The 57,671-nt window shown below is 51.7% G+C and carries 56 protein-coding genes (2 of these 56 only partly in view); 36 read left to right on the forward strand and 20 right to left on the reverse strand.

All coding sequences use genetic code 11. The features are described from left to right. The 6 genes from P0078_RS14560 to rpmE all read right to left on the reverse strand — a co-directional run. A protein-coding gene (locus P0078_RS14560) for a disulfide bond formation protein B (RefSeq protein ID WP_282930663.1) crosses the window boundary here: on the reverse strand, positions 1-101 show its beginning. It extends 391 nt beyond the left edge of the window; 101 of the gene's 492 nt are visible here — the first part of the coding sequence; it begins with the start codon at positions 99-101; its stop codon lies off the left edge, out of view. Further along, the gene (locus P0078_RS14565) at positions 98-700 is read right to left on the reverse strand and encodes an acyl carrier protein phosphodiesterase (protein ID WP_282930664.1); all 603 of its coding nucleotides are present in this window, start codon (positions 698-700) and stop codon (positions 98-100) included. Before P0078_RS14565 ends, P0078_RS14560 begins: the two co-directional genes overlap by 4 nt. Before the next feature lie 34 nt (positions 701-734). Then, positions 735-2,363, reverse strand: a complete 1,629-nt coding sequence (gene gshA, locus P0078_RS14570; protein WP_282930665.1) for a glutamate--cysteine ligase — start codon at positions 2,361-2,363, stop codon at positions 735-737. 40 nt (positions 2,364-2,403) lie between these two features. Then, positions 2,404-2,835, reverse strand: a complete 432-nt coding sequence (locus P0078_RS14575; protein WP_282930666.1) for a hypothetical protein — start codon at positions 2,833-2,835, stop codon at positions 2,404-2,406. Positions 2,836-2,965: 130 nt separating this feature from the next. After that, the gene (locus tag P0078_RS14580; protein WP_282930667.1) at positions 2,966-4,219 is read right to left on the reverse strand and encodes a malic enzyme-like NAD(P)-binding protein; all 1,254 of its coding nucleotides are present in this window, start codon (positions 4,217-4,219) and stop codon (positions 2,966-2,968) included. 382 nt (positions 4,220-4,601) lie between these two features. Continuing rightward, positions 4,602-4,814, reverse strand: coding sequence for a 50S ribosomal protein L31 (gene rpmE / locus P0078_RS14585; protein WP_108734996.1), 213 nt, complete (start codon positions 4,812-4,814; stop codon positions 4,602-4,604). A 330-nt stretch (positions 4,815-5,144) separates the two neighbouring features. On the opposite strand from rpmE, the gene P0078_RS14590 reads away from it, so the two are divergent. The 7 genes from P0078_RS14590 to P0078_RS14620 all read left to right on the forward strand — a co-directional run bounded on the left by P0078_RS14590 (position 5,145) and on the right by P0078_RS14620 (position 13,873). Then, positions 5,145-7,358, forward strand: coding sequence for a primosomal protein N' (locus P0078_RS14590; RefSeq protein WP_282930668.1), 2,214 nt, complete (start codon positions 5,145-5,147; stop codon positions 7,356-7,358). Between the two features lie 82 nt (positions 7,359-7,440). Then, positions 7,441-8,019 (forward strand): SPOR domain-containing protein, encoded by a 579-nt coding sequence (locus tag P0078_RS14595; protein ID WP_282930669.1) that lies wholly within the window; start codon positions 7,441-7,443, stop codon positions 8,017-8,019. A gap of 165 nt (positions 8,020-8,184) precedes the next feature. After that, positions 8,185-8,724: an ATP-dependent protease subunit HslV gene (gene hslV, locus P0078_RS14600; RefSeq protein WP_108734993.1), complete on the forward strand. Its 540-nt coding sequence runs from the start codon at positions 8,185-8,187 to the stop codon at positions 8,722-8,724. Between the two features lie 73 nt (positions 8,725-8,797). Continuing rightward, positions 8,798-10,114: an ATP-dependent protease ATPase subunit HslU gene (hslU, locus tag P0078_RS14605; RefSeq protein ID WP_282930670.1), complete on the forward strand. Its 1,317-nt coding sequence runs from the start codon at positions 8,798-8,800 to the stop codon at positions 10,112-10,114. 4 nt (positions 10,115-10,118) lie between these two features. Beyond that, positions 10,119-10,493, forward strand: a complete 375-nt coding sequence (locus P0078_RS14610) for a gamma-butyrobetaine hydroxylase family protein (RefSeq protein ID WP_282930671.1) — start codon at positions 10,119-10,121, stop codon at positions 10,491-10,493. A gap of 265 nt (positions 10,494-10,758) precedes the next feature. Further along, positions 10,759-12,294 carry an alkaline phosphatase gene (locus tag P0078_RS14615; RefSeq protein ID WP_282930672.1) on the forward strand — a complete coding sequence of 512 codons (1,536 nt, stop codon included), beginning with the start codon at positions 10,759-10,761 and terminating at the stop codon, positions 12,292-12,294. A 16-nt stretch (positions 12,295-12,310) separates the two neighbouring features. After that, positions 12,311-13,873, forward strand: a complete 1,563-nt coding sequence (locus tag P0078_RS14620; protein WP_282930673.1) for an alkaline phosphatase — start codon at positions 12,311-12,313, stop codon at positions 13,871-13,873. 55 nt (positions 13,874-13,928) lie between these two features. Here P0078_RS14620 and P0078_RS14625 read toward each other — a convergent pair whose 3' ends face one another. Continuing rightward, a complete protein-coding gene (locus P0078_RS14625; protein WP_282930674.1) occupies positions 13,929-14,741 on the reverse strand; it encodes a CHAD domain-containing protein in 813 nt (270 codons plus the stop codon). 123 nt (positions 14,742-14,864) lie between these two features. On the opposite strand from P0078_RS14625, the gene ubiE reads away from it, so the two are divergent. From ubiE to tatC, 8 genes are all read left to right on the forward strand, one after another. Then, a complete protein-coding gene (ubiE, locus tag P0078_RS14630; RefSeq protein WP_108734987.1) occupies positions 14,865-15,614 on the forward strand; it encodes a bifunctional demethylmenaquinone methyltransferase/2-methoxy-6-polyprenyl-1,4-benzoquinol methylase UbiE in 750 nt (249 codons plus the stop codon). A gap of 55 nt (positions 15,615-15,669) precedes the next feature. Then, positions 15,670-16,299, forward strand: a complete 630-nt coding sequence (locus P0078_RS14635; RefSeq protein WP_282930675.1) for a ubiquinone biosynthesis accessory factor UbiJ — start codon at positions 15,670-15,672, stop codon at positions 16,297-16,299. 2 nt (positions 16,300-16,301) lie between these two features. Continuing rightward, a complete protein-coding gene (gene ubiB, locus P0078_RS14640) occupies positions 16,302-17,912 on the forward strand; it encodes a ubiquinone biosynthesis regulatory protein kinase UbiB (protein ID WP_282930676.1) in 1,611 nt (536 codons plus the stop codon). Between the two features lie 51 nt (positions 17,913-17,963). Then, positions 17,964-18,356 (forward strand): phosphoribosyl-AMP cyclohydrolase, encoded by a 393-nt coding sequence (gene hisI / locus P0078_RS14645; RefSeq protein WP_282934621.1) that lies wholly within the window; start codon positions 17,964-17,966, stop codon positions 18,354-18,356. Positions 18,357-18,363: 7 nt separating this feature from the next. Then, positions 18,364-18,696: a phosphoribosyl-ATP diphosphatase gene (locus tag P0078_RS14650; protein ID WP_282930677.1), complete on the forward strand. Its 333-nt coding sequence runs from the start codon at positions 18,364-18,366 to the stop codon at positions 18,694-18,696. Positions 18,697-18,784: 88 nt separating this feature from the next. Beyond that, the gene (gene tatA, locus P0078_RS14655; protein ID WP_282930678.1) at positions 18,785-19,048 is read left to right on the forward strand and encodes a Sec-independent protein translocase subunit TatA; all 264 of its coding nucleotides are present in this window, start codon (positions 18,785-18,787) and stop codon (positions 19,046-19,048) included. Between the two features lie 29 nt (positions 19,049-19,077). Further along, the gene (tatB, locus tag P0078_RS14660) at positions 19,078-19,671 is read left to right on the forward strand and encodes a Sec-independent protein translocase protein TatB (protein ID WP_282930679.1); all 594 of its coding nucleotides are present in this window, start codon (positions 19,078-19,080) and stop codon (positions 19,669-19,671) included. Continuing rightward, positions 19,668-20,417 carry a twin-arginine translocase subunit TatC gene (gene tatC, locus P0078_RS14665; RefSeq protein ID WP_282930680.1) on the forward strand — a complete coding sequence of 250 codons (750 nt, stop codon included), beginning with the start codon at positions 19,668-19,670 and terminating at the stop codon, positions 20,415-20,417. The genes tatB and tatC overlap by 4 nt, the downstream gene beginning before the upstream one ends. 311 nt (positions 20,418-20,728) lie before the next feature. On the opposite strand, the gene P0078_RS14670 is transcribed toward tatC, so the two are convergent. Both P0078_RS14670 and P0078_RS14675 read right to left on the reverse strand, forming a co-directional pair. Continuing rightward, positions 20,729-20,902 (reverse strand): DUF3149 domain-containing protein, encoded by a 174-nt coding sequence (locus tag P0078_RS14670; RefSeq protein WP_282930681.1) that lies wholly within the window; start codon positions 20,900-20,902, stop codon positions 20,729-20,731. Positions 20,903-21,012: 110 nt separating this feature from the next. After that, complete coding sequence (locus P0078_RS14675) at positions 21,013-21,246, reverse strand: hypothetical protein (RefSeq protein ID WP_282930682.1); 234 nt, start codon at positions 21,244-21,246, stop codon at positions 21,013-21,015. Between the two features lie 71 nt (positions 21,247-21,317). Between P0078_RS14675 and P0078_RS14680 the strand changes: the two genes are divergently transcribed. Continuing rightward, positions 21,318-22,454, forward strand: a complete 1,137-nt coding sequence (locus P0078_RS14680; protein ID WP_282930683.1) for an aminopeptidase — start codon at positions 21,318-21,320, stop codon at positions 22,452-22,454. Positions 22,455-22,956: 502 nt separating this feature from the next. Then, positions 22,957-24,933, forward strand: coding sequence for a hypothetical protein (locus P0078_RS14685; protein WP_282930684.1), 1,977 nt, complete (start codon positions 22,957-22,959; stop codon positions 24,931-24,933). Positions 24,934-25,322: 389 nt separating this feature from the next. Here the strand turns inward: P0078_RS14685 and P0078_RS14690 are convergent, their stop codons facing one another. Both P0078_RS14690 and tkt read right to left on the reverse strand, forming a co-directional pair. Then, positions 25,323-26,327, reverse strand: a complete 1,005-nt coding sequence (locus tag P0078_RS14690; protein ID WP_282930685.1) for a type I glyceraldehyde-3-phosphate dehydrogenase — start codon at positions 26,325-26,327, stop codon at positions 25,323-25,325. A 109-nt stretch (positions 26,328-26,436) separates the two neighbouring features. Then, a complete protein-coding gene (gene tkt / locus P0078_RS14695) occupies positions 26,437-28,437 on the reverse strand; it encodes a transketolase (protein WP_282930686.1) in 2,001 nt (666 codons plus the stop codon). 258 nt (positions 28,438-28,695) lie between these two features. Here tkt and P0078_RS14700 point away from each other — a divergent pair, with 258 nt between their 5' ends. From P0078_RS14700 to P0078_RS14720, 5 genes are all read left to right on the forward strand, one after another. Then, complete coding sequence (locus P0078_RS14700; protein ID WP_108734975.1) at positions 28,696-29,652, forward strand: metalloregulator ArsR/SmtB family transcription factor; 957 nt, start codon at positions 28,696-28,698, stop codon at positions 29,650-29,652. A gap of 72 nt (positions 29,653-29,724) precedes the next feature. After that, positions 29,725-30,945, forward strand: a complete 1,221-nt coding sequence (gene metK, locus P0078_RS14705; RefSeq protein WP_282930687.1) for a methionine adenosyltransferase — start codon at positions 29,725-29,727, stop codon at positions 30,943-30,945. A 107-nt stretch (positions 30,946-31,052) separates the two neighbouring features. Then, positions 31,053-32,429: an adenosylhomocysteinase gene (gene ahcY, locus P0078_RS14710; RefSeq protein WP_369974263.1), complete on the forward strand. Its 1,377-nt coding sequence runs from the start codon at positions 31,053-31,055 to the stop codon at positions 32,427-32,429. A 64-nt stretch (positions 32,430-32,493) separates the two neighbouring features. Beyond that, positions 32,494-33,324, forward strand: coding sequence for a methylenetetrahydrofolate reductase [NAD(P)H] (metF, locus tag P0078_RS14715; protein ID WP_282930688.1), 831 nt, complete (start codon positions 32,494-32,496; stop codon positions 33,322-33,324). A 211-nt stretch (positions 33,325-33,535) separates the two neighbouring features. Then, the gene (locus P0078_RS14720) at positions 33,536-34,138 is read left to right on the forward strand and encodes a pseudouridine synthase (RefSeq protein WP_353057079.1); all 603 of its coding nucleotides are present in this window, start codon (positions 33,536-33,538) and stop codon (positions 34,136-34,138) included. A gap of 90 nt (positions 34,139-34,228) precedes the next feature. Here P0078_RS14720 and P0078_RS14725 read toward each other — a convergent pair whose 3' ends face one another. After that, positions 34,229-36,556 carry a Tex family protein gene (locus P0078_RS14725; protein WP_282934622.1) on the reverse strand — a complete coding sequence of 776 codons (2,328 nt, stop codon included), beginning with the start codon at positions 36,554-36,556 and terminating at the stop codon, positions 34,229-34,231. Between the two features lie 294 nt (positions 36,557-36,850). On the opposite strand from P0078_RS14725, the gene P0078_RS14730 reads away from it, so the two are divergent. The 6 genes from P0078_RS14730 (at position 36,851) to P0078_RS14755 (ending at position 43,844) form a co-directional block, all read left to right on the forward strand. Next, positions 36,851-38,101 carry an efflux RND transporter periplasmic adaptor subunit gene (locus P0078_RS14730; protein WP_282930689.1) on the forward strand — a complete coding sequence of 417 codons (1,251 nt, stop codon included), beginning with the start codon at positions 36,851-36,853 and terminating at the stop codon, positions 38,099-38,101. After that, positions 38,101-41,232: an efflux RND transporter permease subunit gene (locus P0078_RS14735; RefSeq protein ID WP_282930690.1), complete on the forward strand. Its 3,132-nt coding sequence runs from the start codon at positions 38,101-38,103 to the stop codon at positions 41,230-41,232. Before P0078_RS14730 ends, P0078_RS14735 begins: the two co-directional genes overlap by 1 nt. A 131-nt stretch (positions 41,233-41,363) precedes the next feature. Further along, complete coding sequence (locus P0078_RS14740; RefSeq protein ID WP_282930691.1) at positions 41,364-42,110, forward strand: 16S rRNA (uracil(1498)-N(3))-methyltransferase; 747 nt, start codon at positions 41,364-41,366, stop codon at positions 42,108-42,110. A gap of 44 nt (positions 42,111-42,154) precedes the next feature. Continuing rightward, on the forward strand, positions 42,155-42,520 hold the full coding sequence (locus tag P0078_RS14745) for a hypothetical protein (RefSeq protein WP_282930692.1): 366 nt from the start codon (positions 42,155-42,157) through the stop codon (positions 42,518-42,520). Positions 42,521-42,534: 14 nt separating this feature from the next. After that, a complete protein-coding gene (locus P0078_RS14750) occupies positions 42,535-43,182 on the forward strand; it encodes an HAD family hydrolase (RefSeq protein WP_282930693.1) in 648 nt (215 codons plus the stop codon). An 86-nt stretch (positions 43,183-43,268) separates the two neighbouring features. Further along, a complete protein-coding gene (locus P0078_RS14755) occupies positions 43,269-43,844 on the forward strand; it encodes an OmpA family protein (RefSeq protein ID WP_282930694.1) in 576 nt (191 codons plus the stop codon). 43 nt (positions 43,845-43,887) lie between these two features. Here P0078_RS14755 and P0078_RS14760 read toward each other — a convergent pair whose 3' ends face one another. Further along, positions 43,888-45,624 carry a phytoene desaturase family protein gene (locus P0078_RS14760; RefSeq protein WP_282930695.1) on the reverse strand — a complete coding sequence of 579 codons (1,737 nt, stop codon included), beginning with the start codon at positions 45,622-45,624 and terminating at the stop codon, positions 43,888-43,890. A gap of 118 nt (positions 45,625-45,742) precedes the next feature. Between P0078_RS14760 and P0078_RS14765 the strand changes: the two genes are divergently transcribed. Further along, positions 45,743-45,949, forward strand: coding sequence for a ParD-like family protein (locus tag P0078_RS14765; protein WP_282930696.1), 207 nt, complete (start codon positions 45,743-45,745; stop codon positions 45,947-45,949). Then, complete coding sequence (gene map, locus P0078_RS14770) at positions 45,942-46,727, forward strand: type I methionyl aminopeptidase (RefSeq protein WP_282930697.1); 786 nt, start codon at positions 45,942-45,944, stop codon at positions 46,725-46,727. Before P0078_RS14765 ends, map begins: the two co-directional genes overlap by 8 nt. Before the next feature lie 84 nt (positions 46,728-46,811). Here map and P0078_RS14775 read toward each other — a convergent pair whose 3' ends face one another. Next, entirely contained in the window at positions 46,812-47,774 is a 963-nt protein-coding gene (locus P0078_RS14775) for a right-handed parallel beta-helix repeat-containing protein (RefSeq protein WP_282930698.1), read from the reverse strand. Positions 47,775-48,077: 303 nt separating this feature from the next. Here P0078_RS14775 and P0078_RS14780 point away from each other — a divergent pair, with 303 nt between their 5' ends. Further along, positions 48,078-48,326 (forward strand): hypothetical protein, encoded by a 249-nt coding sequence (locus P0078_RS14780; protein WP_282930699.1) that lies wholly within the window; start codon positions 48,078-48,080, stop codon positions 48,324-48,326. A 14-nt stretch (positions 48,327-48,340) separates the two neighbouring features. After that, on the forward strand, positions 48,341-48,988 hold the full coding sequence (locus tag P0078_RS14785; RefSeq protein ID WP_282930700.1) for an SOS response-associated peptidase family protein: 648 nt from the start codon (positions 48,341-48,343) through the stop codon (positions 48,986-48,988). On the opposite strand, the gene P0078_RS14790 is transcribed toward P0078_RS14785, so the two are convergent. The 4 genes from P0078_RS14790 to P0078_RS14805 all read right to left on the reverse strand — a co-directional run bounded on the left by P0078_RS14790 (position 48,989) and on the right by P0078_RS14805 (position 52,893). Next, positions 48,989-49,642 carry a DUF6058 family natural product biosynthesis protein gene (locus tag P0078_RS14790; protein WP_282930701.1) on the reverse strand — a complete coding sequence of 218 codons (654 nt, stop codon included), beginning with the start codon at positions 49,640-49,642 and terminating at the stop codon, positions 48,989-48,991. It lies immediately after the preceding gene. Between the two features lie 107 nt (positions 49,643-49,749). Continuing rightward, positions 49,750-50,547 carry a prolyl hydroxylase family protein gene (locus P0078_RS14795; protein ID WP_282930702.1) on the reverse strand — a complete coding sequence of 266 codons (798 nt, stop codon included), beginning with the start codon at positions 50,545-50,547 and terminating at the stop codon, positions 49,750-49,752. A gap of 34 nt (positions 50,548-50,581) precedes the next feature. Further along, positions 50,582-51,913 (reverse strand): aldehyde dehydrogenase family protein, encoded by a 1,332-nt coding sequence (locus tag P0078_RS14800; protein WP_282930703.1) that lies wholly within the window; start codon positions 51,911-51,913, stop codon positions 50,582-50,584. 65 nt (positions 51,914-51,978) lie between these two features. Beyond that, positions 51,979-52,893, reverse strand: coding sequence for a CmcJ/NvfI family oxidoreductase (locus P0078_RS14805; RefSeq protein ID WP_282930704.1), 915 nt, complete (start codon positions 52,891-52,893; stop codon positions 51,979-51,981). Position 52,894: 1 nt separating this feature from the next. On the opposite strand from P0078_RS14805, the gene P0078_RS14810 reads away from it, so the two are divergent. The 4 genes from P0078_RS14810 (at position 52,895) to P0078_RS14825 (ending at position 56,756) form a co-directional block, all read left to right on the forward strand. Next, positions 52,895-53,926 (forward strand): LysR family transcriptional regulator, encoded by a 1,032-nt coding sequence (locus P0078_RS14810; protein ID WP_282930705.1) that lies wholly within the window; start codon positions 52,895-52,897, stop codon positions 53,924-53,926. A gap of 107 nt (positions 53,927-54,033) precedes the next feature. Further along, on the forward strand, positions 54,034-54,420 hold the full coding sequence (locus P0078_RS14815) for a hypothetical protein (protein WP_282930706.1): 387 nt from the start codon (positions 54,034-54,036) through the stop codon (positions 54,418-54,420). Continuing rightward, positions 54,375-55,229, forward strand: coding sequence for a YHYH protein (locus tag P0078_RS14820; RefSeq protein ID WP_282930707.1), 855 nt, complete (start codon positions 54,375-54,377; stop codon positions 55,227-55,229). Before P0078_RS14815 ends, P0078_RS14820 begins: the two co-directional genes overlap by 46 nt. 189 nt (positions 55,230-55,418) lie before the next feature. After that, entirely contained in the window at positions 55,419-56,756 is a 1,338-nt protein-coding gene (locus P0078_RS14825; protein ID WP_282930708.1) for a dicarboxylate/amino acid:cation symporter, read from the forward strand. Between the two features lie 51 nt (positions 56,757-56,807). Here the strand turns inward: P0078_RS14825 and P0078_RS24615 are convergent, their stop codons facing one another. Then, positions 56,808-56,921, reverse strand: coding sequence for a DUF1810 domain-containing protein (locus tag P0078_RS24615; protein ID WP_353057007.1), 114 nt, complete (start codon positions 56,919-56,921; stop codon positions 56,808-56,810). A gap of 173 nt (positions 56,922-57,094) precedes the next feature. Then, a protein-coding gene (locus P0078_RS14830) for a GDSL-type esterase/lipase family protein (RefSeq protein WP_282930709.1) crosses the window boundary here: on the reverse strand, positions 57,095-57,671 show its 3' portion. 47 nt of this gene lie beyond the right edge of the window; only the last 577 of its 624 coding nucleotides appear in the window; its start codon lies off the right edge, out of view; its stop codon occupies positions 57,095-57,097.

The raw sequence follows: 57,671 nt of genomic DNA on the forward strand, positions 1-57,671 counted from the left end.
TCCAGCCCCTGCACGTACTCGAGATAAAAGGCGGAGCCGAGTAAAAAGGCCACCATTAGGAAGACCAGAAGAAAAGTGATGCGCGGGTTGGGTAAGGTCATGGTAATTCGGGTCCTGAATAGTGCTGTCGAAAGCGGTTCGCTTCGAGATTCAAGTCGGTTAATAGTTTATTGAAATTGCTTTCCAGTTTGTTCCGCCCGGCGATAAGTTCAGGCAGTAGCTCCTGCAGTGCTACCGGGCGGCGCAACCGCTGCCCAACCCGCTCCAGGGTCAGCTCGATTACCCGCTCCTCGCGGTAACTTTGCAGCAGTTTAATTTGCTCGGCGCGCTCAATAAATGCCATTGCGCGTGGCGGAATATACCGGCTGTCGAAATGAAAGTCTCTCCAACAGCGCCGGCAAAACTCATCCAGCGCTTCAGGGTGCCACTGCTGCCAGTTTTCTGCCAACAGGTGATCAAACCATATATCCAGTGCGATACCGGCATAGCGACGCCAGCGCGGGTCCAGTTGTGCCAGGGCATCCCGGTAGGCAGGGTGAGCATCGGTGATGGCATCAATGCGACGGTGCAGGCGAATACCATGCTCAATATCCGTTGGCCAACTGTCATCCAGGGGACCTTTAACAAAGTCCCCCAGGAGCCCACCCAGTCGCCAGCGCGGTTTGGGCCCGGACAGTAACAGGTGTGCCAGATAGTTCATAGGCCTCGCTCAGGCTGCGGCACTGTATCAGCCGCTAGTCCTGGCAGCAGTTGTATTGGGCATAGTAACGGCTCAGGAATGTTTCAAAAGTACCGCTATCCTGCGCTTCAATTTCTTTTTGCTTGAGCAGTGAGGTTTCTGCCTGCTGTAAGAAGTCTTGCAGATAGTCGCTGTCCAGAGGGCGCTCCAGGAAGTAGCGGCGGTGCTGTTCGGCTTTATCCATAGCCCACTGGGAAAAGGTAATGTTTTGTTCGCGCATCTCTGCCAGTATCTGCTGTGCCGGTGTGAGGATATCCCCTTTCACCTTGGCCTTCTGCACGCCCACTGAGCCGCGGTATTGCGAGCCGCCCCAGGCGTTATCCAGCAGTTCTGCCACTGAATCGACCTCTTCCAATAGCTGGGTGGCCCAGTCGCTCAGTTTGCGCTCGCCACCGTTATCCAGCAGTGTTAGTTCCGGTTCGTGACCCCGGTAGACGATACGCTGTTGGTTCTCCTGGGTACTGCGGTAATCGGCATCACTGGTTTTGGGGCTGTCAGTGAGCAGGCAGTGCAGCAGGAAGCTATCGAGAAAGCGCATCTGCTGGGCGTCAATTCCCAGGGGGGCGAAGGGGTTCAGGTCGAGACAGCGCACTTCAACATATTCAACACCGCGATTATCCAGCGCAGACAGCGCTGTTTCGCCGCGTTTGGCGGGGTTCTTGGGACGGATCGGTGAGTAAAACTCATTCTCGATTTGCAGTATGCCTGTGGACAATTGCTGGTAGTCGCCGCCTTCATTTTTAACCCCCATTTCCTGGTAGGGGCCGTAGGAACTGCTGATCGCTGAACAGAGCGTGGATAAATAGCTGCGCAGGTCGTTGTAGCAAACCACTAGTGACTGCTGCACGTTGCTGTTGTAGCCCAGGTCGCCCATACGCAGGGACGTAGCGTGGGGCACGTGCAGAGTGTGGTCATCCCCATTGAAGGGCTCAAGACTGTGCTCGCGGCCATCGACAAAAGAAGCGCATACCGCAGGTGCGGCGCCAAACAGGTAAATCAGCAACCAGTAATTGCGGCGGAAATTACGAATTAGATCGAAGTAGCGACGGGTTTTAAAACTTTTTAAATCCTCACTGCTGCCTTCGATTTCATGCAGCCATAGCCAGAACTCTTCAGGAAGCGAAAAGTTGTAGTGGATACCGGCGATAGTCTGCATGGCGCGGCCGTAGCGCAACCCCAGGCCCAGCCGGTAAATAGTTTTCATTGTGCCGCTGTGAGAGCTGCCGTAGCGGGCAACGGGAATATCTTTATCTTCGCCAATCGCACAGGGCATGCTGTTAACCCACAGGCGCTCATCACCGATCTGGTTGTAGGTGTAGCGGTGGATACGGTCCAAGACCTGTAACGCTTCCTCTGGGGTCGCTACTGGCGGCGTAATAAATTCCAGTAGGGCCTCAGAGAAGTCGGTAGTAATACTTTCATGGGTAAGTGCGGAGCCCAGTGCTGTGGTATGCGGCGTTTGCGCAAGGGCGCCATCGGGAGCGACACGCAGGCTCTCTTTCTCGACACCGCGGAGGATGCCTTTGAGCAGTTGGGCTGGTTTGGCTTGCGATAGCGCGGCCAGGTGGGAAATGGGCACTCGAATCTCCTTGGTACTACCGGAACTCTTCTTTATCGCTGCCATCTCGGGCGACTCTCTGTGCCGGTGCTGAATGTTCTGGCGCTCAGGCGGCGGATTCAGATTTGTTTTCGTCAGGCTGTGCGGGCGTTTCAGCGGGCGCTGGTTCCGGGGCAACCTCAGGCGCTTCTTCCGGTGCGACTTCAGGCGCAGGCTGGGGTTCTATCTCCGGGTTGGCCTGCTCTGGCAGTTCCTCAGGTGTTGAGGGGGTGATTTCAGGGTCACCCTGACTCACATCGCTGGATACCGGTGCCAGAGCTTCCTCGGGGATCTGGGGGTGCCCCTTAATGCTGAGTTCGCACAGTAGCAATTCAATGCGTAGGCTCACATTGCGAGTATTGGCCTCGAACATCTGGTTGATAGCGACATCTTTATGCTCGCTGCGAAACAGTTTGTTCGGCTCGCGGCCATCGGTCCATTCGCCGCTTTTACTCAGGAACTGCTGGTGCTGATTGGTCAGCACGTACACATGACTCATTGTGTTGGGCAACTTTGATGCTGTGACAGAAAGGCAGTTTAGCGACGGGGGCTTTGTGGCTCAAGAACTCCGTTAGAGCGAAAGCGGTAAATGCCTGCTCTAACGGGTTAAGTGAGGAAATCTGTGATCTTTACAGGGTTTCCAGGGGATAGTTGTCCGGGTAGGGCAGGCGCGCACAGCCACTGTCTACGGCTGCTCGTGCTACGGCCGAAGCCACCTCAGGCAGTAAACGCGGGTCGGTTGGCTTGGGCAGGATATAGTTGGGCCCGAAGCTGAGTTCGATGCCGCCATAACCTTCGCGCACCGAATCCGGCACCGGCAGGTGGGCAATTTTGCGGATGGCCTCGATCGCTGCCAGTTTCATCTCTTCATTGATGCGCGCAGCGCGGACATCCAGGGCACCCCGGAAAATAAACGGGAAGCAGAGGACGTTGTTAACCTGGTTCGGGTAGTCGGAGCGGCCTGTGGCCATAATCAGGTCGTCGCGCACACTGTGAGCCAGCTCGGGTTTAATCTCCGGGTTGGGGTTAGAGCAGGCGAAGACCACCGGTTTTGGGGCCATGCGCTGTAGCTGCTCGGCGGAGAGCAGGTCCGGGCCGGATACCCCGAGGAATACATCCGCACCGACGATGGCATCGTCGAGGGTACGCATATCGGTATCCCGCGCCCACTCACCTTTGTAGGCGTTGATATCCGTTCGACCCGAGTGGATAACCCCGCGGCTGTCGAGCATGGTGATCTGCTCTTTGCGCGCTCCGGCAGCCAGCAGCAGTTTGCAGCAGGCGGTCGCAGCGGCACCTGCGCCCAGACATACCATATGCACTTCACTGATTTTCTTACCCTGAATCTCCAGAGCATTGAGCATACCGGCAACGGTCACAATGGCGGTGCCGTGCTGATCGTCGTGAAAAACCGGTACCGGGCAGCGTTCGATCAGGGTCTCTTCAATATGGAAGCACTCGGGCGCCTTAATATCTTCGAGGTTGATACCGCCGAAGGTGTTGGCGATTGAGGCCACGGTCTGAATAAACTGCTCCGGGCTGCTGGCATCAACTTCGATATCTACTGAGTTGATATCGGCAAAGCGTTTAAACAGCAGAGACTTGCCTTCCATCACGGGTTTTGAGGCCAGCGGGCCCAGATTGCCGAGACCGAGAATGGCACTGCCATTGGAAATGACTGCTACCAGATTACCTTTGCCGGTGTATCGATAGGCTGCTTCTGGGTCCTTGGCGATTTCTCGCACCGGTTCGGCGACGCCGGGACTGTAAGCCAGGGACAGGTCTTCCTGGGTTTCGGCAGGGGTCGTCAGTTCTACTGAAAGTTTGCCGGGACTGGGGAGCGCGTGGTAATCGAGCGCTGCCTGGCGCAATGAATCCGTCATTTGGGGGCTTTTCTCTCGAATACTGTGGGCAACACTTAAGTGTTATCCCGGTTACTGCGGGGGCCAGAGAATAACCGAGGGAAGCTTGGCGCTACAAGCGTGAAAATCTGCAATATGTGGTACGGACTTCTATTTTTATCGTGCCTATCGACAATTTTCGGGATAAATAGCCGCAATATTTTGATTTATAAGGATAAAATGGTCGCCGATAGCGGTAAGGTTAAGCGATTCAAGTCGATTTTGATTTTGTACACAGACGCTTACGGCTGCTGGATACGATGGGGAATGAATAGATACAAAAAAGGCACCATCGCAGTGCGAGGTGCCTTTTTGGAATGGATCCTGCCGCAAGTGGCGGGTCCATTCGAGCGAAGAGCCCGGATTATTTGCCGATACGGCTGCCGAAACGCTTCTTGAAACGGTCAACACGACCACCAGTGGTAGCCTGCTTCTGCTTGCCAGTGTAGAAAGGGTGGCACTGGGAGCAAACGTCGATTTGCAGGTCTTTGCCCAGAGTGGAGCGGGTTTTTACAACATTGCCGCAGGAACAGGTAGCGGAGATGTCGGTGTAGTTAGGATGGATATCTGCTTTCATGATTGCCTCTTTTCGAAACCGCCACTCGATCTTTTGCCGAGCACGGCATCGTCATTGGTGCAGGAACCAGTATGGTTCCAGGCTGTTTAAAAAGTCGGCGCATACTATCAGATTAATGTCGCGGTTCAAGCACAATTGGGTGGCGAAATAACTAAGGATGGCCACTTGTTAGCATTGCACAATAGCTTTGATAACAATTGACCTCACTAATTCCTCTGTGACGCCTAAGTCGCCAATTCGGCCTTAACAGTCATTATCCCCGACGAAGCCCTGCAACTTGCCACATCTGCCATTACACTAGCGCCTTTTGCTTGAGTGAGTGGGGGCCAGGTGCAGGAGTCAGTCCAACAGAGAGTCATTTTAAGGCTGGCAGTGCCCGTGCCCCTGAGGCGCTTGTTTGACTATTTGCCGCCGGAGGGACTTTCGCCGGAGTCATTGCGGCCCGGCCAGCGCCTCTGGGTGCCCTTTGCCGGGCGCAAGTTAGTGGCAGTACTGTTGGATATCGTGCAGGAGTCGCCGCACAGCAGTTTGAAGCCAGCGCTGGAACTGGTGGATTCGGAGGTTCTGTTTGGTGATGGCAGCCGCAAGCTGCTGTCCTGGATTGCCGACTATTACCAGGCGCCCCTCGGCGAGGTCTACGCCGCTGCCCTGCCCGTGGCGCTGCGCAAAGGTAAGCCGTCTGATCATTGGGCGGAGCAGTGGCTTCAGCTCACGACAGAGGGAAAGGGCTTACCGGAAACTGCACTGGCGCGCGCGCCCAAGCAGCAGGCTCTGTTCCAGTTGCTGTTGAGTGATGGCAAGCAGAGCCGAACCCACCTTAAGGCCCTCGGCCACAATACCCCCGTGATTCGCGCCCTGCAGGATCGCGGCCTGGTGGAGTGGATTCCAGGCCCTACCGTACCTGCGCCATTGCCCGCTGCAGAGAGCACAGCGGCCCCGGAGCTGAACAGCGAACAGCAACAGGTGCTCGACAGTATCGATTGCAGCAGCTTTTCTGCTTCATTACTGGAGGGCACCACCGGCAGTGGCAAGACCGAAGTTTATCTGCGCCTGATGCAGCGGGTTCTGGATAGCGGTCGCCAGGCATTGTTATTGGTGCCGGAGATTGGACTTACGCCGCAAACGCTGAGGCGTATTGCCGCTCGCTTCCCCAAGCACAGTATTGCGGCGTTGCACTCTGGCTTGGCCGATGGCGAGCGCGCTCAATCCTGGTTGGCGGCCGCAGGTGGGCAGGCAGATATTGTGATCGGCACCCGCTCAGCCATTATGACGCCCCTGCCCAGGCTCGGCGTTGTGATTGTCGATGAAGAGCACGATGCCTCTTTTAAACAGCAGGACGGTGTGCGCTATTCGGCCCGGGACTTGGCCGTGGTTTTGGGCCGCAACAATAATGTACCGGTGGTTTTGGGTTCGGCCACGCCCTCTCTGGAAACCTTGCACAACGCTTTGAATGGGCGCTATCAACACCTGCGTATGCGCTATCGCGCCGGTGATGCCAAGCCGCCGCAAATTCACGTAGTACCGACACTGCGGGAGCCTTTGGAAGAGGGGTTTTCTCCCCAGGTGTTGCGCCATATCGGCGATACCCTCGCTCGGGGTGAGCAGGCCCTGGTGTTTATCAATCGGCGCGGCTTTGCCCCCGCGCTGACTTGTGATGATTGCGGCTGGCTGGCGGACTGCCCGCACTGCTCGAGCAAGCTGACTATGCACCGGCGGCAACGCCAGTTGCGCTGCCACCACTGCGATTACCGCCGCCCGCTGGTTGATAGCTGCCCGCAATGTCACAGCCGTTCGATTTCGGCACTGGGTGCCGGCACGGAACGCAGCGAGGAACTGTTGGTCCGTCGCTTTGCCGACTACCCGGTGATACGTGTGGACCGGGATACCACGGCGAGCAAACAGGCGCTGGATAAATTGTTAGCACCGGCGCGAGAGGGCGAGCCCTGCCTGTTGCTGGGAACCCAGATGCTGGCCAAGGGGCACCATTTGCCCAAGGTCACTTTGGTAGTGATCCAGGATGCCGATGGCGGTTTGTTCAGCGCAGATTTCCGCGCGCCAGAGCGTACCGGCCAGTTACTGGAACAAGTGGCGGGCCGTGCGGGGCGCGGCAGTCTCAGTGGGCGGGTATTGGTTCAGAGCCGCTTTCCCGAGCACCCGCTTTTACAATTGCTGCTGGAAAAAGGCTATGGCGCTTTTGCGCGCCAGTTGCTGAGGGATCGCACGGTTGCACAGTTGCCTCCCGCGAGTGCTATGGCACTGGTGAGAGCGGAGTGTGAAGAGCCTGGTTGGGCTGAAGAGTTTCTACAAAATGCGCGACTCTTTATGCAGTCCCTGGCACCCCCATCGCCGCAGATCCAATATCTGGGGCCGGTGCCGGCACTACTGGAACGCAAATCCGGGCGCTTCCGATTTTATATTCAGGTCACTGCACAAAACCGAGCCCACTTACAGCCGCTGCTGGCGCGAGTGTGTGCTTGGGCGGAGGGCAATAAAAATCGCCGCCTGCGCTGGGCTGTGGATATGGATGCGCAGGAATTATCGTGAATATGCGCTGGGTTACGCGCCTGGCACTAAATTGGCGGTACAATTCACAAACCGCTAAAACCTTGCAGGGAAGAAATTTTCGATGAGCCGTCGTACCAGTAATCGCCGCAGTAAAAAAGCCGCAGGCAAACCCGCATGGGTTTGGTTTGTCCTGGGGAATTTTGTCGGTGGCTTTGCGGTGGCCGTACTGTTTCTCCTGGGCATGGACAAGGACAGCCGGGGAATAAGCAGCATTAAGCCAAAGGCGGTGCAGCAGCGAGAGGAAACATCGCCTCAACCGCGTTTTGATTTTTATACAAAATTAAAAGAAAACGAAGTCACGGTACCCCCGCCCAAAGTGGCACAACCGGCGCGCCGCAGTGACTCCACCAACAATTCCCAGAGCAGTAGCTCATCGGAACCCGATCGCAGCACCCCGGCACAGGTATATATCCTGCAGGCGGCGTCGTTTCGCGATGCTTCTGAAGCGGAGCGCCTGCGCGTTGAGCTGACCCTGGCCAACCTGGATGTTAAAGTGGAATCGGCCACCGATAACCGGGGTACCTGGCACCGGGTATTGGTGGGCCCTTACAGCAACCGCTCCCGGATGGCCAAAGCGCGCCAAACATTGGCTGAGCATCGCCTGATGCCGCTGGTGCTAAAACGCCCGGCGACCCAGTGACCATCAATTCCGTTTATTAAGGTGTGTTGCCCTACTCAGTAATTGTGACCTCTCTTATTGAAATCGGCGCGTACCGTCCTCACTTACCTAGTCTGAAGACAATTCCCCGGCGCGGGCACTTCGATGCCCGCTGCCAGAGTACACGCGCAATCCGAGAGGTCTCCATTGGAACAGTATCGCGGAACTACTATTTTATCCTGTCGCCGCAACGGCAAAGTTGTGATTGGCGGCGACGGCCAGGTGTCCATGGGCAACACCGTTATGAAAGGCAATGCGCGCAAGGTGCGTCGCCTGTACAAAGATAAGGTTATTGCCGGTTTTGCCGGTGGTACTGCAGACGCTTTCACTCTGTTCGAACGTTTTGAAGCCAAGCTTGAGGCCCACGGTGGCCAGCTGACCCGCGCCGCTGTGGAGTTGGCCAAAGATTGGCGTACCGACCGCGCCCTGCGCCGCTTGGAGGCCCTGCTGGCGGTTGCCGATTCCACTGCCAGTTTGATTGTGACCGGTAATGGCGACGTGATTCAGCCGGAAGACGACCTGATTGCTATCGGTTCCGGTGGCCCCTTCGCCCAGTCGGCAGCTCGCGCGCTGCTGGACAATACCGATATGGATGCCCGCTCTATTGTGGAGCAGGGGCTGAAGATCGCCGGCGATATCTGTGTTTACACCAACCAGAACCACACCATCGAAGAACTGGCTTATTGATTACCGGGTACACCCTAGAGTGACCGGCTGGCGGGCTGTTTAGGCCCCCGCAAGAATTTTTGCAGGAATTTGTATGTCCCAGATGACACCCAGAGAAATTGTCCACGAACTCGACCGCCATATTGTCGGCCAGCAGGAGGCCAAGCGTGCGGTAGCCATTGCGCTGCGAAACCGCTGGCGCCGTATGCAGGTTAGTGAAGACCTGCGCGCCGAGATCACGCCGAAAAATATTTTGATGATCGGCCCTACCGGCGTGGGTAAGACGGAAATTGCCCGCCGCCTGGCCAAATTGGCGAACGCGCCCTTTATCAAGGTAGAGGCGACTAAATTTACCGAAGTGGGCTATGTCGGTCGGGATGTAGAGTCGATTGTCCGCGATCTTGTCGAGATGGCAGTGAAGCAGGAACGCGAGCAGGCCATGGCTGGTGTTGAGCAGCGCGCTATGGATGCCGCAGAAGAGCGCATCCTCGATGCCCTGTTGCCGCCGGCGCGCTCCACCGAGCCCACCGATAAGGATTCCAGCACTCGCCAGCTGTTCCGCAAGAAGTTGCGCGAAGGTGATCTCGATGACAAAGAGGTTGAGGTGGATCTGGCCGCTGCGCCCATGGGCGTAGAAATTATGGCCCCTCCCGGTATGGAGGAGATGACCAACCAGCTCCAGGGCATGTTCTCCAATATGTCCCAGGGCAAGACTCGCAAGAGCAAGCTGCCGGTCAAGCAGGCCCTCAAGCAGCTCACCGACGAGGAAGCGGCCAAGCTGGTCAACGACGAAGATGTTAAGACCCGTGCGATCCGCGCTGCTGAGCAGAATGGCATCGTATTTATTGATGAAATCGATAAAGTCGCCAAGCGCCAGGAGAGCGGCGGTGCCGATGTTTCCCGCGAAGGGGTACAGCGCGACCTGCTGCCACTGATTGAAGGCAGCACGGTTAACACCAAGTACGGCATGATCAAAACCGATCACATCCTGTTTATTGCCTCCGGTGCCTTCCACCTGTCCAAGCCCTCGGACCTGATTCCCGAGTTGCAGGGTCGCCTGCCCATTCGTGTGGAATTGAATTCGCTGAGCTCCGCAGATTTCGAGCGTATCCTCACCGAGCCGTCCGCTTCCCTCACTGAGCAGCAAAAAGCATTGCTGGCCACTGAGGGGCTGGAACTGCAATTTAGTGAAGACGGTATTCGCCGCATCGCGGAAGTGGCTTTCGAGGTGAATGAGCGCACCGAGAATATCGGTGCACGCCGTCTGCACACGGTATTAGAGCGCTTGCTGGAGGAAATTTCCTTTGATGCGGGCGATGGCAATACTTCGCTGAACATTGATGCCGCCTATGTGGACAGCCATCTGGGCGAGCTGAGCCAGAACGAAGACCTGTCGCGTTTTATTTTGTAAACCAATGAAACCGCAAAAAATCCGATTAAATCGCGTAGAGAAAAGCCTGCACCTGGTATATGGCGATGCTGAATTTACCTTGCCGGCAGAGTACCTGCGCGTCTACTCCCCCAGCGCTGAGGTGCGTGGCCACGGTGCCAGCGAGCCGGTGTTGGTCAGTGGCAAAATACATGTGGGTATCGATACGGTGGAGGCGGCTGGCCGCTATGCGCTAAAAATCGATTTCGACGATGGCCACGACACCGGTATTTTTACCTGGGAGTATTTGCACGAACTAGCTGAAAACTATTCGTCCAACTGGGAGGCTTACCTTCAGCGCCTGCGTGATGCCGGCCAGGGCCGCGACCCGGATGAGAGTGTGGTGAAGTTTATCGGCTAGTGGCAAATTGATCGGTAATGACAACCGCTCCCCAGGGGGCGGTTCCACCCTTCTCTCTCTCAATATCTCCCCACTCTTCTCAATAATTTATTACCGAAATAATTAATTTTTGGTACGTCTTTGCCAAATATTGCCAAATTTACGTAATTCTTTGATATTCATTGATTTTCAGAGCAAAGATATTAACAACGTAACCGGCGCGTAATTCTTTTGTCACATTTTGGAACTCTAATGCTCGCCAAATTAACGAGTTTCGGAGGCCCCCATGGCAAAAACAATTGTCCGCGCACTGAGCGCCTTTTGTCTGATTCCTCTCGCTTCCGCTGTTTCAGCGGCAACCTTGCCCGACTACCAAATCAATAGTGCCTGGTACACGGAAAGTGCTGACCGATTGGAAGAGCGCGCTTCGCTTTCCCGCGAGGTAAAAACTGCGAAGAATGTAATTCTGTTCGTCGGCGATGGAATGGGCATTTCCACACTAACCGCCGCCCGTATCCTTGAAGGCCAGCTTGTCGGTGAGAGCGGCGAAGAAAATGCGCTCTCCTTCGAAGAGTTTCCGCATACCGCACTGATCAAAACCTATAACACCAATCAGCAGACCCCGGACTCTGCCGGTACCATGACCGCCATGATGACCGGAGTAAAAACCCGAGCCGGTGTAATTAATATCGACGGCGATGCACTGCGAGCTGATTGCGCCAGCACTGAGGGTAAGGAATTAAATACCTTCCTGGAGATGGTGGAGAGCCGTGGCAAGGCCACCGGAATTGTTTCCACCGCGCGTCTGACCCATGCCACGCCTGCAGCCACTTACTCGCGCAGCCCGGAGCGCAACTGGGAGTATTCCGCCGAGGGCGATTGTTCCGATATCGCCTCGCAGATGGTTGAGGTGTCTGCCGGCGACGGTATCGATGTCATGCTCGGCGGTGGCCGCCGCAACTTTGTTACCTCCGACAATGAAGGTAGACGTGAAGACGGCCGCGACCTGACTAGTGAATGGCTGGAGCGCTATGACGGCGAGCAGACTGCTGTGTACGTGGAGAGTGGCTCCGAGCTGGAAGGCGTCGATATTGCCTCCACCGATAAGTTATTGGGGCTCTTCACCAGCAGCCACATGAGTTACGATGCGGATCGCATCGCCAAGGACAGCGATGAGCCGAGCATTGCCGAGATGACTGATACCGCCATCGAGCTGTTGGAAAAAGACAGCGATGGCTACTTCCTGATGGTAGAGTCCGGGCGTATCGACCACGGCCACCATGCCGGTAATGCCTATAACGCCTTGCACGATGCCATCGCCTTTGCGGATGCGGTACAGGTTGCTTTGGATAAAGTGGATCTTGAGGACACCTTGATCCTGGTGACCGCCGATCACAGCCATGTGATGACTATCGCCGGCTATCCGACTCGCGGTAACCCGATACTCGGTAAAGTGGTTGAGAATGACAGCAGCGGTGCCGCAGAAGCGGAAGAAGGTCTCGCTGCGGACGGTAAACCTTACACCACCCTGAGCTATGCCAATGGCCTGGGTTATGCCGATTTAGGTGAAAATACCGACGCGGATGAGCGCTACGATATCGCCGCCGATACCGGACGCAAAGATCTCTCCGGCGTGGATACCGAGGCGCCGGGCTTCCACCAGGAAGCAATGGTGCACCTGGAGTCTGAGAGCCATGCGGGCGAGGATATCAGCTTGCACGCTATCGGCGCCGGCGCCGAGCGGGTACAAGGTAGCCTGGAGCAGAGTGCAGTCTTCCACGTGATGACTGCTGCGACCGACCTGTCGCTGACAGAAGAATAACTGGGGGTAATTCACCATGAGACATTTTAAGAAAACAGTACTGGCTTTCTCTGTCGCCCTACTGGCCACCGCCTGTAGCGACGACAATTCAAACTCTGACGACGTAGTGGAATTACCCGAAGAGGAGCATGTCGGTGTTTCCTCGGCTCAGAGCAACAGTAGCTGGTTCCAGGAAGCCCAGCAGGCGATCGAAGAAGCGAGCGCTGTAGAAATCAACAACACCCCCGGTGCCGCCAAGAACATTATCCTGTTCGTTGGCGATGGTATGGGCATCTCCACAGTGACCGCCGCCCGTATCCTGGCAGGTCAGCAGCAGGGCCTCGATGGTGAGGAACACCAGCTGAGCTTTGAGAAAATGCCGTTTGCCGGTCTGGTCAAAACCTACAACACCAACCAGCAAACCCCGGATTCTGCCGGCACTATGACCGCACTGGTAACCGGGGTTAAAACCAAGGCCGGTGTATTGAGCGTTGCCGAAAATGTTGCGCGTGGCGATTGTGCCGCCAGCCTCGAGTACCCGCTGACGACGGCAATTGAGCTGGCTGAAGACCTGGGCAAGAGCACCGGTATTATTAGCACCGCGCGTATCACCCACGCTACCCCGGGGGCTACTTATGCCAAGGTGCCTGAGCGCGGCTGGGAGGAAGCAGCCCCGGATGGCTGCACCGATATCGCCGCTCAACTGATAGAGTTTGAAGCTGGTGATGGTATCGATGTGGTGATGGGCGGTGGCCGTCGCAACTTCCTGCCCAGCGATATTACCGATATCGAAGGTGAAGCAGGGCGCCGTGAAGATGGGCGCAACCTGGTGGATGAGTGGAAGGCCCGTTACGACGACGGTGTAAATAATATTGCCTACGTTGAAGACACCACTGCTTTTGAAGCCGTAGACGCTTCTGCAACTGACAAGTTGTTCGGCCTGTTTAATTCCTCACATATGGAATTCGAGGCTGTTCGCGAGGACGACAAAGCCGGTGAGCCCTCCCTGTCAGAGATGACCGCTAAAGGTCTCGAGATGCTGCAGAAAAATGAGGACGGCTACTTCCTGATGGTGGAATCCGGTCGTATCGACCACGGTCACCACGCCGGCAACGCCTATCGTGCCCTGACCGATGCGGTGGAATTTGCAGAAGCGATTCAGTACGCCATGGATAATACCAGTGCAGAAGACACCCTGATTGTTGTTACTGCGGACCACAGCCACGTGATGACTATCGCCGGCTACCCCACTCGCGGTAACCCCATCCTCGGAAAAGTGATTGGCAATGACGGTCATGGCGAAGCGGAAACCTCCCATGCCCTGGCGGAAGATGGCCTGCCCTACACGACTCTGAGCTATGCCAATGGCCCGGGCTACAGTGCCGGTGATAGCGGAGCGCGTCCGAGCCTGGTGAGCACAGACACTGCCGCCCTGGATTACCAGCAGGATGCCTTGATTCCCATGAGCAGTGAATCCCACGCGGGTGAGGATGTGGGTGTTTGGGCGCGCGGACCGGGTGCGCACCTGGTGAGCGGCACCAACGAACAAAACTTCCTGTTTCACGTAATGGTGCGTGCTGGCGGATTATTGGAACAGTAATTCCATCAGCTGTCGGTGTGGATGGCATGTTCATCCACACCGACACTTTCCCCGGTTAGATCTTGAATTGAGGCTTGGAGAAAAGCACCTCACAGAGCGCTTCGGTCTTTTTCATTAGTAGGCTTTGTCGGTGCCGGATAATTTTTAGCACCGTGCCAAACTCACTTTGCAGCTTGTCTCCCTGAGTGATTACCAGCCGTGCCAGCAAATGGAGATCACGCCAGTCACCCAGAACTTCTCCCAACTCCTTTAGTGACTTACAGCGCTCGCCCACAGTGAGCGGATAACGCTTCCTCAATAAGCGGCTCTGGTACCAGTGATCCTTGGCTCTTTTACGCAATAGATGCAGGCGGTTTGCATTTTTGTGCCTGCGCACTTTACGCCATGCGCTTGCGGCTTTTCGGTAGCCGCGCAGGTAACCGGCTTCCGCATCATGCCAGCCGAGCTGTTCAAGCGGCCACGATGGAATTCTTATTTGACCTTTATCGAGGAGTTTCAATGCCGCTTGAACCGCTGAGTGGTTTTGCTCTGCCTGGATCAGTTCGTCGAGGAGATGGTGTAACCGGTGAAAGTGATGTGGCGGTGCCAATCCCAGTAAAGCGATGCGCAGTGCTGTGAGGTCGCGGGTGTGGGCGAGAGTGTTTGCCAATTTTCTGTAGTGGGTATTTTCGCGCTGAAAAGTGCTACCGATTTGTGGGCGGACCAGGCGCAGTAGCGCGCGAATTTTCTTGCAGCGTTTGCGCAGTTCGTGGACGGCAGTTTCCCCTCCGTTGCGGAGCAAGTATCCGTTTGCCGCCGTTACTTCTGCCTGGGCGATAGATTTGATTTGCTCGGGAAAAGGAGAGTCACATTGGAATTGGTAGCTCATAGAACAGTCCCGGGTGATCCCATTAAATTTTAGTGGTTTCCGCTCTGCTTGATTTCAAGCGGTGCCCCACTGGCTCCGGCAATGTACAATGGCCTTTTAAAGTTTTCGCTCAGCAGGCATAGCATGAAGGATCGCAAGACCACCCACTTCGGCTACCAGGAAGTGCCGGTGGAAGAAAAGGCCGGTCGTGTGGCAGAAGTGTTCCACTCTGTAGCAGCCCGTTACGATGTAATGAACGACTTGATGTCTGGAGGTGTTCACCGCCTCTGGAAGCGTTTCACCATCGAATTGTCCGGGGCCCGACGGGGCCAAAGTATTCTCGATATCGCCGGGGGTACCGGTGACCTCACCGCGCGCTTCTCCCGCATTGTGGGGGCCAGCGGCCAGGTAGTATTGGCGGACATCAACGAATCGATGTTGCGAGTGGGTCGCGATCGCCTGCTCGACCGGGGAATCGCCGGCAACGTGGTACCGGTGCAGGCAGATGCCCAGTACCTGCCCTTCCCGGACAATACCTTTGATTGCATCACGATCGCTTTCGGCCTGCGCAATGTCACCGATAAGGACCTGGCACTGCGCTCCATGTTGCGCGTGTTGAAACCCGGTGGCCGACTGTTAGTGCTGGAGTTTTCCAAGCCCCAGTCGAAGCTGTTGGAGAAAGTCTACGATCAGTACTCTTTCCGCCTGTTGCCATTTATGGGCAAACTGGTTGCCAATGATGCGGACAGCTATCGCTACCTGGCGGAGAGTATCCGCATGCATCCAGATCAGGAAACCCTCAAGGGGATGATGGCGGATGCCGGTTTTGTCGATTGTGAATTCCACAATATGACCGGCGGAATTGTCGCCTTGCACCGGGGCATCAAGCCCTGAAAAACTGCATAAGCCTATTTTTTCTCTGAGCGCAGGCACGAGGCCGTAAACCGCCATGAGCGACCCCACTTTTCGCGCGGGCTTTGATGCCGCGCTGGAAACCACAATTAATGCTGCCCTTCAGTATGACCCGGCGACACGCGAGCGCCTTTCCGCACTGGATGGAAAGACCATGGCGCTGGATTTAACCACCCCGCAACTACAGTTTTGCCTGTGTATCGAGGGTGACCAGGTGCGGGTGCGCCAGCACTGGGAGGGGGAAGTTACCACCCAATTGAGCGGCTCAGCGCTGTCTTTTGTACGCCTGATCAAAGACCCGGATGCAACTCCTGCCGGACTGGGGGTGTCAGTGAGCGGCTCAAGTGCCCTGCTGGCAGAACTGCAATGGATCTTGAGTGACCTGGATATCGATTGGGAAGCGCCGTTGGCGCAAGTGGTTGGCGATATTCCCGCCCACTCAATTGGCAATGTCCTGCGCGATGCTGCCCGCTGGTTGGGAGGCAACCTGAATCGAGCGCCTGAAGTGGCGGTGGAGGCTATCAGTGAGGAGTGGCAGCTGACTCCACCCCAGGCCCAGTTCGAAGCATTTGTCGAAGACCTGGCCGAGGCCTCTCTAGCTGCTGAACGGCTCGAGGCGCGCGTACGCTTGCTGGAAGAACAATTTTCCCGCAGGGAGGCCGAGTAGTTTTGCCAGTTCGTCGAAGTCTCACAATTGCGCGGGTTTTTCTGCGCTATCGTCTCGATCAATTATTGCCAGCCGAGGAGCGCCCACTGTGGTTGCGGGGGTTGCTACTTCCGGTGAAGTTGCTGCCGCAGTCCAAGATACCACGGGGCGAAAGGCTGCGCCGAGCCTTGGAAGAGCTGGGGCCCATTTTCGTTAAATTCGGCCAACTTCTCTCCACTCGTCCCGACCTGCTACCACCAGATATTGTCGAGCAATTAGATTATTTACAGGACAAGGTGCCGCCCTTCCCCAGTGACCAGTGCACGGCTCTGATCGAAGAAGCCCTTGGTGCCAAGGTGGGTGAGGTCTTCGCCAAATTTGATCAGCAGCCACTGGCAGCGGCTTCAGTTGCACAGGTGCATGCGGCTGAATTAAAGAGCGGCGAATCAGTGGTTGTCAAAGTACTGCGCCCGGGCATTGATGAGGTAATCCAGGAAGACTTGAAGCTCCTGGGGGTGATCGCCCGTGGAATTGAACGCTTTGTGCCCGAAGGGCGCCGCATGCGCCCGGTGGAGGTGGTTGAGGACTATCGGCACACGATTGAAGGTGAATTGGACCTAACTCGTGAAGCGGCCAACGGCACCCAGCTCCGCCGCAACTTTACCAACTCCCCGCTGTTGTATATCCCCGAAGTGCACTGGGATTACACCCGTGAAAATGTCCTGGTGTTGGAGCGTATCGACGGTATCCCCGTCACCGACCTGGCCCAGCTTCGCGCCCAGGACACCAATATGCAGCTGCTGGCTGAGCGCGGTGTTGAGATCTTCTTTAAGCAGGTCTTCGAGTACAACTTCTTCCATGCGGATATGCACCCGGGCAACATTTTCGTTTCCAGGGAGCACCCGCAACGCCCGCAATATATTGCGATTGATACCGCAATCGTCGGCAGCCTGACACGGGAAGACCAGTACTATTTGGCGCGCAATCTCCTGGCGATGTTCCGCCGCGATTACCGTATGGTGGCGGAGCTGCACGTGCAAAGTGGTTGGGTTCGCTCCGACACGCCGATCAATGCCTTTGAGTCCGCTATTCGCTCGGTCTGTGAGCCCATTTTTGAAAAACCCCTGGGAGAAATTTCCTTCGCTCGGGTGTTGATTAGTCTGTTCCAGACTGCGCGCCGATTCGATATGGCGGTGCAGCCACAGCTGGTACTGTTACAAAAGACCCTGTTGAATATCGAAGGTTTGGGTCGACAGCTTTATCCGCAGCTGGATCTGTGGAAGACTGCTCATCCATTTTTAGAGCGCTGGATGCGCGATCGAATCCACCCCAAAACAATTGTGGGTGAGATAAAGCGCTACGGTCCGGAGTGGCTTGAGAAATTCCCGCAGATGCCACAGCTGGTGTACTCAGCTCTGGAGCAGTCGCGGGAACTGGCGCCCCAGTTAGAGGTAATTGGCGAGCAGTTGGCGGGCTCGCAACGCCGAGGCTTGCGCCAATATATTCGGCGGGTCGCCGGAGTTGTGTTGGGCGTTGGCGCCATCGCTGTCAGTAAGCCGGAATGGCTGGCTCAGTTGCCGCCGACCGGTTGGGTACTGGGCGTTGCTGCACTAGTGCTACTGCTGTGGCCCTAGGGCGCTTCGGCCTACACTGGAACTTCTAAGGATTGTTAGACATTGACTCAAATTCAAGCAAAGGCCGGTTTTCTCGATAAAGTCAGCTGGAACAGTGATGGCCTGGTTCCTGCGATTGCCCAGGATTTCAAAACCGGGCGGGTGTTGATGATGGCCTGGATGAACCGGGAATCGCTGGCGCTCACTGCCAGTGAGGGTTACGCAGTCTACTGGTCTCGATCCCGCAAGGGCCTGTGGCGCAAGGGAGAAACCTCTGGTTTCCTGCAGAAGGTGCGTGAATTGCGTCTGGATTGTGACGGGGACACCGTATTAATGTTGGTCGAGCAAGAAGGTGGAATCGCCTGTCATACCGGACGCAGTAGTTGTTTCTATCACCTCCTTCAAGATGAAGAGTGGCAGGTGAATCAGCCGGTGATTCAGGACCCGAAGTCCATTTATAAGTGAAACAATTATGAAAGATGTGCTGCAACAGCTCGATGCGGTGTTGGAAAGTCGTAAAAATAGCAGTGATGCTTCTGAATCCTATGTGGCCAGTCTACATAGCAAAGGCCTGAACAAGATTTTGGAAAAAGTCGGTGAAGAAGCCACTGAAGCTATTCTTGCAGCAAAAGACGCACAGAGTAGTGGCGATAATCGGGACCTGGTTGCCGAGACAGCGGACCTGTGGTTTCACTCTCTGGTCATGCTATCTCACTTGGGCGCTGATTCTCAGGACGTGGTTCGAGAGCTTGGGCGCCGATTTGGTCTTTCTGGCCTGGAAGAGAAAGCTGCGCGAACTAAGTAAAATTTGAATCACTTGTGGCACCACCCCTGATGGCGGGAGTGCCCGGTAAGAAACTCAAGCCATCCTATTGAATGTAATGGAGACAATTATGGGATTCGGTGGAATTAGTATCTGGCAGTTGTTGATTGTCCTGGTCATAGTCTTGCTACTGTTCGGAACCAAGCGTTTGAAAAACCTCGGAGGCGATCTGGGTGGCGCAATTAAGGGTTTCCGCAAAGCGGTTAAGGATGAAGACAAATCCAAGGATGCTGATGAAGACAAAGATGTCGAGCGTCTCAAGCACGATGAGGAAGAGAAGCCAGGCCAAGACACTACTGTCAAAAATAAAGATAAACAGTCTCAGGACAAATAATCGGCAACGACTAAGGCGAGTGTCACTCTGTGTTTGATATCGGCTTTTTAGAACTATTGGTAGTTGCTGCCGTGGCCCTGTTGGTGGTTGGCCCTGAGCGACTGCCCGATGCGGTGCGTACCACTTCCCGCTGGTGGTCCGGTTTGAAGCGGACCTTACATAGTGCTCGCGAAGAATTGGAGCGAGAGGTTGGAGCCGATGATATACGGCGTGAACTTCACAACGAGCGCATTATGCGTGAGATTGAGGAGAGTCGTCGTGAGATGGAGCAAACCTTTAGCGAAGCCAATAAGGAAGTTCACGACGCGCTTAATCAGCCTGAAAAACCACAAGTTGCAGGGACACCAGTAGAAAAACAGGCAGCTGGAGTAAATCATCCTGAGGCACCAAAGCCTGAAAAGGCGATAGAAGAACCTGCTCATCCTCGTGCAGAGCAGGAGGATTATTTGCCAGAACAGGATGAAACTGCCGAGGAGTTACAGGACCCCGAATACCCGGAGCATTGGCATGATTTTGGGGACCCGGATTTAAACCCGGACCATCCTGAAAACATCGATGAAGATGAAGAAGAAAAACAAGGCGAGAAGAAAACATCGCAACAGGAAAAAGATAGCCAGTCATGAGCGATCAGCCCCAAGATAAACATCAGCCTTTTATCGACCACCTGATCGAACTGCGTGATCGCCTATTGCGAATCCTTTTGGTCGTATTGGTCTTATTTGTCTGCTTGATGCCGTTTGCGTCTGAAATTTATAATTTTATTGCCCACCCACTACAGGAGCGTTTGGCGGGTGATGTTGGAATGATCGCTACAGAGGTGACTTCCACGTTCCTTACTCCGTTCAAAACGACCTTTATAGTTTCTTTTTTTATCGCAATCCCTTTTGTGCTTTACCAAGTTTGGTCATTTATTGCCCCGGGGCTGTATAAAAATGAAAAACGTATTGCTATTCCATTATTAATTAGTAGCGTCGCACTTTTTTATATCGGCATTGCATTTGCGTATTTTGTGGTCTTTCCCCTTCTGTTTGATTTCTTTGTTGGAACTGCTCCAGAAGATATTAAGGTAATGCCAGATATGCGCAGTTATCTGGATCTGGTGCTGAAACTTTTCTTTGCTTTTGGTTTTGCTTTTGAAATCCCTATCGCGACAGTCCTACTGATCTGGAGTGGGGTAGTGGATGCCAAGACCCTGGCAAGTAAGCGCCCTTATGTGATTGTGGGATGCTTTTTAATTGGGATGCTACTGACACCGCCGGATATAATTTCCCAATCCTTATTGGCCTTCCCCATGTGGCTATTGTTTGAGATTGGCATTTTATTTGGGCGTTGGATGAAGTCTTCACCCAAAGATAAGCCTGCTACCTGAGATATAAAAAAGTCACCACTGGGCTTTCAGCGGTTAGCTTCACAAGCAGCGCTTGAGGTGTTGCAGTTGCGCTCTCGATAGGGTTACTCACCTGAGAGCGCTAGCTTTACGGGCACAACGCCGCACTCTCCTCTCAGTAGCATCAACTCCACCTCTTCCATGACAAGAAGCTTGATTACACGGTTATTTCCCAGCTGCAGGGAGGTTGACCACCCTACCGGCTGTAGAATGCCCGCTATTAGATACCAGACTGAGAGATAAACGCTAAACTACCTTGTGCTTGGTTGCTTACAACAACAATGGAAGCCTAGCTATTTATTGGAACCGGTTGCTTGTGCTGCGATGCGTTCCTGCTCGGCAACAGCTTTTTCAACATTGTTGCGAACCAAGCGAACGAAAAACGCTGCCATCAGGAATATAAAGGCAATAACGGCCAAGCTGAGAAGGCCAGAAAAGCTGGTAAACAGGTCAATTAAAGCATCCATTTTTCTCTCCAGATAGGCTAATGCTTCACCTATGCAGTCTAGGGAGCTGTAATGGAAATCTCTTGACCTAAATCAAGCTGGATCGACTTATTGTAAGAACGACGGGTTGGTCAACGCAGGGTTAGGGCTGCTAGCAGGCAGAGTAAGGACGCGCCACATAAAGAATAAAGATCACTATTTTCTCGCCTGTCAGGCAGAAGCAGCAAAAGCGCCAAAGGTGGCATAAATAGTGCTATCAGCCCCGACAAGGGGTCGCGACTAAAACCAATAAATAGCAGTCGGAACCAGGCAACAGCACCTAAAACCAGCGCAAATACTGTTAAGACGGCTGCCACTGGTGACATGGAATAACCTTTTGCACATGGAATCGTTTGACTGGTGGGTTTCTCTAAGAAAAATACTAATAGGAAAAAGAGTGTATATCAGTATTTCTGATCTTAGGTTTTTAGCGCGCCCCAGAGTTTGGCTGCTCGTATTAGTATTGTTAGGGCTCTACGGGTGCGAGACTGCGGGCTATTACTTCCAGGCTGCAAGCGGTCAATTGCGGATACTCTCTGCCCGGCAGCCGATTGAAGAGCTGGTTCAAGACGGCAATGCCAGTGATCAACTCCAGAAGCAACTACAGCTCGTTCAGGAAATCCGTGCCTATGCAGCACAGGAGTTAAAGTTACCAGTGGGGCAAGCCTATAGCTCCTATGTCCAGCTCGATGATGAGTACCCGATATGGAATGTCTTGGCCGCACCAGAGTTTTCCCTGAGCCCCAAACGATGGTGTTACCCCATAGCCGGTTGTGCTAGCTATAGGGGCTACTTCCGCAAATCAGCGGCTATGGCCAAAGCCAATAGCCTGCGCAACCAGGGTTACGATGTCTACCTGGGAGCCGTGCCGGCCTACAGCACCCTGGGTTGGTTTAATGACCCTGTGTTATCAAGCTTTGTGAATTGGACACCGGAGAGACTGGCCGGACTCTTATTTCATGAGTTGGCCCACAGAAGAGTTTATGTGCCGGGTGATACCCGCTTTAATGAGAGCTTTGCTACAGCAGTGTCCGAAATTGCCCTACCTGATTGGCTTCGTAGCCAAGGTCTCTCGAGTTCTGCTGAGGAGACTAAGGCTCAGGCACTGGCGGTACGACAGTTAATGACAGCGACGCGTAAAGAGCTTCAACCAGTTTACCAATCCAACTTGCCAGACGAGGAAAAGCGCCAAGAAAAGGAGGAAATTCTAAGTCGATTGAGGCGTTGCTATTGGCGTATGGCAGCAGAGTGGTCTTACCCAGCGCGCTACCAGGCCTATATAGAGAAAACCAATAATGCTACTTTGGCTTTGGCTGCAGAATATGAATCTTTAGTTCCAGCTTTTCGTCAGCTTTATATTGATAGTAATGGTTGGGAGGATTTTTATAATGCAGCTGAAAGATTGGGTGAGCTTGACAAGGAAGATAGAGAGCAGAGCCTGTTGCAGTTGGCTGTTGAGTATAAACGAGAAAATAAAATATCAACGCAGAGTATTGATAGTGATGTGATAGCCTGTATTCATAATGGGAATTAATTTCTTAAATGGGCTAAGTATTTCCATTATTTAACAATCGTATTTTTATCTTCATGTTGAATTTAGGTGTCGCGAAATAGTAAGTGTATGGTATCTCGATACGCTTTATTTAGTAAAGAAATAGCTATGTTTGATTTTTTTGGGGGGGATAACATTAGCTGCCCGGGCATCATTTTAATACGTCAGTCCATATTTTTAAATTATACACTTTTATATATTTGTAAACGTCATTGTTCAAGCTTTGGGTATATGTATCTGATTTTATATCTGAGGTTATTTGATGTGATAGGTTAATAGACGTTTATATGGTTGAGGTCTATCCCTTCTGTCCAATTAATTATCTACACTTATAGTAGTTATTTAAGAATCTCCCTTCCGATTTTACTGCACTTTCGTACAGATTGGGTTTTGTCAGGATTGACTTTTTGTTGATAGATTTTTCCCACTAGAAAATTTATAGTGCTGCCCTTTGTTAAGTTGTGTAAAGGAATAGTTTGGTAGAATGAACAGATACGGATTATCGAAGCTTTTAGGGGCTTGCGTTGTTAGCTTAATAGTAGGCTGCAGTGGTGGAAGTGGTGGAAGTGGTGGAAGTGGTGAGGAGGGAGTTTTGCTTTCTATTCATGGCACCTTGATAGATGGGCCAACTACAAGCGCTGATATTGAAATATTCATAGGTGACTCATTAGTTTCCTCATTTTCCAGTAGCGATGGTGGCTATACGGCTGATATCGAGTTGGATGAATCTGAGTCAGATGAAGTTGTTAAAATTGTTGCCACTTCTCAAGAAGATAGCAAGGTTAAATTTGCGAGCACCCTAGGGACTTTTAGTTATTTAGTCGAAATCGCTGGAGATGATGGTGTTCTTGAACAATCTGAAAGTCATGCTGTAAATATTAGCAGCGTATCTACCGCTATTTCAGCAATATTAGAATCGGAAAGTGACTCAGTTATTGAGTCTTCTGATGAGTGGGATGAGGTATTTAAAAAAGTTGATGCTGAAAGAGCCTTTTCTGTCGCTGCAGCAATAAAAATATTTATAGATTACTCAGAGAGAGGTATATCAATACCTGAAGAAGTAGAAGATACCTATCAGTTTGCTTCAGATTTTGATCTTTCATCTCAATATGTATCTATGTTTATGAATCAGATGGAGGGTTTATTTAAAGAAGTTAAGGTTGCTATGGCCCAAGAAGCTGGCTTTTTAGGCACTTCTAGCAATAATTTAAACCCTATTGAGGGAACATATTACCTTCCATCTGAAGGCGGAAGAATTACATTAAATACAAATGGAACAGGTGAGTATCTCAATGGCAGTGGGTTAGTTGAATTGACTTGGACTCAAGGGCCTGAGGGGATATCTTTGGAGTCTGTAGAGCCCCTTGTAGAGCGTATTCCTATGAAAGTTGGAGAGTATTATCTTTCCGCTGTGAGGGAAAGGCAGTTCGACCGATTGTTCTGGATGTTGGATTCTAAAAATCAAGGAATGGTAGTTTTAGAAACTTCCGATACTCTTAAATTCCCTGATTGGGCTGAGTCGGATGATATATTTGAGACAAATTATATTGCTGCAAACAGTGTTCGCCAATCTGATCTTTTGAGTCCGAAAGATATACTGGTTATTGGTAATTCATATAGTATGCCAACTCCTGATAGAGATGGGGAGGTAGTGAACTACACTGAAAACTTCCAGCCTATTTCTACACTTAAGTCATTAAAAATGAGTTTCGCAGGTGATTTTGAGAATGGCGGCAATGTAAATATTAAAATTCCCGTTGCTTCCGGTAATGGAGAAATAATTGAGAGTGATGTCTCTGCTGTATGGATTGTAGATGATTCTGATCGCCTCGTCGTTAACTTTTCTGATAATGAAAGGTTATATTTCTCTCTATTAAATTTTCAAAATGGGGAAATTCTTAATTCCTTTGTAGAAAGAGTGTCTCCAGATGGACTGCACTCCTCCACAATATCAACTATTTTTTCAAAGGATGTTGAAAACTGGGCTGATAGAGAAATTAAAGGTGTTTATCTATATCCGAAAAATTTCTTCAACCCTCTCAATAGGTTCTATTTCGATATTTCGGCAGATGGTAATATTTCAACGGTATCTATTAATGATTTAGATAATAACGGTGCTATTGAAGATAGTGAGCGTCAGGAGCTAGTTGGGCTCTGGAAATTAAAGGATAACGGTAATCTGTCTATCAGATTTTACAGGTCTGAGTCTGTGGCTGAGCCCTGTATATCAGACTCTTGGAATCCAGAGGTTGATGCAGAGTGTGCTCTTTTCCAAGAGCGTGAATGGGACATCCATCAAATAGATAGTGCTGATAAGTATTGGTTTCAATATAATGTAAAATATTTTGAAGATGCTTATCTTAGCCTTTATGACGAAGATATAGATGTGGATGAGCATGTTTTAAGTACTAATAGAGTTTACCATTCGGGCTTGATTAAGTTATCAGAAAGGCCATTTTAAATATCTAAAGATATGGTTTCCATAGCCAGCTGAATTATTATTTACTGGCGGCACCTTGTGTCGCCATTTTGTATTGATCCAAAAATTAGATAGGTGATTTGGTGTATCTCTAATTATCCCAGATCAGAATTAAATATAAGTTAATTCAGTATTTTATCCATTATTATTGTTTTTGATGCGGTGGTGTTTTTAGGTGCTGATATTTAAGTTCGCAGATTATAACTCGCCTAGAGGTGCAACCGGCACCTGATATCGAGCTCAACACTCATACTATTTATCATTATTTCTCTAGTTATTAAGTCTGTGCCATAAACATTACTCCCAGAGTATATTTTCTAGCTTAAAACGCTGTATCAGTAACTTGCCGAATAATGATGTATAGATGCTTTTTAGATCATTTTTACTAAATCTAACATCCGATTCGCAAATCCCCATTCATTATCAAACCAAATCAGAATCTTGGCTAATCGATTACCGGCTACACGAGTTTGGCTCGCATCGATGATACCGGATCGGGGATCGTGATTAAAATCACAGGATGCGAGAGGTTCTTGGGTAAAACCTAACACACCATTAAATTCAGATTTAGAAACTGATTTTAATAGGGCATTAATATCTTCCCGGCTGACTTCTCTTTGCAGTGAAACGGATAAATCAATCGCGGAAACGTTGACTGTGGGCACTCGCAGGGCTTGCGCCTCAAACTTGCCGACCAAGTTAGGTAATATTCTCTCAATACCCCGGGCCAAAGCCGTATCAACAGGAATAACCGAGCTTACTGCTGAGCGTGTCTTTCTCAGATCAGTATGGTGATAGGCATCACTTACTGGTTGATCATTCATTGCAGAATGGATGGTAGTAATGACTCCAGCTTCTATACCGAAGGCCTTATCCAGAGCAGCAATCACCGGCACGCTGCAATTAGTTGTGCAGGAGGCTGCCGAAATTATTTGCTCTTTGCCATTTAAAATATGGTCGTTTACCCCGTAAACAATCGTGGCATCGACATCGCGGCTGGCGGGTTGGGAAAATAGTACTTTCGTGGCTCCTGCGGCAAGGTGCAGCTCTGCGCTCCGTCGCTGCTTAAAGCTGCCAGTACATTCCAGTACGATATCTACCTGATCCCGCAACCAATCCAGATCTTCTAATCGCTCGCAATGAGTAACGGCAATAGAATCTCCATTAACCTCAAGGATATCTTTATGCACAGAAACTTCGCCTGAGAAGCGGCCGTGGACGGAGTCGTATTTTGTCAGGTGTGCAATGGTGTCGCAGTCAGCCAGTTCATTGATGGCGACTATTTGTAAGCTATCGCGGGCGCCAGACTCATAGAGTGCGCGCAAAACGGAGCGGCCGATACGGCCGTAGCCATTGATGGCAATTCTAGTGGTCATAGCACAACTTTAGGCAGGAGAAAAAATGTCAGCTAAGCGTCCCCGCGCGGCGTTGAGCCAGTGCCGCACGGGGTTGATACCTAAATGATATTCAGTGGAGAGAACAGTATTACTTCAGCAGTTTTTCTACCGCTTCAGCCACATTGTCCACAGTGAAACCAAAGTAGCGCATCAAGTCGCCGGCAGGGGCAGATTCGCCAAAGGTTTCCATACCGATAATAGCGCCATCGAAACCGACAAACTTATACCAGTAGTCTTTGTGGCTCGCTTCTACCGCTACTCGTGCACGTACAGAAGAAGGCAGTACGGACTCACGATAAGCCTCTTCCTGCTCCATAAACAACTCGGCACAGGGCATGGAAACAACGCGAATTTTCTTGCCAACCAGTTTCTCCTGGGCCGCCATCGCCAGCTCTACCTCGGAGCCAGTGGCAATAATAATGGCTTCAGGAGCACCTTCGCAGTCGGACAGTACGTATCCACCGCGCTCAATCTGAGCCAGCTGTGCGCTGTCGCGATCTTGAGGAGCCAGGCCCTGGCGGCTAAAGACCATGGTGCTGGGGCCCTCTTTGCGCGCGATAGCCATCTTCCAGCTCACTGCGGATTCAGTGGCGTCACAGGGGCGCCAAGTGTGCAGGTTCGGAGTGGCGCGCAAGGCGCTGAGCTGTTCTACCGGCTGGTGAGTCGGGCCATCTTCGCCCAGGCCAATAGAGTCGTGGGTGTAGACAAAGACCACACGCTGCTTCATCAGTGCGGCCATGCGCACAGCGTTGCGGGCGTATTCCATAAACATCAGGAAGGTAGCGCCGTAGGGCACGAAACCACCGTGCAGAGCGATACCATTCATAATGGCGCTCATACCGAATTCGCGCACACCGTAATAGATGTAGTTGCCGGAGGCATCCTCGGCGCTGATGCCTTTGGAGCCTGACCAGATAGTGAGGTTGGAGCCAGCCAGGTCGGCGGAGCCGCCGAGGAATTCGGGCAGCAGCGGGCCGTAGGCGTTGAGAGCGTTTTGGCTGGCTTTACGAGAGGCGATCTTCTCTGCACTTCCCTGGCAAGCTTTGATGTACTCATCTGCTTTGCTGAGGAAGTCCGCAGGCAGTTCACCGCTCATACGGCGCTCAAATTCGGTTGCCAGCTCCGGGAATTCTTCGCGGTAATCGGCGAGGATATCTTTCCACTCGTCTTCCTGGGCTTCACCTTTGGCTTTGGCATCCCAGCCAGCGTAGATATCTTCGGGGATTTCAAATGGGCCGTGGGCCCAACCGAGGGTTTCTCGAACCAGGGCGATCTCTTCGTCACCCAGCGGTGCACCGTGACACTCTTCGCGCCCCTGTTTGTTCGGGGAGCCGAAGCCGATCACGGTTTTGCAGCAAATAATGGTGGGCTTATCGGTAACAGAGCGAGCTTCTTCAATAGCGGCTTTGATAGCGGCGGAATCGTGGCCATCCACATTGGGGATTACGTGCCAGCCGTAGGATTCAAAGCGCTTGGGCGTGTCGTCGGTGAACCAGCCTTCCACTTCACCATCGATAGAGATGCCGTTGTCGTCATAGAAGGCGACCAGCTTGCCCAGGCCCAGAGTGCCGGCCAGGGAGCAGGCTTCGTGGGAGATACCTTCCATCAGGCAGCCATCGCCCAAGAATACATAGGTGTGATGGTCTACCAGCTCATAGCCGGGGCGATTGAACTGGGCACCCATTATCTTTTCCGCCATTGCCATACCAACAGCGTTGGTGATGCCCTGACCCAGTGGGCCGGTGGTGGTTTCTACACCAGGGGCATAACCGTATTCGGGATGGCCCGGAGTTTTGGAATGCAGTTGGCGGAAGTTCTGCAGCTCTTCTATCGGCAGGTCATAGCCGGACAGGTGCAGCAGGGAATAAAGCAGCATGGAGCCGTGACCGTTGGACAGTACAAAGCGGTCGCGATCGGCCCAGTTGGGGTTGGCCGGGTTGTGCTTTAAGTAGTCATTCCACAGCACCTCGGCGATATCCGCCATACCCATGGGCGCACCGGGGTGGCCACTTTTGGCTTTCTGGACCGCGTCCATGGACAGGGCGCGAATGGCGTTGGCCTTATCAGCGCGAGAGGGAGTAGAAGACATAAGAAGAGCTCTCTGGTTTCTTAGCTAGGGTGCGGCGCTGCTCTGCCGGCAGATTCCCGCAACAACAAAATGGTGGCGTATTTTCCCGTAAAGGGCGGCCCCGCGCAAAGCTTTGGTTGGGGATTTGTTGTTGAGTGCAGCAACAAACTTCCAATTCTATGCATTAGGCGGCGCCATTAACATCTATATCAAAAATATTTAATAAAGCTATATCAAAACATTTTGATATAGGTGTGCTCCCCTGCTAGACTTCGCCCCATGTCTGAAAATGAGCCAGCACCCGAACTGAGTCCAGCCGAGGCAATTCCTCAGCTGGCCTTGACCCTGAAAGCCGCCGGAGATCCCCTGCGGCTCGAAATATTGCGCCTGCTCAGCCAGGATTCTTACAGTGTTTTAGAGCTGTGCCGAATCTTCGATTTGCGCCAACCGGCCCTGAGTCATCACTTGAAAGTGCTCGCCCAGGCAGGTCTGGTAAACAAGCACCGCGAAGGTAATAACCTTTTCTACCGGCGCACTGCAGCTACTCCACTGCTGGCACAGCTTTTTACCAACCTGGATCATTTGCCTCTGGCCGATGTGCGGGTGCAGGCGGTATCCCGGATTTCTGAGGAGAGAGCGGAAGCATCGCGACGTTTCTTTGCCGATTACGGCAACCGCTTTCGCGAGCAGCAGGAATTGATTGCCAGCTATGACGTATACGGGCCACAGGTGGCTCAGCTGCTCAAACCTGGTCGTCATGCCTTGGAAGTTGGGCCTGGAGAAGGTGAATTTCTACAGGAGTTGGCTCAGCGTTTCGCGACAGTGACAGCACTGGATCTGTCTTCTGCAATGTTGGAGCGGGCCCAATCTTTTGCCGATGAACAGGGTATTAAAAATATCGAGTTTGTCTGTAGCGATACTCGCGCTGCTGCTGCACGGCCGGCCAGTGCCGACACCATCGTGGTGAACATGGTGCTGCACCACACTCCTGACCCGGCACAAATTTTTCACGATTTGCACGGCGCCCTAAAAAAGGGCGGGCAGCTTTTAATTGCAGAATTGCAAGAACACAGCCAGGACTGGGCCAGAGAGGCCTGCGGAGATTTATGGCTGGGTTTTGCTCCAGAGCAGTTGAGTGACTGGGCCGCGACTGCCGGCCTGCAAGATGGGCGCAGTATTTATAGTGCCCTGCGCAACGGCTTTCAGATCCAGATAAGAGAGTTTATTAAGCCCTGACGGGGGTTTGTCAGGCACAGCCTGAAGTTAAAAGATATTCAACCGCTGCGGCGGGACAATGGAGACCTCAAAATGAGTGAATACAGACTGTTTACCTCAGAATCCGTATCTGAGGGGCACCCGGATAAAATTGCCGACCAGATTTCCGATGCTGTATTGGATGCTCTACTGGCCCGTGACAAGCAGGCGCGGGTTGCCTGTGAAACCCTGGTGAAAACCGGTATTGCTGTTATTGCCGGTGAGATTTCCACCTCTGCCTGGGTAGACCTGGAAGAGCTGGTGCGTAAAGTTATCACCGATATCGGCTACACCTCTTCTGACGTGGGTTATGACGGTGAGACCTGTGGTGTTATCAATGTGATCGGTAAACAATCTGTGGATATCGCACAGGGTGTAGACCGCGCTAAGCCGGAAGACCAGGGTGCTGGGGACCAGGGGTTAATGTTTGGTTATGCGACCAACGAAACCCCCACCTTTATGCCTGCACCGATCTACTATTCCCACCGTCTGGTTGAGCGTCAGGCTGAAGTGCGTAAATCCGGTCTGCTTCCCTGGTTGCGTCCCGATGCAAAAAGCCAGCTGACCTTCCGTTACGACGAACAGGGTCGCCCCTGTGCGATCGATGCGGTTGTTCTTTCAACTCAGCACAACCCGGATGTCAGCCAAAAAGATCTGCGCGATGCAGTGATGGAGTTGATTGTTCACAACACCTTGCCGCTGGAATGGCTGCATAAAGACACCAAGTTCCATATTAATCCGACGGGCAACTTTGTTATTGGTGGGCCAGTTGGGGACTGCGGTCTTACCGGGCGCAAGATTATCGTTGACACTTACGGTGGCTCTGCTCGCCATGGCGGCGGTGCATTTTCCGGTAAGGATCCCTCCAAGGTTGATCGCTCTGCCGCTTACGCGGGTCGCTATGTAGCTAAGAACATTGTCGCAGCAGGCTTGGCCAAGCGCTGTGAGATTCAGGTTTCCTACGCCATCGGTGTCGCCGAGCCGACTTCCGTAGCAATTAATACTTTTGGAACCGGTTTGGTACCAGAGGATAAGCTGGTAGAGCTGGTGCGCGAAAACTTTGACCTGCGCCCTTACGCCATCTCCAAATCCCTCGATCTGCTGCACCCGATGTATCAGTTGACCGCAGCTTACGGTCACTTTGGTCGCGATCCGTTTACCCACACTTACAACTGGATCGACAGCAATGGCCAGGAACGCAGTGAGAGCTTTACTGCTTTCCCATGGGAAAAAACTGATAAAGCGGATGCGCTCCGCTCCCAAGCCGGCCTCTAAGTTTCAGAAATAAATATTCATGCCCGGGCCAAAAGCGCGGGCACACAAAATATGCTGGGTACCACTCGGCAAGCTGATAATTTTTGGACTCAAAAACGATGAATCAAATGAGCACTGAATTTAAAGATTACAAAATCGCGGACATTTCCCTGGCCGAGTGGGGGCGCCGTGAAATTGAAATTGCAGAAGGTGAAATGCCGGCACTGATGACTCTGCGTGAGAAATACCGCGCAGAGCAGCCGCTGGCGGGTGCCCGTATCATGGGCTGTATCCACATGACGATCCAGACTGCAGTGCTGATCGAAACCCTGGTCGCACTAGGTGCTGAAGTTCGCTGGTCCTCCTGTAATATTTTCTCCACCCAGGATCACGCCGCTGCCGCCATTGCTGCGCGCGGAATCCCCGTATTTGCCTGGAAAGGTGAAACTGAAGAAGAGTACGAGTGGTGCCTTGAGCGCACTATTGGTGCCGATGTTGCCGGCTGGCAACCCAATATTATTCTGGACGACGGTGGCGACCTCACCGAGCTGCTGCACCGCGAATACCCGCAACTTCTCGATGCTTGCCACGGTGTGAGTGAAGAGACCACCACCGGCGTACACCGTCTGCAGGATATGCTGCGCGAAGGCACCCTGAAGATTCCTGCGATCAACGTCAATGACGCTGTGACCAAGAGCAAGAACGACAACAAATACGGCTGTCGCCACAGCCTCAACGATGCCATCAAGCGCGCCACTGACCACTTGCTCTCTGGTAAGCGAGCGCTGGTTATTGGTTACGGCGACGTAGGTAAAGGTTCCGCAGCATCCCTGCGCCAGGAAGGCATGATCGTACGGGTTTCTGAAGTGGACCCGATCTGTGCGATGCAGGCTTGTATGGACGGCTTCGAGCTGGTTTCCCCCTACATCGACGGTGTTAATACCGGTACTGCTGAGGGTATTAACAAACAGCTGCTGGCCAATACAGACCTGATCGTTACTACAACCGGTAATGTGAATGTTTGCGATGCCCACATGCTTTCCGCCCTGAAGAGTGGTGCGGTGGTTTGTAATATTGGTCACTTCGATAATGAAATCGACACCGCCTTTATGCGTGAAAACTGGGAGTGGCAGGAAGTTAAGCCGCAGGTACATAAGGTGGTTCGCAATAGCGAAACCAACGATCACTTGTTGCTGCTCTCTGAAGGTCGTCTGGTAAACCTCGGCAATGCTACTGGCCATCCGAGCCGCATCATGGATGGCTCTTTTGCCAACCAGGTTCTCGCCCAGATCCATTTGTTCAAAGAAAAGTTTGCTGACTTACCGGCAGATCAAAAAACTTCAGCGCTGTATGTAAAAGTACTGCCCAAGCACCTGGATGAAGAAGTTGCACGCTATATGGTTGAGGGTTTTAGTGGTGTTATTACCCGTATGACCGAGCAACAAGCTAACTATATCGGTGTTTCAGTTGAAGGTCCGTTCAAACCTGAAAGTTATAAGTACTAATAGCCCCTAACTAAGAGGTGCCGGCATTGCCGGCGCCTGAATTGTGCGGGGTTGGAGAAATATAATGAAAGACTCCATTCGCATAAGTTTCGAATTTTTCCCTCCTAAAACGCCAGAGGGTCGCGAAAAGCTATACAAAACTCGCGAAGCGCTCCAGGCATTTAACCCTGAATTCTTTTCTGTTACCTATGGCGCCGGTGGTACCACGAGAGAGACAACGTCGAGTATTGTTACCAATATGCGGCGAGATGGTATTTCAATTGCCCCACATTTGTCGTTTGGTGGTGATAATGAAGAGGCAATACTGGGTTTGTTAAATGATTATAAAGAGGCGGGAATTAATCGAATAGTTGCACTGCGTGGTGATATGCCGTCGGGTATGGGTGCAGTGGCGCAACTGGTTTATGCGAATGAATTAGTCGCCTTTATTCGCCGACATACCGGTGATCAATTTCATCTTGAAGTAGCTGCTTATCCAGAGATCCACCCGGAGTCGAACAGCTATGATGATGATATTCGCTATTTAAAAGGTAAATTTGAGGCAGGTGCTAATAGCGCACTGACTCAATATTTCTATAACCCGGATTCCTATTTTTACTTTATTGATCAGTGTGAAAAAGCGGGTATCGATGCGCCCATTTATCCAGGTATTATGCCGATAGCTAATTTTGCCAACCTTGTGCGTTTCTCTCGCAATTGTGGTGCGGAAATTCCGAGGTGGTTGGTTAAACGCATGGAAAGCTTCCGTGATCCTGAAGACATTCGAAAGCTTGGATTAGAGGTTGTTACCGACCTCTGCGAGACCTTATTAGAGGGAGGTGCACCGGGTTTACATTTTTACACAATGAATCAGGATGCAATCGTTACTAAGATTTTAAAAAGCCTCAAGCTTTAATTGAAAACTCGAAAGCTATTGCTTTCGAGTTTCTGTTTATGAAACATTGATTGAAATTTGCATATCGTTTGTTCAGAGTTTACTGGCTGGAAATTTAGTATCTTTTCTGGGCCATCTGAAATATTTTTAAATTCCGGTAGGTTGGTATAAATGCGGAATTATAACCCCCCTGAAACCATTCCTCTCAATACTATATGAGGATGAAGCACTACTGGTTTTAGAAAAACCCAGCGGGCTTCTCAGTGTTCCGGGAAGAAGTGCTGATCATAAAGACAGCTTAGCTAGTCGAGCGCAATCACTATATCCAGATGCATTAACTGTCCATCGATTGGATATGGATACTTCAGGACTAATCGTAATGGCGCGCAGTGTTGAGGTACATAAGGCGCTGAGTGCTCTATTTCAAAATCGTGAAGTTAAGAAAACCTACTATGCGCGAGTATGGGGTGTGCCTGAAAATGTAAGTGGTGAAGTGAATTTACCCCTTATTTGTGACTGGCCAAATAGGCCGAGGCAAAAAGTAGATTTTGCCGAGGGCAAGCCATCTCTAACCCGCTGGGAGAAAGTCTCCAGCTCTGAAAACAGTAGCTTGATTCGACTTATGCCAGTTACTGGACGCTCTCACCAACTCCGCGTGCATATGCAGGTAATAGGACATCCAATATTGGGGGACCCCTTTTATGCCCACCCTGATGCATTGAAGGGGGCTTCGAGGTTACTGTTACATGCTAGCGAGCTGAAATTTTCTCATCCTGTAAGTGGAGAAGCATTGCATTTTACTAGTGAGTTGCCCGGAGAGTTTTTAATTGAATAATATGGCAAGAGGGGTTGTCAGAGAGATATAAAAAGGACGGCCATTTGGCCGCCCTTTTTATCGGTTATTTTTTATTCTTCATCGCCGCCATCAAAATATCACCCATGCTGCCACGGCCATTACCTTGCCCCCTTTCTGGGAGCGGTTGCCCTGCTGCTTATTGTAGCGTTGGGCTTGGCGGTTTTCGCGCTGGTCACCCTTTTTGATGCCGCCACTACCCTGCTCACCAGGCTCGTCAGATAAGCGCATGGAAAGGCCGATACGTTTGCGGGCAACATCCACTTCCATCACTTTAACTTTGACAATATCACCGGCTTTTACGACTTCGTGGGGATCTTTAACAAACTTCTCTGAAAGAGCAGAGATATGTACCAGGCCATCCTGATGAACACCGATATCCACAAAGGCACCGAAGTTGGTGACATTGGTGACGGTCCCCTCGAGCACCATTGCCGGGCGCAGATCTTTTATTTCCTCTACGCCCTCTTCAAATTTGGCCGTGCGGAATTCCGGGCGCGGGTCACGGCCGGGTTTTTCCAGTTCGGCGATAATATCGGTAACGGTAGGTACACCGAATTTTTCGTCGGTATAGTCTGCCGGATTCAGTCGGCGCAGGAAGCCGGAGTCGCCGATAAGGCTGTTAATTTCACGGCTGTTTTTTTCGGCAATGCGTTTAACCACGATATAGGACTCGGGGTGCACACCGGATTTATCCAGCGGATTTTCACCGTTATTAATACGCAGGAAGCCGGCGGCCTGTTCAAATGCCTTGGGGCCCAAACGCGGAACTTCCATTAGCTGCTTGCGATTTTTGAATGCGCCGTTCTGGTCGCGGTAGCTGACAATATTGTTGGCAATAGATGCGGTTAGGCCGGAAACCCGAGCCAGCAGCGGTGCAGAGGCGGAGTTCAGCTCAGCGCCGACACCGTTTACACAGTCTTCAACCACGGCGTCCAATGAGCGAGCCAATTGAGTCTGGGAAACGTCGTGCTGATACTGGCCAACACCAATGGATTTGGGCTCGATTTTCACCAATTCTGCCAGCGGGTCCTGCAAACGGCGGGCGATGGAGATAGCTCCACGGATAGTCACATCAAGATCCGGGAATTCCCGCGCAGCAAATTCAGAGGCGGAGTAAACGGAAGCACCGGCTTCGTTAACCACTACTTTTTGAGCCGTCAGCTTGTATTGTTTAATGGTTTCCCCGACAAATTTGTCGGTCTCACGGCTGGCGGTGCCGTTGCCAATGGCGATCAGGCCCACATTGTATTTATTACACAGGGCGGCAATAACCGCTGCAGACTCCTGGTGACGATTCTGTGGCGGGTTGGGGAATATGGCGGTGTGATCGAGTATCTTGCCGGTGGTATCGACCACGGCGACTTTGACCCCGGTGCGCAGGCCTGGGTCGAGGCCGATGGTGGCTTTTTGCCCAGCCGGAGCTGCCAGCAGCAGATCTTTCAGGTTTCGGGAGAATACCTTGATGGCCTCCTCCTCTGCTTTCTCGCGAAGCTCACCCATCAGGTCAGTTTCCAGTGCGGTCAGCAGCTTGATTCGCCAGGTCCAGCGCACCACTTCGCCGAGCCATTTGTCTGCAGGACGACCTTCATCGATGATATCCACATGGCGGGCAATCATGGCTTCGCAGGGGTGGCTGGCGGTTGGGGAGGCCCCTTCTTCTTCGGCGAGGCCCACACTGATAGCGAGTACGCCTTCGTTGCGGCCGCGGAAAATAGCCAGGGCACGGTGCGAGGGAACCTTGGACCAGTCTTCGGCGTATTCAAAATAGTCGCGGAACTTGGCCCCTTCCTCTTCTTTTCCTTCGAGCAGTTTGGATTTCACCTGTCCATCGCGCTTGAGGAATTCACGTAGCTTGCCCAGCAGCTCGGCGTCTTCGGCAAAGCGTTCCATCAGGATAAATTTGGCTCCATCCAGAGCGGCTTTGATGTCTTTGACGTGAAGGGAGGCGTCTTCGTTGTCGGTATTGAGGTATTGCTCTGCTTCGGCTGCAGGGTCGAGGGAGGGGTTGTTGGTCAGTGCGTCGGCCAGCGGTTCCAGTCCAGCCTCAATGGCGATTTGTCCTTTGGTGCGGCGCTTGGGTTTGTAGGGGAGGTAGAGATCTTCGAGGCGATTCTTGGTGTCGGCACTGTTGATTTGTTGTGACAACTCCGGGGTCAGCTTGCCCTGATCATCGATGCTTTTCAGGATGGCAGCGCGGCGCTCTTCCAGTTCGCGCAGATAGCGCAGTCGGTCTTCCAAGGTGCGCAGCTGGGTGTCGTCCAGGGCCCCTGTCACTTCTTTCCGGTAGCGCGCAATAAATGGGACTGTGGCCCCTTCATCGAGCAGGGATACTGCGGCGGTAACCTGTTGTGGTCTGACATTGAGTTCTTCGGCGATGCGAACGTTGATATCCAGCATTTGATGTTTACATCCGTTTTCCGGGAAATTTCGTACCTTTAGGGGCGACGTTGGACCAGTAAGTAGCCTTTCAGTTTCCGTGGTTTGTAGCGGGTAAACGAGAGGGCCATTACAGGGGTAATTTCGGGTCGGCATTATGCGTTACCCGAGCGCAGCGAGGAAGGTTTGCGGCAGGACACAAACTTGTGCGGCAGTTTGCATCCAAATTGCGCCTTATCTGCGTCGAACTTCAGTAGAATGCGTGCTAACTAAAATTTGACCAATTTAGGTCAGGGAACGGGGTAGAGGGTACCTGTGAAAGTCTCGAGTAAAAACAAGCTGTTATTCATTGTATTGTTAATCGGGGTGGCTGTTATTGCTGCGGTGGTTGTATTGAAGCCAAAGCCGGAGGAAAAACCACCGGAGGCAGTGATACCGCCAATGGCTGATGTCCTCTATATAGAGCCCAGTCGTCAGACACTGTTGGTTCCCAGCCAGGGAACTGTACATGCCCGCCATGAAATCGAAGTGATTGCCCGAGTTGGTGGTGTGATTGAAAGTGTCGATGAAGCCTTTGTTGCCGGTGGTTTCTTCAAAAAAGGCGCCAATTTGCTGCAGCTTGAGCAAGCTGATTACCAGTATCAGGTTACCCGCGCAGAAGCTCAATTGGCAGATGCCAAGTCTGCCCTTGCACAGGAGCAGGGCCATGCCAAGCAGGCCAAGCGCGAGTGGCGCGACTTGGGGTCAGAGGCTGCCAACGCTTTATTCCTGCGCAAACCCCACCTAGAGGCGGCCAAGGCGGCGGTGGAGGCTGCACGGGCCGATCGCGATCAAGCCAAGCTGGATTTAGCACGTACCACATTGAAAGCGCCCTTTGCCGGTCGTGTTGTGGAGACCTATGTAGATTTGGGCCAGTACATTACCCCCGGCACGCCGCTAGCAAAAATTCACAGCACCGGCATTGCCGAAGTTCGCCTTCCCCTGACTGATCAGCAATTAGCACTGCTCAACCTGCCCCTGGGTAAATCCATCGAGAATGGCCCCGCCGTGCGCTTGCAGGCCGTGGTAGCCGGTCGTGAACATAAGTGGCGCGCACAGCTGGTGCGCACCGAGGCCAGTATTGACCCCAATAGCCGCTTTATCTTTGCTGTTGCCCAGGTTCAAAACCCCTACGAGGGAGAGGTTCCGCTGATGAATGGCCTGTTTGTAGAGGCCGACATCGCCGGTAAAACTTTTGATGATGTTGTGGAATTACCGCGCCAAGCACTGCACGAAGGGGATCACTTGCTGGTGCTGAATGAAGAGAGCCAGTTGAGTTACAAGACTGTAGAGTTACTGCAAACCGTGGGAGACAAAATCTGGCTGCGCGGCGATATCGCTGTAGGCGATCGGGTTATTGTTTCGAGTCTGGGCTACTCCCGTGAAGGTATGGTGCTTACCGCCAATCCTCTCAATGAGCGGCCTGCGGGTCTGGGTAGCCTCTCAGAGGATTCTGCTGAGCCCGCCAAGTTGTCAGCTGCGGGTGATGCCGGAGGCGTTAGTAATGCTTCCCAGGGAGGCAAGTAATGAACGGAATCATCCCTTGGTTTGCGCGCAATAGTAAGGCGGCAAACCTGCTGATGATCATGATTATCATCGGCGGATTCTTTGGTATATCCGGTATCGATCGGGAAGTATTCCCAACGGTGCAGCTGGGTATTGTCGATGTGGATATTTCCTATCCTGGTGCCGGTCCTGCTGAAGTAGAGCAGCAGGTAACTGTACGTGTTGAGGAAGCAATCTCCGAAGTAAAAGGTATTAAGGAAGTGAATTCCGCTTCCCGGCGGGGCCATGCTTCTATTGAAGTTCAGGCGATGGATGGTTACGACGAACTGCGCCTGCTCAACGATATTAAGGTGCAGGTGGACAGTATCAGCACCTTTCCGGATGGTATTGAACGTCCTGTTATTCGCTTGATCGAAGCTAATGCCGAATTAATGATGATCGCTATCGGCGGTCCGGTTTCAGAGCGTCAGCTTAAGGAGACAACTCTAGATCTGCGCGACAAGCTCAACTTGATTCCGGGTGTGCGCCGCGTTGATGTTTGGGGTGATCGGCCGGACGAGTTATCTATTGAAGTTTCCGAGCTGGATTTGCGTCGTTATAACCTGAGCTTTAATCAGGTTGCCGATGCGGTGCGCCGCTCCTCTCTGGATCTGCCTGCCGGCATGGTGCGCTCGGATCGCGGTGATATCCAGGTTCAAACCCGAGGCCAAGCCTATACCGCTGAAGACTTTGAGCGCATTCCCGTGGTTAGCCGTGCTGATGGCTCTGTATTGTTACTGCGTGATGTAGCGACAGTGCGGGATGGCTTTGAGGAATACAACAACGTTATTCGCTTTAATGGCAATCCTGCCATGAACCTCCGCATTATTCAGGGCGAGCCCCTGGATGTGGTGAAAACGGCAGAGCGAATCAAAGATTTCCTGGAAGAGACTCGCGAGCAATTGCCTCCGGGTATGGAACTGGATGTCTGGTTCGACTTCTCCAAGGCATTTGAAGGTCGCATGAATCTGCTGACTACCAATGCCCTGAGCGGTTTTGCCATGGTGTTTGTCATGCTGATGCTGTTCCTGCGCCCGGCACTGGCCATGTGGGTAACCGTAGGTATTGTTGTCGCTTTCCTTGGTGCTTTTTGGCTGTTGCCGGTGACCGGCGTCAGTCTGAATATGCTGTCGCTGTTCGCTTTCCTGTTGATACTCGGGATTGTGGTGGATGACGCCATTATTGTGGGAGAGGCCGTGCATGCTGCCCACGATAGAGGTGAATCTGGCTTAGCTGCGGCCGAGCAAGGGGTGAAGCAGGTAGCTTCGCCGGTAATTTTTGCCGTGACTTCCACCATGGTGTTCTTTATTCCCATGCTGTTCCTGCCCGGTGTCACCGCACAGATGATGCTGGCCCTGCCGGTGGTGGTATTGCTGTGTCTGGTGTTTTCGCTGGTAGAGTCCCTGTTAATCCTGCCGGCTCACTTGGTAGGCATGAAGCCTGAGAAGCCAGCCAAGTCGACACTGGGAATTAAGTTACAGAAAGTGCGTGGGCGTTTTGCCGGCGCTATGAAAACTGCTGGCGACAAGTATTACTTGCCGCTGCTGAAGAAGTCCCTCAGCAATAGCCGAACCACAGTAATGAGCTTTATGTTGGCGCTTGGTTTGTCGATCGCTGTTTTTCAGAGCGGTTATGTGGGCTCTTCATTCTCCCCCCAGGTCCCCTCTGATTTATTGCAATTGCGAATTTCAATGGCCTCTGGTGAGCCTTTCAGTGAAGCTGAACGGGTAATGGAGCAGGTACTTAGCGCCGCTGATAAGTTGGAATCTGATGAGGGAATGCTGGAGCAGAACAAGGGTGAGCCTTTCTTGGAGAACTCCTTGGTTTTCAATTGGCGAGGCAACATCTATGTAACCCTGCAGCTCATCGATGGAGAGATGCGTGATGTTACTTCTGAATCTTTGGCGCTGCGCTGGCGCGAATTGATTGGCGAACTACCAGCTAGTGTCGAAGATATGAATATTGATGCCACTATTAACAATAGCGGCAATGGTATGAGTCTAAACCTGAGCACTGCCTCGGGGGATATGGAGGAACTGCGTGCTGCGGCTGACCTAGTTAAGGAAAAGCTGGATAGTTATGTCGGTGTTTATGATGTGCGCGATAACCTGACCAGCGCCCGTCGGGATATTGAAATCCAGCTGAAGCCTTACGCTACCACGATGGGCATTAACCTGTCAGATGTGGCCAGGCAGGTTCGCCAGGGCTTCTATGGTGAGGAGGTTCAACGTATCCCACGTGGTCGTGAGGATGTTCGCGTAATGGTTCGCTACCCCATGGAGGAGCGCGCCAGTGAAGAGCAGATGGACCGTATTCGTATCCGTACCAACGATGGGGAGGTACCCTTCTCAGCGGTAGCTGATGCGGTTTATGTGCCAGGCTACACCACGATTCGCCGCAACGACCGCGAACGCACAGTTCGGGTAACCGCTGAAATAACACCGAATACTTCCAGCACGCAGGATATCCTTAAGGATATGCGCGAGACCCTGGTACCTGAACTGGAGCGTCAGTTCCCCGGCTTCTCTCTCAGAACCGCAGGAGAAATGCAGGAAGAAGAGGAATTTAATGGGGCTATCCTGGCCTTCTTTGTGCTGTCTTTGTTCGCTATTTACGCATTGCTGGCGATTGCCTTCCGCTCCTACTCTCAGCCGCTATTGATCCTCACTGCTGTACCTTTTGGATTCTTCGGTGCTTTAGTTGGCCACCTGTTGATGGGGCACAACATCAGCATTATGTCGATGCTCGGTTTCCTCGCAGCGGCGGGCGTGGTTGTGAACGACAATCTGGTATTGATGGATCGTATTAATCAGCTGCGCGCTCAGGGTATGGCGGTGATGGATGCGGTAGTACACGCGGGCCGGGATCGTTTCCGCCCGATTATCCTGACCTCGATTACTACCTTTATTGGTCTGGTACCGATTATGTTCGAGCGTTCAATCCAGGCCCAGTTCCTGATCCCGATGGTGATCAGCCTGGCATTCGGTGTACTGTTTGCAACGGCAGTGACTTTGATCTTGGTCCCCAACCTGTACAAAGTTATTGAGAAGTTACGCCCGAAGCACAAAGTTGCAGTAGAAGACGATACCCCGGTCTCATTGGAGACTGTGTAGCGCGGGTATCCAGGCGCAATGGTGGATCGCCTTCACCATTGCGCCTTTGGGGTATAAATGCCTAAACTAACTGCCAGCAAAATGCCGACATTCCTGTCGGCTTTTTTATGGTGTTTGAATAGGATTCTCCCATGCGCATCCCGCGTATTTTTTCCAAGCAGCCTCTGGCTTCCGATCAAGAAGTAGACCTGGATGAGCTGGCTTCCCGTCACCTGGTAAAAGTACTTCGCTTGAATGCGGGCCACCCCTTAGTTCTTTTTGATGGCAATGGCGGTGAGTACACGGCGGAGTTGATCGAGACCGGCAAACGGGCGCGCGCGCGCACGGGAGAGTACTGTGCAGAGGATCGCCAATCACCGTTGGCACTGACCCTGGCGATCGGTATTTCCCGTGGCGATCGCTTCGATTGGGTGATACAGAAAGCCACTGAGCTGGGAGTGGCGGCGATACAGCCGCTGTTTACCGAACGTTGTGAAGTGAAGCTGTCCGGGGACCGCTTACAGAAAAAACTGGGTCACTGGCGCCAGATTGCTATCAGTGCCTGTGAGCAGTGTGAGCGCAACCGGGTGCCGGAGATTGCCGAACCGATAAAGCTGGCGCAGTATTTACAGAGTGAATCTGCTGAAGCTGAGCCCCAAGCCAAGTTGGTACTGCATCACCGCACCGAGCTGGATCTGCGCCAATGGCAGGCGGAGCGCGGTACACCGGAATCCGCCCTGCTACTGGTAGGTCCAGAAGGCGGGCTATCGCAGGTGGAAATCGATGCGGCACTGGCGCAGGATTTTATGCCTCTGCGCTTGGGACCAAGGGTGATGCGCACTGAGACAGCGCCGATAGCAGCATTGTCGGTATTGCAATTTCAATGGGGTGATTTGTAAGTCACTGAAGGATTGGACTCGAGAGTATTCAGGGAGAGAAGAGCATGATAAAAGCATTTATCTGGTTGTTGGGCATTGTCATCGTTGTGTTATCACTGGCGATTATTGCCAAGCCGAAGCTGGCACAAAGCCTCAGCGAGCGGCTTAACGAAACTGGCTATGCCCTCTCCGCCTGGGCGCGAATTATTATTGGCCTGATCCTTTTACTAATTGCAGACACTCGCCACTGGTATATTTTGTTCAATGCCCTCGGCGTACTGGTGCTATTGAGTGGTGCCTATATGCTGCAAATTGGTTTTGAGCGGGGCAAAGAATTAGCGGTTAAAATTTCCCGTGGCAATGAAAATTTCCTGCGTATTAGCGGCGTCATCGGTGTCATTCTCGGCCTGATGCTGCTCTCTGCGCGTTAACGATGTAGGTTCCCATGTCTTCTACCGATTTAATTATTTTTGACTGTGATGGTGTGCTGGTAGACAGCGAGAGCATCGTCTGTCGCATATTGGCAGAAGAAATGAATCGCCTGGGCTTGCAGACCACCGCCGAGGAGCTGGACGAGCAGTTCAGCGGTCGCCCGGCCAGGGACTGCTTGGTGGAAATCGAGAAGCGCTTTGGCGGACCACTACCGGATAATTATTTTGGCAATACGGAGCGGCGTATCCGCGAGGCGTTCCAGCAGGAATTGCAGCCGGTTGTGGGTATCGAAGGCTTGCTCGACCAACTGCAACAGCTGGGGCTGCGCAGCTGCGTGGCCTCCTCGGGCTCTCACCAGAAAATGCAGCTGACACTGAATAAGACCGGCTTGTACGATTATTTCGACGGGCGGATCTTCAGTGCCGACGATGTATCCCGGGGCAAGCCCTGGCCAGAGCTATTCCTGCACGCGGCTGATGCCATGGGGGTGGCGCCGGAGCGCTGTCTGGTAGTGGAGGACTCCATTGCCGGTGTCTCTGCGGCGGTCTCTGCAGGTATGCGCGTGGTTGGCTACAGTGCCCATCCAGTAAGGGGTCCCCAGCTGGAACAGCAGGGTGCCCGGGTAGTCACAGACATGATGGCAGTTCTCAACTTTATTTAATGGCCACAGTGGCCGGGGCTTCCGGTTGATCAGCGCTCTCGCTGTTCTACACTGAATTTGACGTCGAGAAACCGGAAGCTGTACCTATGGCGGGTAAATTCTTGTCTGCCAGTTGCCTATTCTTATTGGCCTTTACTCTGGTGGGCTGTGACCAGTCCGAATCCCCAAAGAAATATACGCTCGAGCCTGTCGATGGAATACAGTCAGGTGACAGTGAGAAGACTGCCCGAAAAGCGGCCCCTTTTGCCGATGAGCTGGTGAGGTTTTTACGGGGAAATAACCGGTCCATCGGGGACACATTCCGCCTGCGCCTGGAGTTCGATCCCGGCGGTTTTGCCCCCCGCATAGAAACCATTGCCGATCTGGAAGCCTTGCTGGTGATCATGCGCGATTTTTCAGAGATGCGAATCTCCATTGAGGGGCATACAGACAGTGGCGGCGATGCTAAGAAGAATCTCAGCCTGTCCCAGCGCAGAGCGGATTGGGTAAAGCATTTCCTGATAGAGCGGGGCGTCTCCGCTGACCGTATGGAAGCCCAGGGCTACGGCGATACCGATCCGATTGCGGATAATGAGACAGAGAAAGGCAAGCGGGAGAACCGCCGCCTGATGATCCGGGTACTAAATTTTGATCGTGTTCCCAGCAAACTGCCGAGGCGCTAACCCCGAACAGCTTGCAGGTGAAGAGCTAGCTTAGGATAGTGTCTCAGCTAGAGGCATTACCCAATTCCTCACTGGAATTTACCGGCGCCTTTGGGGCTTGGTTGGAAAATATTTTCTTCATCAACTTTCCAGTTTGACGCAGTCCAATAATACTCTGCGCTGTGAGCATACCGGAGATCATTGCACCAGCTACGCCGCAGCTCATCACATCCTGTCCGGTAAGGTAGAGCCCTTTGACCCGGCTTTTGGGTCTCAGCCAGGATTGCTCAAAGCGGTTGGGATCGTGATCCAGTCCGTAGATCTCTCCTCGTGGATAGAAGCAGAAGTAATCCGTGGATAACGGGGTTGAAAGCTCGTAGTAATTAATTTCCCCACGCAACTGCGGCATATGCTTATACAAATGCTCCAGTAGGCGCTGGCTAAATGCCTCCTTCAGGTCCTCGTAATCATCTCCTCGCTTGCCCCAAGGCTTGTCGTGCCACCGGGCAAACCAATCGTAGTTGGCCGGTGCCACAATTTCGATGGTGGCGCGGCCCGGGTAGCGCTGGGTAAAGGTGGGGTCTTTCGCAGACGGGAACGAAATATAGACTAGCGGTATTTCCTTATCCTGATCGTCGATAAAGGCCTGCATATCCTCTTCGTACTGATCGCTGGAATAGATCCAGTAATTGGTCTTGGGCAGGTTTAATTCTTCCGCTGTTTTCTCCAAGCCAATATACAGACACAGGTGAGACATGGAGCGGTTGACGGTGTCCAGGTCGCGGATATATCCCATGCGCTCACTGGTACTGCGCGGCAACAGCTTCTCGAATGTATTAAATACCCCTGCGCCGGAGACAACTAATGGTGCTTCGATTTCATGTCCGTCGGACATTCTTACACCGCGAACCTGATCCCCATTCATCAGGATGGTTTCCACCTTGGCATAGGTAAATACATCCCCACCACTGGCCTGAATCTGGGGAATAATCGTTTCGGAGATTTTGCTGGCGCCGCCGACAGGATAGTAACCGCCATACAGATAATGTTTGGCGATCAGGGCGTGAATAATAAAGCTGCCCTCGGATGGGGTCATGCCATTATCACCCCACTGCCCTGTAAGCACAGAGATCAGCTTTTCATTGCTGGTGATTCCACTGAGAACTTCGCGGGTGGTTTTATTGAGCCAGGCGGGTTCGTGCAGTTTTCTCCACAGGCGAATAAAAGGTCCACACCAGGAGGGCAGCATTTTTTCCATTGCCAGTCGCTGCATGGCTTTGGCAACTACATTCAGCCGTTGCAGGTACTCTTCGATATTCGCGCGCTCATCGGGAAAGTGGCTGACCAATTCATCGATAAATTGCTGGCGGCCGGCTTTCAGGTCGTATTGCTTATCGCCAATACAGATGCGGTCATAGGTGCTGTCCATTGGCGCCCAGTGCAACTGGTTATTGGAAATAAAATCGAAGATCTTGCGGGTCATGGTGGGGTGTTCGCCCACATCGCCGATATAGTGGACGCCGACATCCCACTCATAACCATTGCGGTCATAGGCGTGGGTGTATCCTCCGGCAGTGTAGTGTTGCTCAAGGACAAGTGCTTTCTTGCCCATGGCACTGAGCATCGCAGCACAAGTCAGACCGCCAATGCCTGAGCCAATGATAATGGCGTCGTAATTGCCTTCTAGGCGGCTCGGGCGATAGCGCCGACCAATACGCAACCGGCTTGGTTTTGGGGCACTGCGCTTCTTCTCAGGGGTCTCTGTCATGATGGCCTCGCCACTATTGTTTTTATTCCTCAACCATAGCGCCCCCTATCGAGCTATGCAATAAGTTGCATATTAATATTCTGTATATCTATTGTGCACCTTTATATATCGCGTATACAATTTGTATATAAAGCATATCAAGGTAATAGTTATGGGCATCGTCAAGATATCCGATGAGCTACACGATGAGATTCGCAAGGCCAGTACGGTGATGGCCCGTTCAATTAATTCCCAGGCGGAGTACTGGATCAAGATTGGGATGCTGGCGGAGCTGAGCCCGGAATTAAGCTACAGCGACTTGTGTAAGAAGTTGCTGCGCAATCAGGCATTAACCCTGGAAGAGCTGACACGTGAGTGAAATAAAAATAAAGACTCCTGATGAGCAGGAGTTAATGCGCCAATCGGGTCAATTGTTGAGCCGTGTATTTGCCATGCTGGACTCCTTTATTGAACCGGGGGTCTCGACAATGCAAATTAATGAGCGGGTAGAAGAATTTATTGTCAATGAACTCAATGCCCGCCCCGCCAGCAAGGGGCAATATGATTATCCTTACGCCCTGAACACCTCAGTCAATGAAGTAGTCTGTCACGGCATGCCAAGTGATAAGCAGCTACTGCGGGAGGGAGATATCATCAATGTGGATATTACCCTGGAGAAATCTGGCTATATCGCGGATTCCAGCAAAATGTATAGCATCGGTACCGTGACCCCTATTGCCAGAAAACTGGTAACCACCTGCTATGAAGCTATGTGGGCCGGTATTGCCACGGTAAAGCCGGGAGTTACTTTTGGTGATATCGGCAATGCAATCCAGCGCCATACCGAGCGCAACGGCTTCAGTGTCGTACGGGAATATTGTGGCCACGGTATTGGCCGGGAAATGCATGAAGCACCTCAGGTTCTTCACTTTGGGCGGCCTGGTTCCGGTGAAGTTTTACAGGAGGGAATGACATTTACCATTGAGCCCATGATCAATCAGGGAAATCGTAAAACCAAACTCAAGAAAGATGGCTGGACTGTAGTAACTAAGGATAAAAAGCTATCGGCCCAATGGGAGCATACGATTTTGGTAACTGGTGACAGTTATGAAGTGCTAACGCTTAGGGATGAAGAGAGATCTTCTAAGATTAAATAGCGGCCAATTAGTGAGCGTTAGGTAGATAGCAATGGGTAGCGAGACACTTTATATTTTCGCTACCCACTGTTTTCAATAGATATTTTAATCCAGGCATGCAGGTTCTGCTGCGGTAAACGTGTTAAAGACCCAAGTATTGGTGCCGCTGCAATCGCCCGGATCGGTATCATCTTCCAAATCGTAAGGTGAGTTATTGAGAGAGGTATTTCGAACAATCTTGTTAAATTCACTGCCCTCAACAAAGATACCGATACCTCCTTCGCCATTACTCTCTACGGTATTTTGAGTTACTAGAGTATTTGAGGAAAGCCTAATCGGAATACCTAAACCAGAATTTCCTGAGACGTTATTTAGTGAGATGGTAGAAAAATCAGCATTGTCAGATTCATCTCCTTCCCCTACGGCAATACCATCATTTAATCCGTTGGTCACTATATTAGAGAAGACATTGGTAAATTGCCCATTTACTTCGATTCCCTGATTGCCACTTCCACTTATCTCATTAAAACTAATATTGTTAAAGGATCCTCTTAATTCAATGCCCGAGTTATCAATACCCGTTATGGTATTTCGAGTTACGGTATTAGTGTTACCATTTAATTCTATGCCATCGCCGCGATCGCTGTTGGTGATAATATTATCCCTGGCAATACTGTTATTGGATTCTATGTAGATGGCATCGAATATCGTATCAATGATTTCCATAGAATAAATACTGTGTGAGCCTTCCCCTTCCGCATTGACCCCGTCTCGACAGGCCGCAATGATCCCACCATATACCTGGGCTCCAATACCAGTTAACAGTATTCCGGCCTGCCCCGTTGCCTCTTCATCATCACAGGTAAGCTGAAAGCCGTCCATATTCAGGCTTCCTCTAGGACCCTCTATGGTTAAAGCGACTTCATTTTGTTCCGTTATCACACAGAGCAAATCCCTATCCAGAGTGGTTGGTGCTGTAATAATATCTCCACAGTCAATAGCCCAAACAGAAAATGGACTCAATAATCCTGAAAATAAAACTGTTGCGTAAATGTTACGTATTTTCATTATGTGTACCTTTTAAGTGGAGAGTGTTCCTATGACATTCGTTATGTTCCAATCGCGAATTTATAGGAATTAATTCCACTTTGGTAATATATAATTGGAATCTATTTTCTGTTTTATATCATAATTTTAGATTTATTTATTTTTTTGTTTAGTGGCTGGCGCGCCAATTATTTATGTCGAATTCATAAGGAAAGTATTGCGTTCGTGTAATGGTGACAGTGACGTCAGTCTTCTGTTTCCTTGACAGGTTCACGTCAAATGAAGATATACTGTATTTTTGTACAGTATTGTAGGTGTTTAATTATGCGCCCCAGATTTATAGTTTTTGATAGTGAACCGATTCGTATCTGCCGCTATAGGTCCAGTTATGACAATCGCCCTATGTACGCGATTAGTATTTTGAACTATGAAAAGTACGTACGTCGGTTTTCTGTTGCTGTGGGAGTGGATTTGCGCAAGGAATTGGAGTTAACCTTGTGCCAGATGAGAGGGATCGAGAGTAATTTAAGGTGGCTGTCCGAACATACTGAAAAAACCAGTTCAGCGGGATAAGTGGGAGGCTCTGGGTGTGTAGTGTCTTTGATGTCAGTGATCATGCGGGTATGGAGCGCTTTCTAGATACCTATGGTATCCGGGGTGCCGGACATATGATTTACGGTAGGCGCCGGAGGCCCACCCAGCAGGTGTCTATCGTAACTACTCGGAAGGGTTCTGCTGAAATAGAAAACGCTATTTGGCATCTCTACCTTGAGAGGCATGGTGATACTTGGCGGCCCCATAAAAAATACTGGTCCATCAACAGTAATTGGAAGAAACTGGACTCCAGACCGGAATATCGCAAGTCTCGTTGCTTAATACCCGCTACCGCCTGGGTGGAAAGCCAAGGTGGCAAGCACCCAGTGGAATTCAGTTATGGTGAACCTTTTTTCTTTTGTGGTTTGTATAAAATCTGGGGAAATTTACTCAGTTGCTCAATCATTACTTTGGACTCCCACCCAGCCACTAAGCGCTACCATGAAAAGTCACTTCCCATGATTGCGCCCAATCGCCCAGATTTTGTAGCATCCTGGTTAAATTGTGCGGCGGCGACAGAAGATTTTAGCCCTTTCTTAAAACCATCCATTGAGTACTCGGGGAAAATACTGACAGCCCACCCTTTGCTGCGGGCAACTTCGACTGAGTATATCGGTGATCCTATCCCCGTAATTGGATAATTATTTACTTTTTGATACAGAGCAATCTAAATTATATTTCCTGCGCGGCGTATCAATTAGCTTCTGCCTTGAACTTATACTTCTTTCGTGAGGTGCAAAATATGCGCTGGTTTCATCTAGAAGATCTACAAAGCGATTAAGCCGATGTAGCTGTTTTTGGCTTAAATTACCTTGAGCAAGAAGTGCATTTATTTCTGTGCTAGCCAGCTCCTTTGCTGCTATATCTTCTGGCAGGCCACTGAGAGTACATAATCCATAAGTCCCCTCAATAAAGTGTTGCCATTCCTCTTCGATATGTTGAGAAATTCCGGATGAAAATTTTGGGTTTCTGGATTCGTATCCTAAATTTCGCAATTGAGCTATTTTAGCCATGTATTGATTACCAAAGCACTGATAAATAGAGTTAAAGTCTTGCTTAGCCTCTATGATACCAATCCAGCTGGCGTAGCCTTTTGCAAAGTACTCAACTGCCTGTTTTTCGAAGTGGGGTCCAAAAAAGGATTCACAGTCCCATTGAATATTGAGCTTATAGGAGGGCTTTGGCATAACACCCTCATCCTGGTAGCGTTGCAATTGTAGTTCGCTGATTTGAGTAGCCTGAATAAGCTGCTCTTTGGTTAGGAAGTGTTTATCCAGATAACTAAGCAATTCCACTGAATGTGCTCCAAGGTAGAAATCGAATGAAATTCTAGCGCCTGGAGCACTTAATACTTCGATGTGAGCCGAAGTATCTTTTTGCCTTTTAACAGGTCTTGGAGAATTTATTCCTGCAGGAAGAGAATATCCGTTCTAATAATATATTTGATTCCTCGGGTGATTGGAGTAGAGCTGTGAATTCTATGTAAGGGGTGCATTCCATGGGGGAAGCACAGTACGGCTCCGGCAGGTGTGCGGATATCGATGTCTAATAAAGAGTCCCGACTGGGTTGTTTTATGGGATCATCTGCATTCACCCTGAATCGGGTTGCACCACCTTCAAAATCTTCACTCAGCAGTACTAAAAACGTCATTTCACTATAGCGATCGGGGAAGCCATTGGCGATCAACTGGTTGTTGTCAATGCGGCTACCGGGCCAGGCGCCATCGGTGTGGAACTGGAAGAAATCTCCCTCACCATAGCGATAAAAGCGGAAACGCCGATTGATGCCGACAGCCTCTCTTCCACCAAAGTAACCATTTAAGTCCTGCGCCAGGTCTCGGCATCGCTGCCAGATCAGCCGCTCTGTAACCTCGTCAACCACCCAGGTCAGGTTGTCGTTATGGCGGACCTCCCGGGGCAGGGAGACGGCTGCATCCGGTAAATAACCCACCGCTTCAGTGATATCAATGAGCCGTTGGCATTCCTCTTTTGAAAAGACATTGAGCAATTGGAAGGCTCCGGGTACCTCGGCGATATCTCGTCGTGAAACCGGTTGCGGTGCTTGCTCGGCCAGGGCCGCCGGGTTTTTACTGCGAGTAGCCCAGGTAGGTAGGGCCGGATGTTCTGCTCCAGGTTCGCAAGCGATAACAAAAAAGTCATCCAAGTGGGTGACAGTATCAATACTTTCAGTCGTGGACATCTGCTGTACTTCTATAGAAAAACTTTTAAAAGACTTAGCGGTTTAAAACGGTAATTTGTGCAAACTGCCGGTGCCCTTCAGCTCCACCGTGGAAGCCAAAGCCACTTTGCTTGGCGCCCACCCAAGGTGACCCGCCGGCGCCCTGGTTGATGCCAATCATTCCCGCTTGCAGCTGGCTGGCGACTTGCTCGGCCTGTTTGCTTTCACCAAACACAACCGCACCGAGACCGTAAACAGAGTTATTGGCCCGCTCGACCACATCGTCTACTGAGCTAAAGCGGTCGATGGCTACGATAGGCCCAAAAGTCTCATCATCTTCCACCAGCATGCCCGGTCGAATACCGCTGATAACTGTGGGCGGAATAAAAGGCACCTGTGGATCGCGCTCCCCTAGAAGAAGCTTTGCGCCTTTATTCAGGGCATCGTGGATATGCTCCACCACCTTTCGGTGTTGGCGGTGATTAACCAAGGGGCCGATATCCACCTGTGGCTCCTGCCACCCGCCGACACGATATTGCTTCGCCAATGCCACCACGGCATTTTCGAATTTATCGGCAATTTTTTCGTCCACATAAATACGCTCTGTGGAGGTGCACATCTGGCCTGAATTCTCAAAACTGGAGCCAACGGCAAATTGTGCAGCCTGGGGAATATTGGCGCTCTGCAACACGATCATTGGGTCATTGCCACCCAACTCCATAACCAGGCGTTTCAATGCCGGAGCGGCATTGGCCATAATTTTTTGGCCCGTTGTTCGCGATCCGGTAAAGGCGACCATATTGATGGGGGATTTCACCAGGGCTTCACCGGTTGCGCCATCGCCGTGAGCAATTTGTAAAATGTCCTGAGGCAGGGTTTGATTGAGTATTTTCACCAATAAGTCAGCGACCAATGGCGATTCTTCTGAAGGTTTCAAAATCACAGCGTTGCCGGCGACCAGGGCGGGAACAATCAGGTTATTGGCCATGGCCAGTGGATAATTCCAGGGGGAGATAACCGCAACAACGCCCAGTGGTCGATATTGAATTTCGCTACCGCCACTGCGTTTTGCCCGCAGGGCATCTCCGGCATCCCCCGCTAACCAGGCACCGCCTTGAACTACGCCGCCGGCTTCATACTGTGCACGCCGGGCATCTTTGCCCATTTCACGGCTGATAAGTTGTGTCAGCTCTCTCTCTTCCGCATTCAGTTTTGTGTAAGCCTGCTGAAGTCGTTGTACCCGCTCCTGAAGAGATTTACTCGACCACACTCGCTGCGCTTTGTGGGCTTTCTCCACCATGTCCTGAATATCTTGGGGCTTGCTGACAGGTAGCGATCCGATGGCCTCTCCGGTTAGTGGATCAATCGATCGAAGTATATTTTCCATAATGAGGTCTCACTCAATCCGGCCACTTTATTGAGTGGCCGGGTGTTTTCTTAAAAGCGTTGGTGTTATTGGTCAAACAGGACAATAGTGCGAATTTCCAGGCTGGTTCTGCGTGGTGCCCCTGCACTTCCCGGCAGGTCGAAAGCGCAGTGGGGAATACCGGTTACATCACCTCGGTGCTGGCTATCGAAGACCCGCAGTAAAATGCCTTCGCCGGGCTGCATATCGCTAAACCAAATCCAGCGGTGAACCGGGTTGAAACTCAACACCGAAATCTGCCCTTTTCGCTCTGGGTAAATTAATCGCATATTGTGGAAATCACTGGCGGCGACAGTGCGCAGGTCCACCATTGCCAACGGCGACTCCTGCACCGGGCGCAATAGGGGCAGCCAGAGATTAATAAATTGGTAGCGCGGATAATCTGATGGCTTGTACCCCCGGGCCTCCAGGGTTTCCTTTAGCTGGCGCTCTGCGGACCAGGGTGTGTAGTCGTTGTGCACCAATTTCACCGGGGATCGGCGACTGCGGCTCATCTCCGGTGTCACATCAGTCGATGGTTGGGCTCGTAACGTGTGGTCAAAGGTCAGTACCTTTGCTGCACCCAGGTGAGCGCCTATCCAGGATTCAATAGCTGGATACCATTGGGTGCGAATCAACTGGTCGCGCTCCTCAGGGCTGGGGCTACTCCCTGAGGGTTGGTCCAGCGCGTGTAGCGCATCATCCAGCTGGCGCAGGTTTATGCCGAGCATAGGGCGTACCAGCTCAAATCCCTGGGTATCGAGACGAAAACGCTCCCCGGCGGTTTTCAAGGCGCGACCATCGTAGATGTGAACCTGCTGGGAAATAACATTCTCGACCAGATTGGCAGGCCCAGGGCCCTCTGAACGCTTGTCGTACACCAGATCGCTACTGGGATCAGCGTAGTGAATAATTGCTGTAACTAATTGATCCTGAAAGGAGGATCGGACTGCGGTTTGCATAGTGAACTCTCCCCCCACCGAAGTGGATGCCATACGGGCCAATCTACTCACAATGCTAGGGTTACGTGGATACAATGAAAACCAAGTAACAGTTGTGAGTGATACAGGTTTGAGCAGAAATCATCGGGCGAACCCGCTGGAGAGGCTGGAGTTACGTCAACTTCGCTTAATGAACGCTATCTTGCGGGAACTGAACTTATCCCGGGTGGCTGACCAGCTGGGTGTGAGCCAGCAAACAGTCAGTGAACAATTGAAACGCCTGCGGGAAATCTTTGATGACCGGTTGTTTATCCGTACCAGCAACGGTGTTATTCCCACGCCCCTGGCCGAGCGCCTGGCTCCTAAATTGGATGAGATCCTGAACAATGTCGCGGCGCTGCTGCGTACGGATGAATTTGACCCGGCACAGCATCGGGGCATCTTTACCATCAGTGCAACGGACTTTGAGCAGCGGGTGGTACTGCCAGTTCTCCTCAAGCAACTGCGTCAGCAGGCCCCGGATATAAAAGTCGTGGTGCTTAAGTTGGAGATTGATCGCATGGCCCAGCAACTGCAAACCGGTGAAGTGGATCTGGTGTTTAGCACGCCGGGATTTGTGCCGGATAACAGTCCCAGCATGTTGTTGTATCGAGAGCACTACGTCTGCGTATGTTGTCAGCACACCGATATGCTGCACAGCGCCAATAAGCCTTTGGAAATGGAAGAGTTGGCGGCATTGCCACAGCTGGTGGTATCACCTTCCAGGGGAGATCTGCGGGGCATGGCGGATAGTTGGTTTGAGCAGTTTGGTTTGGAGCGCAATGTGGTGCTGTCTGTCCCCTCTTTTGCCGCCGCAGCCGAGTGCATTGCCTCTACCAATACCGTTGCCTTTTTGCCCTCGCGACTGTTGCCTGATCCCCGACTAAAAACACTGCCTATTGTCGAACAGCCCCCGGGGTTTGATGTGATTGCCGCCTGGCATACCCGCAGCAGTCAGGACCCTTTGCACAAGTGGATTCGCGCCCTGTTAGCACAACAATTTCCCAGTAATTAAGGAGCCTCTGAATAACTTCGTGATACCTCTGGCATGCAGAGCGATTCACAATCAAGGCGCGGCTTCGCAGGAATGTCTAGACCTTTCAAGAAGCCGCAACGCGGAGTGTGAATCGCTCTGCAAGCCCCGAAGGGCGGGCCTTGAAGGCCACAGCTGCTGCGTTGCAGCCCTTGCAAAGGGCTAGAGCCACTCGCGGCAAGCTGCGCCTAACATCTGCAGCCTTCAAGACCCGCAGAGGCATTACGGAGTTGCTCAGAGGCTCCTTAGCGAGGGAGGTAGCGCTGCTAAACTTGAGCATTCCAAGTGTTCAGGTAGTGGTCGCCATGCGTGTAGCATTTTTTCTGCTGATATTTTTGAACTCTTCTGTTTACGCTCATTCCGATTTTACCGAGCAAATGGGCATCCCCCACTTATTTGCCAAGGACGCACTGGTTGAGGAAATTAAAAAGTGGATTGCACCCTCTCTGAGGGGCGCAAGACCCAATGCTGGATGATTGTGGTAAAGGCAGAACCCAAACATAAAATAGGGCCCTGGTGCCCACGCAATGTTGTCGACCCAATTACGTCTGGCGGCATGATGTTTATCAAGCAACAGATAGTGCCGATTGATGGACCTTTCGTTAAAAATGCTGCGACCTTTTTCTCTGATCCAAAATGGAGCCTATACGATCCCAAAACCGGGGCGATAAAGGTTACCGATTCGAAGCAGGCTTGCGAGATGGCCGCGCGGCCTGATGTGGCACCGCAATACAACAATTACTGCGTGGAGTGCCTGGCCAGCTATATGGGCCCGGATTTTCATACCCGCTACTTAATCCCTGTACAGCCTGAGAAGGCCAAGTCAAAGCAGAATCCCGATGGTTTTTCCGGTTATGGGGTCGCTTTTAATGGGGTTAAATTTGATATCGCCGCGCCCATCGGCGCAATTTTAGGTGCACACACCTTAGCGCCAGTGGATGCCTGTGGTGGTCATGTAAACCCCCACGTGGGTTATCACTACCATGCTGCCCTTGGTTGCAGCCAGGCCTACCCGTCTGCCGCAAGCCATGCAGCAATTGTCGGTGTCGCCATAGATGGCTACCTGATCTATGCGCGGGAGAATGCCGATGGCCGCGAGCCCGATGACCTGGACGAATGCCGTGGCCATGAGTTTGCCGGCCTGGGCTATCACTACCACGCCAACCTCGCTGCAGAAAACGATATCCTGCATTGCCTGAAAGGGGAGAGAGGTTGTGCCCTGACCGGCAATCAAAGCCAGTGCGATTTCTCCCACCGGGGACCTCCGGGACCACCCAGGCGTTAACTCAGGCCCGATTGTTGCTTCAAATAGTGAAAGATGATTAGAGTCTCAGCGCTCTTATTGGTATTGATATCAATAAATGGCGTCGAATAACTGTCTTATAAGCCCAGGACTTGATCTGACCGCCAGGTTTCCTTAATGGCCCTGGGACATAATGCCTCTAACTATTTCAGGTAATCCGGAATACCAACAATGAGCAATGGTACAAATTTCTATCTGATCCGAATGGTGGAATCCCTCGGTGTGCTGGTGCGCACTCGTCTATGGATGCAGATAGTGGTCGCCATGATCCTCGGGCTAACTGTCGGCCTGCTGCTATCTCCTGAAGGGGCCGCGCTGGTGAGCCAGGATCTCAGTGCGGCATTGGCCAGCTGGTTTAAGCTGCCGGGCTCCATCTTTCTGAATATGATCCAGATGGTGGTGATACCGCTGATTATGTCTTCAATCATCCTGGGGCTCAGTGGCAGCGGGAACGTCAGTCAGCTTAAACGTGTCGGACTGCGCATCGCCCCCTACTTTGTCGGCACTACCACCGTTGCGGTGATTATCGGCATTATCCTGGTCCAGTTGATCCAACCCGGCGACTATATCGATGAGTCCCTGCTCAGCGCCGCCACCGAGTTGCAGGTTGCGAGCGCCCCCCAGGTTATGGAGTCCAAACCGCTTCCTGAGCGTATTGCTGAGTTGATTCCCGCCAACCTCAACGAAAGTATTGCCATGCGCAATATGTTGCAGCTGGTGGTCTACGCGATTTTTATTGGTGTTGCAGTGATGCTGTTGCCGCAAAAGCAACGGGAAACCGCGGTATACGCCTTTGGTATTATTCAGGAGGTGGCACTTAAGGTAGTTGGTTGGGCCATGCTGTTTGCGCCCCTTGCCGTATTTGGCCTCCTGGCAGATATTGCTATTCGCGTGGGTCTCACTGCAATTCTGGGAATGTCTGTGTATGTGGGCACCGTGATTTTGGGACTACTTATTCTTCTCAGTTTTTACCTGATAATTGTTTCCCTGGTGACCTCCGTCGGCCCGATCACATTTTTGCAGAGAATTAGCGGAGTGCAGCTGCTGGCATTCTCCACATCCAGCTCTGCTGCGGTAATGCCGTTGTCAATGAAAGTTGCAGAAAGTCCCCTGGGAGTAAAACCATCCATCGCCAAATTTATTGTGCCCCTGGGCGCTACTGTGAATATGGATGGCACGGCGCTGTATCAGGTGATTGCTGCGGTATTTTTAACCCAGGTATATGGCATTGACTTAACCACTGCACAGTTGGTGGGGCTGACAGTGACTACCGTTGGCGCTTCAATTGGCTCTCCCAGTACGCCGGGCGTCGGTATCGTAATCCTTGCCACTATTCTGGCCGGTATTGGTGTTCCGCCGGAAGGTATTGCGCTGATTCTGGGGGTGGATCGGATTCTCGATATGTGTCGTACAGCAGTCAATGTGACCGGGGATCTGACAGCCTGTCTGGTGATGGACCGCTTGTTAGGCAGCGACAACCTGGAGGAGGAAGCCGCCCAAACGGCCTGACTGTTAAAGTGATGGCTTAAATGAGGGTTCCCGGTTTCTATTGCGGCATAACTAGAATTTCCAGAGTACGAGGGTCTTTTGACCTTCGTAGTATTTCTCCAGGAGTGCATCAAATAAAGTTCTGCCCTCTTTTACCAATGGGAATAAGTCCATAGAAGATTTCATCTTAAAATCTTAATTACTTCTAGTGTATCTAAAGGAAGCTTGAAATAGAAAAAAGTGGCATATGTAAAGTATGGGTGATCTTTATAATATGAAAAAAACAAATATAAATTATTTAATATCGTTCCAGTCTTTATATTTTTATAATTTATCTGATTGAAAAATATGTAGAAATACTAAAAGTAATTTTTAGAGATAAAATCCCAAGTCTGTTTATACAGTAATTGATGTCCCTTGGGATTTGCATGGAGGCCATCCTCTGAGAGAAGAGTAATAAATTCCTGATCTCGCCATAAATTGTCAAACTCCAGTATGGGGATCATTTCGGCAGTGGCAGATTCTCTCATAGCTTGGTTATACAGGTCCGCATCAGCCTGATAGAAATAGCTATCACTATTCCGAAAGGGAGTAGTTCGTTGCTCATCGAACGGAATGCCTGTCATTAGGAAGGACGGCGCGATGGTTTTAGACGTTTGTAACAGCTGTCGCACTGTTTGACGGAAAGAGTCCAGCGCTACAGAGTTCTCAGCCTTTGGTCCGCCGATGCGGCAAATATCATTGAAACCAGGATATATCCCGATTAAGTGTGGCCTTCTTGGAGGCAGTTCTCGGGAAAGTCTTATGGCTAAAGAGTTCGCGCTCTCTCCGAATATTCCCAGAGCGTAAACTATATTATGGGGATCTAAAGTTTCGAACCGAAACCGGAATCTTTGAACAAATCCGCCTAGTTCTGTATCACCTTTTCCATAGATA

Origin of the sequence: Microbulbifer sp. VAAF005 (genome assembly GCF_030012985.1) — a bacterium.
Classification (GTDB): domain Bacteria; phylum Pseudomonadota; class Gammaproteobacteria; order Pseudomonadales; family Cellvibrionaceae; genus Microbulbifer.

What these genes read in the sequence shown, in the direction of transcription:
- P0078_RS14565 (WP_282930664.1), bottom strand. Translation starts at nt 700, where the DNA reads ATGAACTATCTGGCACACCTGTTACTGTCCGGGCCCAAACCGCGCTGG.
- gshA (WP_282930665.1), bottom strand. Translation starts at nt 2,363, where the DNA reads ATGGCAGCGATAAAGAAGAGTTCCGGTAGTACCAAGGAGATTCGAGTG.
- P0078_RS14575 (WP_282930666.1), bottom strand. Translation starts at nt 2,835, where the DNA reads ATGAGTCATGTGTACGTGCTGACCAATCAGCACCAGCAGTTCCTGAGT.
- P0078_RS14580 (WP_282930667.1), bottom strand. Translation starts at nt 4,219, where the DNA reads ATGACGGATTCATTGCGCCAGGCAGCGCTCGATTACCACGCGCTCCCC.
- rpmE (WP_108734996.1), bottom strand. Translation starts at nt 4,814, where the DNA reads ATGAAAGCAGATATCCATCCTAACTACACCGACATCTCCGCTACCTGT.
- P0078_RS14595 (WP_282930669.1), top strand. Translation starts at nt 7,441, where the DNA reads ATGAGCCGTCGTACCAGTAATCGCCGCAGTAAAAAAGCCGCAGGCAAA.
- hslU (WP_282930670.1), top strand. Translation starts at nt 8,798, where the DNA reads ATGTCCCAGATGACACCCAGAGAAATTGTCCACGAACTCGACCGCCAT.
- P0078_RS14610 (WP_282930671.1), top strand. Translation starts at nt 10,119, where the DNA reads ATGAAACCGCAAAAAATCCGATTAAATCGCGTAGAGAAAAGCCTGCAC.
- P0078_RS14615 (WP_282930672.1), top strand. Translation starts at nt 10,759, where the DNA reads ATGGCAAAAACAATTGTCCGCGCACTGAGCGCCTTTTGTCTGATTCCT.
- P0078_RS14620 (WP_282930673.1), top strand. Translation starts at nt 12,311, where the DNA reads ATGAGACATTTTAAGAAAACAGTACTGGCTTTCTCTGTCGCCCTACTG.
- P0078_RS14625 (WP_282930674.1), bottom strand. Translation starts at nt 14,741, where the DNA reads ATGAGCTACCAATTCCAATGTGACTCTCCTTTTCCCGAGCAAATCAAA.
- ubiE (WP_108734987.1), top strand. Translation starts at nt 14,865, where the DNA reads ATGAAGGATCGCAAGACCACCCACTTCGGCTACCAGGAAGTGCCGGTG.
- P0078_RS14635 (WP_282930675.1), top strand. Translation starts at nt 15,670, where the DNA reads ATGAGCGACCCCACTTTTCGCGCGGGCTTTGATGCCGCGCTGGAAACC.
- P0078_RS14650 (WP_282930677.1), top strand. Translation starts at nt 18,364, where the DNA reads ATGAAAGATGTGCTGCAACAGCTCGATGCGGTGTTGGAAAGTCGTAAA.
- tatA (WP_282930678.1), top strand. Translation starts at nt 18,785, where the DNA reads ATGGGATTCGGTGGAATTAGTATCTGGCAGTTGTTGATTGTCCTGGTC.
- tatC (WP_282930680.1), top strand. Translation starts at nt 19,668, where the DNA reads ATGAGCGATCAGCCCCAAGATAAACATCAGCCTTTTATCGACCACCTG.
- P0078_RS14670 (WP_282930681.1), bottom strand. Translation starts at nt 20,902, where the DNA reads ATGGATGCTTTAATTGACCTGTTTACCAGCTTTTCTGGCCTTCTCAGC.
- P0078_RS14675 (WP_282930682.1), bottom strand. Translation starts at nt 21,246, where the DNA reads ATGTCACCAGTGGCAGCCGTCTTAACAGTATTTGCGCTGGTTTTAGGT.
- P0078_RS14685 (WP_282930684.1), top strand. Translation starts at nt 22,957, where the DNA reads ATGAACAGATACGGATTATCGAAGCTTTTAGGGGCTTGCGTTGTTAGC.
- P0078_RS14690 (WP_282930685.1), bottom strand. Translation starts at nt 26,327, where the DNA reads ATGACCACTAGAATTGCCATCAATGGCTACGGCCGTATCGGCCGCTCC.
- tkt (WP_282930686.1), bottom strand. Translation starts at nt 28,437, where the DNA reads ATGTCTTCTACTCCCTCTCGCGCTGATAAGGCCAACGCCATTCGCGCC.
- P0078_RS14700 (WP_108734975.1), top strand. Translation starts at nt 28,696, where the DNA reads ATGTCTGAAAATGAGCCAGCACCCGAACTGAGTCCAGCCGAGGCAATT.
- metK (WP_282930687.1), top strand. Translation starts at nt 29,725, where the DNA reads ATGAGTGAATACAGACTGTTTACCTCAGAATCCGTATCTGAGGGGCAC.
- ahcY (WP_369974263.1), top strand. Translation starts at nt 31,053, where the DNA reads ATGAGCACTGAATTTAAAGATTACAAAATCGCGGACATTTCCCTGGCC.
- metF (WP_282930688.1), top strand. Translation starts at nt 32,494, where the DNA reads ATGAAAGACTCCATTCGCATAAGTTTCGAATTTTTCCCTCCTAAAACG.
- P0078_RS14725 (WP_282934622.1), bottom strand. Translation starts at nt 36,556, where the DNA reads ATGCTGGATATCAACGTTCGCATCGCCGAAGAACTCAATGTCAGACCA.
- P0078_RS14735 (WP_282930690.1), top strand. Translation starts at nt 38,101, where the DNA reads ATGAACGGAATCATCCCTTGGTTTGCGCGCAATAGTAAGGCGGCAAAC.
- P0078_RS14740 (WP_282930691.1), top strand. Translation starts at nt 41,364, where the DNA reads ATGCGCATCCCGCGTATTTTTTCCAAGCAGCCTCTGGCTTCCGATCAA.
- P0078_RS14745 (WP_282930692.1), top strand. Translation starts at nt 42,155, where the DNA reads ATGATAAAAGCATTTATCTGGTTGTTGGGCATTGTCATCGTTGTGTTA.
- P0078_RS14750 (WP_282930693.1), top strand. Translation starts at nt 42,535, where the DNA reads ATGTCTTCTACCGATTTAATTATTTTTGACTGTGATGGTGTGCTGGTA.
- P0078_RS14755 (WP_282930694.1), top strand. Translation starts at nt 43,269, where the DNA reads ATGGCGGGTAAATTCTTGTCTGCCAGTTGCCTATTCTTATTGGCCTTT.
- P0078_RS14765 (WP_282930696.1), top strand. Translation starts at nt 45,743, where the DNA reads ATGGGCATCGTCAAGATATCCGATGAGCTACACGATGAGATTCGCAAG.
- P0078_RS14775 (WP_282930698.1), bottom strand. Translation starts at nt 47,774, where the DNA reads ATGAAAATACGTAACATTTACGCAACAGTTTTATTTTCAGGATTATTG.
- P0078_RS14780 (WP_282930699.1), top strand. Translation starts at nt 48,078, where the DNA reads ATGCGCCCCAGATTTATAGTTTTTGATAGTGAACCGATTCGTATCTGC.
- P0078_RS14795 (WP_282930702.1), bottom strand. Translation starts at nt 50,547, where the DNA reads ATGTCCACGACTGAAAGTATTGATACTGTCACCCACTTGGATGACTTT.
- P0078_RS14800 (WP_282930703.1), bottom strand. Translation starts at nt 51,913, where the DNA reads ATGGAAAATATACTTCGATCGATTGATCCACTAACCGGAGAGGCCATC.
- P0078_RS14805 (WP_282930704.1), bottom strand. Translation starts at nt 52,893, where the DNA reads ATGCAAACCGCAGTCCGATCCTCCTTTCAGGATCAATTAGTTACAGCA.
- P0078_RS14825 (WP_282930708.1), top strand. Translation starts at nt 55,419, where the DNA reads ATGAGCAATGGTACAAATTTCTATCTGATCCGAATGGTGGAATCCCTC.
- P0078_RS24615 (WP_353057007.1), bottom strand. Translation starts at nt 56,921, where the DNA reads ATGAAATCTTCTATGGACTTATTCCCATTGGTAAAAGAGGGCAGAACT.